The organism is Dietzia sp. NPDC055340 (assembly GCF_053645335.1).
The window spans coordinates 112,525-162,297 of sequence record NZ_JBSHML010000009.1 but is presented as its reverse complement, the minus strand read 5'-3'; the positions used below and the strand labels follow the sequence as shown (position 1 = coordinate 162,297).

Genomic DNA, 49,773 nt, shown 5'->3' with positions numbered 1-49,773 from the left:
GAGAACCACCAGCACCGACCAAAGTCGCCGCCGCAGCATAGAACCCTCGCATTCCGTCACCAAAACCCTTGACAATCACCATAGGGACACCCCCCGTCGATAAGCGGGTTCCGCCCATATCGGCCGAGAGGGCCTGTGCGGAACCCGCTTATCAACGGCGCGGGTCAACTCTCGCGCAAGCCGGCCCTCGCGCGGGTCAGCCCTCGATGGGCCGGCCCTCGCGCGGGTCAGCCCTCGATGGGCCGGCTGCGCTCGTCGTCCCGGATGCCGCGGGGCTCGACGAACAGGCCCTCGGCGCTGGCACACAGCGTGTCCCCGGCATGCAGGGTCGCACTGGCCCAGATCTTGCGGCCCTCCACGCGGTCCTGCCGGGCCTCGAACCGCAGCGGCGCATAGAGCGGCGTGGGCGAGGAGTAGGTGATCCGCAGGTCCGCGGTCATGCCGACGCTCTTGGACGCGGCGTTGGCCAGCCCCAGCATCTCGTCGAACAGCAGCGCCACGATCCCGCCGTGCACGCAGCCGGGAGGGCCCTGATACTCGATCCCGAGCTCGAGATCGGCGCGCACAGTCGCGTCGGGGAACACCACGGGTTCCAGCGGCGGTGAGACCGGGTTGCGCTGACCGATCGCCGGGTTGGCACCGATGTGCTCGGGCGTGCCCCAGGTTCCGTAATCCTTCGGACGGACCGGCTTCCCCACGGCCTCCAGATGATCGGCCAGCTCACGGACCGTCCGGACCGCGTCATGGACGTCCTCGTACACCGAGCCCGCGACCAGGCCGCGGAGGCGCCGCAGTTCGCGAGCGAGCTCCGTGGAGCCGGAGGGTGTCTCGTCCTGCGGCAGGAGCGGTATCCCCTCGCTGCTCGCGGCGGCGGGATCGGCCGTGCCGACCTGGTTCTGTTCGGCTTCGTTACTGGCGGTCACGCGTCCGAATCTACTCGGACGGTCAGTGTCCGCCGTCCCGAACCCAGCCCTCGGGCCTCACGAACAGCCCCTCCGCGGTGGCGCAGAGACGGTTGCCCGCGTGGATCGCCCCCTGCGCCCACACCTTGCGGCCCTCCACTCGCACCGGACGGCCCGTCACCACGATGGGCTCCAGGAGCGGGGTGGCGCCCCGGTAGTCGATGTCCAGGTACATGGTCATCCCGGTGGTGCCCGCGTGATGGTTCGCCCGACCCAGGACCGCGTCGAACAGCAGCGAGACGATTCCCCCGTGCACGCGGCCGGGCGGGCCCTGGTATTCGATCCCGAGGGTCAACTCCGCCCGCAGCGTGCCGTCCTCGAGGAGTTCGTACTCCGCCGGCAGGGCGACCAGGTTCGCCCGTCCGACCACCGGGCAGTTGGTCATGTAGCGACGATTCGACCACATGGTCTCCAACCTGTGCTGCGGTGTCGCCGACGCGGCCTCCAACTCGTCGGCCACCCCGCGGAGCCGCTCGGTGAGCGGACCCAGGTCGGTGTCGAAGATCCCGCCGGTGGTCAGGGCACGAATCCGACGCACCTGATCGACCAAGGCGAAGAGCCCGGCCTCGTCGTCGTCGGCACGATCCACGGGTGCCCCGGGGCCACGTGTTGGATCCAGGGGGCCCAGGTCGATCTCGGGGCGTGCCCTGCGCACGGCCCCGGGCGCCGGGGCCCCGCCCGACGCGGCCACGACCCCGTCGACCTCGTTCACGAGCACGCGGCCGCCCCGCGACCGGCGCGGCGGCCGAAGAACGAGCCGTCGCCCAGCGACGTACCCGAGATGTAGCCGTCGCCGTGCAGGCCGTGCGTGCAGCGCCCGGCCGCGAACAGGCCCGGGATCGGCTCGCCGGCGCGGTCGAGCACCCGCGCGTCCAGATCGGTGTGCAGGCCGCCGAGCGTGAAGCCCTGCGCCTTGAGCGGCAGGCCGTTGAAGCTGTCCGGCCCGCCGGCGCCGGTGGGGTACGCGCCGAACGGCGGCTCGAGCGGCCGCACCCAGCCCGCGCTCTTACCGAACTGCGGATCCTCGCCGCGCTCGGCGCCGGCGTTGTAGCGGCGGAGCTGGTCGGCCAGCGCGTCGGCGGGCAGGCCGCAGTCCGCGGCCAGTTCCTCGATGGTCTCCGCAGCGTGCATGGGCTGCATCCCCCACAGCTCGGACTCGGGGACGTCCTCGATGCCCTTCTCGTCGATGATCACCCAGACCGGCGGCCGGCGATGATGCACGGCGGCGTGGCAGTACAGGCCCGGGTAGACCTCCTCGTTGATGAAGCGCTGGCCGTCGCCGTCGACGAGCATCGCGCCCACGACCAGGCGCGGGATGATGAGCATCGCGGTCTCGGTCTGGTGCATGCGGCGCACCGCGGCGCCGATCTCCATGCCCATCTCGATCCCCGAGCCGTCGTCGCGGCCGTCGGACACCGCGTCCTTGCCCAGCTGCTGGGGCGCCCACTGCTCGATCATGCGCTCGTTGTCCACGAACCCGCCGGTGGCCAGGACGACGCCGCCGGTGGCGCGGTACTCGCGCTCCGCACCGAACTCGGTGGCGCGCACGCCCACCACCTCGTCGTCCTCAACGATCAGCGAACGGACCTTGATGTCGCACTGGAGGGTGACCCCGGCCTTCTCGGCGGTGGCCACGAGCGCGTCCATGAGGAGGTTGCCGGCGAAGTTGGGGCCGGGCGGGCGATGGCCGCGCGCGGCGGGCTTCGCGACCGAGGCGTACGGCTCGGCGCGCTCGCCCATCCACATCAGTCCCGAGTCGTCGCCGGGCATCCAGGTGGGGGTGTCCCACAGCTTGTGGTTGAAGACCGCGCCGTGCGCCACGAGCCAGTCGTGGTGCTCGACCGCGCCGGTGCAGTAGGCCTCGATCTTGTACTCGTCGGCGTTCGGGCCGAGCGCCGCGGTGAGGAACGCGCGCATGTCCTCCACCGTGTCGGAGATGCCCAGCGCCTGCTGGGTGGCGGTGCCGCCGCCCAGATAGACCTCGCCGCCGGACTGCGCGGACGAGCCGCCCGGCCCGGAGGCACCCTCCAGCACGATCACCGTCGAGCCGGCCTCGGCCGCCTCGATGGCCGCGCACGCTCCCGCGATACCCATCCCCACCACCACGACATCGGCCGTGACGATCGATGGACCGGTGTCCGAATTAGTGTCCGTCATGGAGAAAACTATAACGTGTTCACCGATTGAGTCGGCGCTTTAATATGGAACCCATGACTTCTTCCCCGGATGCCCGAAGCATGGATGCGCTCGATGCGCGACTCGCCTCCGTCGAGGCCCGGATCGACCAGACCGAAGGCCGCCTGGCCGCCGCCGAAGACGAGCTGGCGATCCTGCGGATCCTCGGCTCCTACTCACCCCGCGTCGACTCCGGCGACGCCGAGGGCGTGGCCGAGCTGTGGACCTCCGACGGCGTGTACGACGTCGACACCGGTCGCCTGGACGGCCACGACGGATTGATGGAGATGGTCAACGGCGACGCCCACCAGGGGCTCATCGCCCACGGCTGCGGGCACGTCCCGAGCCTGCCGGTGGTGCTGCTCAGCGGCGACCGCGCCGTGGCCACCGGGTACACCCAGCTCGTCGTGCGGTCCTCCCGGCCGGGCCGCTACACGGTGTTGCGGGTCACCGCCAGCAGGTGGGAGCTGGAGCGACGCGGCCCGGTGGACGCGCCCGACCGAGGGTGGCGCGTCGTGCTGCGCACCGCACGTGCGGTGACCGACGACGGCGAGGGCCGTCAGCTCCTGGCACGGTCACGGGAGGGGTAGCCTGGCGGGCATGAAGCGTCGTCGGCCCGCGTCCGATCCGACCCTGCGTGCGGGCCGCCTCGCGCTGCTCACCACCTCGGCCATCACGCTCGGGTTCCAGTCCATCGTCAGCTCCGTGGTGTACCCCCAGCTGTTCGACGGCACCACCCACGGCATCGCGGAACGGCAGTCCGACCACGCCCGACGCATCGCGCCGGTCGCGCTGACGCTCTACGCCACCTCGCTGGGTGCGGCCGTCTGGGCGACGTACGGGTCCGTGCGGTCCGGCGAGCGCACCGGGCGGGTCGCCACGGCGGTGGCGTGCGCGAGCAGCCTCGCCGGCCCGGTCATCACCGCCGGCGTGGTGCCGCTGCACGCGAGCATCGCGCAGGAGCAGATCACCCGGCCGCGGATCGCCGCACTGATGGCCTCGGACCGGCTGCGCACCGGACTGGCCGCCGTCGGGATGGTGGCCGCGGCCCAGTCGCTCAGCAACTGACGGCCCCGGCTCGACCAGCCCTGCCGCGCCGCCGGGGCCTCAACCTTTCGGTTGAGGTCCACATCATCCGCTTTCACGATGTGAACGCGACATCTACATGATGAGATGGGGCCATGACCAAGCATGCGCCTGGTGGGGACGGCGCCATCACCCCGGCTTCGACGCTGCCGGATGACCTCGCGGACGTAGCCGCCCCCTCACGCCGAGACTGGGCCGGGCTGGCCATGCTCTCGATCGCCCTCGGACTGATCGTGCTGGACGGCACGATCGTGGGCGTGGCACTGCCCACGATCATCCTCGATCTGAACCTCGACCTGACCGACGCGCAGTGGGTCAACAGCCTCTACGCCGTCCTGCTCGCCGCCCTGCTGCTCTCGACTGGCACCCTCGCCGACCGGCTCGGTAGGCGGCGCCTCGTCCTGGCCGGCATCGTGGTGTTCGTCGGCGGCAGCCTGCTGGCGGCGGCCGCCTCGTCGGCGGGGCCGCTACTCGCCGCCCGCGCGGTGCAGGCGGTCGGCGCCGCGTTCATCATGCCCGCCACCCTCTCATCGGTGAACACGCTGTTCCGCGGCCGGTACCGGGCCGCGGCGTTCGGGGTATGGGGGGCGGTGATCTCGGGCGCCGCGGCGATCGGGCCGCTGCTCGGCGGCGCGCTGACCCAGTGGGCCTCGTGGCACTGGATCTTCCTCGTCAACCTCCCGTTGGGCGCGATCCTGTTCGTCGCGGTGATCTTCACGGTCCCCGAAACGCGCGGGGAGAAGGCCCGTCCAGGGGTGGACGTCGACGGCGCACTGCTCAGCGCGATCGGGTTCGGCGCCCTGGTGTTCGCCGTGATCGAGGGCCCCGACCTGGGTTGGTGGACCCCGAAGGCCGATCTGTCCCTGTTCGGCCTGACCTGGCCGGCCGACGCCCCCGTCTCGGCGACCCCGATCGCCCTCGCGATAGCCGCGGTGGCCCTGACACTGTTCATCCTGTGGGAACGCCACCGCGAGAAGGTCCACCGGTCGGCCCTACTAGATCTGTCGCTGTTCTCTCTCCGCACCTTCTCGTGGGGCAACCTCACCGCCGGCACGGTGGCCGTCGGCGAGTTCGCACTCCTGTTCATCCTGCCGCTCTACCTCGTCAACGTGCTCGGTCTCGAGGTGATCAGCGCGGGCCTGGTGCTGGCCGCGATGGCGTTCGGCGCATTCCTGTCCGGTGCCTCGGCCCGCCATCTGGCCGCCAGGTTCGGCTCCCCGGGGACGGTGCTCATCGGGCTGGGGCTGGAACTGATCGGCGTCCTGGCCCTGGTCCTGCTCATCCGCGACGACACCCACGCCTGGCTGGTCGCGATCCCGCTGACCGTGTACGGCCTGGGCCTGGGCCTGGCCTCCGCCCAACTCACGGGCACGGTGCTCCGTGACGTGCCGGTGGCCATCTCCGGGCAGGGCTCGGCCACCCAGAGCACGGTCCGGCAGATCGGCTCGGCGCTCGGCACCGCCTTCGCGGGCGCCGCCCTGTCCATCTCGTTGGCGCGAACGCTGCCCGCGGCCCTCGAGAACGCGGGCCTCGCCGGCGGCCCGGCCGATCAGCTCGCGGAGTCGACTCGTCAGTCCGCCGGCAGCACCATCGGTGTGCTCCGCGACCACGGTGACGCCGGCCCGCTCGGGGACCACACGGCCGCGGCCGTGGACGCACTGGCCCACGGGTTCGCCGACGCCAGCCGGTGGGCGATGCTGGTGGCCGCGGCGTTCCTCGCCCTGGGCTTCCTCGGAGCCGCCTTCCTACGACGCGCCTCCGCGACCCCCGTCGCGCAGTAGCGTCAGCGCTCGCGCCCGCGACCTCGTACAGCCACCACCGCCAGTGCCACGAGACCGGTCGTACCGACGATCGCCGCCAACAGGTGATACGCCGGGATCAGTCCGATCCGCTCGGCGGCCAGCGCCGCGAGCACGGCGGGCACCCCGAGCGCGGTGTACGCCACGAGGTACAGCGCGGCGAACACCTGCCCCCGGGCCTCGGCGGGAGCGCTCTGTGCCACGAGCGTGGTGCCGATGAGGAACAGCAGGCCCATCCCCAGTCCGGTGAGAAGGGCCGCGAGCAGGAATCCCGGCACCGTGCGCCACTCCAGCGAGAACGAGGCCACGACGAGCCCCGGCAGCAGCAGCGCCACCCCGACGCTCATGCCGCGCCGCCACTGGTCCGGCCCCGCGCGCAGGTTCCACACCAACTGCGCGACGCCCGCGGCGCCCTGGAGCGCCGCCACGACCAGGCCGGTGACCAGGTAATCGGATCGGCCCAGCAGATCGCGCGCTATGGCCCCGCCGAGTCCCAGGAACACTCCGCCGACCGACCACGAGACGATCACGCAGATCGCCGCCAGCGCGAACGTCGACCTCATCCGCGCGGGCACGGTCGGCGGCCGCAGCCGCAACGACTCGCGCACGGTCGAGGAACCGCCGGCGGTCTCCGGCACGCACGCCCACACCGCGGCGAGCAGGACCAGGGTCGCCGCCGCGATCACCTGGTACGGGAGGGTCAGGGGCGACGACGACACCGTGGCCACCGCGCCCGAGAGGAGAACACCGCCGGCGATGCCGAAGTTCGTGGTTGAGCTGCTGGTGAGCGCGCCGATCCGGGAATCACGGCGTGGGTGGAGCTCGATCAGCGCTGCCGCGGCGGGGCCGGTGATCAGCCCGACCGACACGCCCTGCGTGATGCGGGCCGCGATGAGCCAGCCCACGTTCGGCGCGGCGGCGAGGACCGCCATGCTCACCGCCAGCAGTACGAGCCCGGCGAGGATGACCGGCCGGCGCCCGACCGCGTCGGAGAGCCTGCCGAGAAGCAGCAGCGGGATCAGCACGGCCAGGGCGTACACGGCGTAGACGACCGTGATCATGGTGCCGCTGGTACCCCACGCCTGTTGATAGTCGACGTAGAGCGGGGTGGGGGTCGCGCTGGAGGCCAGCGCCACGGTCACCACGAGGGCGATCAGGACGAAGGGGCGCCACGAGGGTCGAGGGGTCGTTTCCACGGTCTGCCTCTCCGCCGAAAGGGGGGCGGCGTGCGAACTGCGTGCCTGGCATGGGGCATGGGCGACGCGTCTGATTTCAGTGGAGCCTAGGGGATTCGAACCCCTGACATCTGCCTTGCAAAGGCAGCGCTCTACCAACTGAGCTAAGGCCCCGCACATCGGCGAGGTGGCCGATGCGTACCTCCAAGCATAAACGCCGGACCCGGCTTTGCGGATCCGGCGTCTGCCTGTCGGAGTGGGCCTAGGAGGACTTGAACCTCCGACCTCCAAATTATCAGTTTGGCGCTCTAACCACCTGAGCTATAGGCCCTCGTACCGATGGATTAATCTACCCGACGCCCTCGCATTACCCCAAATCGGCCGCCGACCTGCATCGTTTCGGCGGTCCGGAGTCGCGATCCGAGACGGTCAGTTTCGCCGGTCGGCGAGCGTCACCTGCACGCCTCCGCCGGTCAGGCCGGCGGCGAGGTTGTAGATGAACACGGCCAGCGTGCACAGGATCGACAACAGCAGCACGTTGAGCAGGCCGACTCCACCGCTGTAGAGGAAGATCGTCGACGGCCCGATGACAGACGCCGACTCGTCACCCGCCACGCCGGACAGGAGCCCACCGAGGCGATCCCAGACGCCCATGCCGGACAGCAGCAGGTACGTCACGCCGATCGCGACCATCCACACGAGATAGAGCGCGAACATCAGGCCCAGGACCGTGGTGAACGCGGACCACGGATCGATCCGGCGCAGCACCAGGACCGACTCGAGCGGACCGCGGCGGTCCGTCGGGGAGATGATCGGTGCGGCGCGTCCGGCGGCGCCGCCGGAGGGAGCCGTGGAGACCCCGCCGAACCCGCCCTCGGCGCGGTGCTGGGTGGCGGCGGGGAACCGGGTGGTTTCCGCACTACTCGGGGTCGTGTCGGTCGGGGCGACCGCCGGTGCGCCCGGTGACGGGTCCGACGACGACGAAAACGCCGGCGTCGAGGCCGTCGACCCGGCCGATGACGCGGTGGCGGAGGTGTCCCCCGAGGCGCCGTAACCGGGCGCCGGGGCGGACCCCTTCGGTGTGGGGCCGCTGGCGGCCGGATCGGTCGGCTCGGTCATGGCTTACGCCTCCTCGACGGACTCGGCCTCGGACCGGTCCTCTTCGTCGGGCTCGTCGGCGTTACGGGCGATGGCCAGCAACGCGTCGCCCTCGGCCAGGTTCATCAGGCGCACGCCCTTGGTCTGGCGACCCGCCTTGCGGACCTGCTTGGCGAACGTACGGATCACGCCACCGCTGGAGGTGATGGCGTACAGCTCGTCCTGCAACTCCACGATCGTCGCACCGACGAGCTTGCCGCGCTTGGGATCGAACATGAGCGTGAGCACGCCCTTGCCGCCGCGTCCCTGCGCCGTGTACTCGTTCAGCGCGGTGCGCTTGGAGTAGCCGCGCTCGGTGGCCACCAGGAGGAAGTACTTCTCCTGGTCCGAGGTGTCGGCCCGCACGACGGACATGCTCAGCAGTGCATCGCCGTCGTTGAACCGCATGCCCATGACACCGGACGTGGCGCGGCCCATCGGGCGTAGCGTGTCGTCGTTGGCGTGGAAGCGGATCGACTGGCCCTTCTCCGAGACCAGCAGCAGGTCGTCGTCGGGGCCGGCGAGTGCCGCGCCGACGAGCTCGTCGCCATCACGCAGGTTGACGGCGATGAGGCCGCCCGAACGCGGGGAGTCATAGTCCTCGAGACGCGACTTCTTGACCAGACCGTTCCGCGTGGACAGGACCAGGTACGGAGCGTCCTGGTAGCCCTTGATCCGGATGACGCTGGCGATCCGCTCCTCCGGCTGGAACGCCAGCAGGTTGGCCACGTGCTGGCCGCGCGCGGTGCGATTGGCCTCGGGCAGCTCGTACGCCTTGATCCGGTAGACGCGGCCCTTGGTGGTGAAGAACAGCAGCCAGTCGTGTGTCGAGGAGACGAAGAAGTGGCGGACGATGTCGTCCTGCTTCAGCTCCGCACCGCGCACGCCCTTGCCGCCGCGCTTCTGGGCGCGGTACAGGTCGGTGCGGGTCCGCTTGGCATACCCGGTCTCGGTGATCGTGACCACCACGTCCTCGCGGGCGATGAGGTCCTCGTCGCGTACGTCACCGTCGGCCGGGATGATGACCGTACGGCGGTCGTCGCCGTACTTCTCGACGATCTCGCGGAGCTCGTCGCCGACGATCGCGCGCTGGCGCTCGGGCCGGGCGAGGATGTCCTTGTAGTCCGCGATCTCGAGCTCGATGGACGCGAGCTGGTCGATGATCTTCTGCCGCTCGAGCGCCGCGAGGCGCCGCAGCTGCATGTCGAGGATCGCCTGCGCCTGGTCGTCGTCGATGTCCAGGAGGTCCTTGAGGCCCTGGCGCGCGATGTCGACGGTCTCGGACCGGCGGATCAGCGCGATCACCTCGTCGAGCGCGTCGAGTGCCTTGACCAGACCGCGCAGGATGTGGGCGCGCTTCTCGGCCTCGTCCAGCAGGTACTGGGTGCGGCGGACGATCACTTCGATCTGGTGCGTGACGTACAGGCGCACCAGCTGGTCGATGGGCAGGGTCCGCGGGACGCCCTCGACGATCGAGAGCATGTTGGCGCCGAACGATGTCTGCAGCTGCGAATGCTTGTACAGGTTGTTGAGGACGACCTTCGCGACGGCGTCCCGCTTGAGCGTGATGACGATGCGCAGGCCGACGCGGTCCGAGGACTCGTCGTCGATCTTGGAGATGCCGGCGATCTTGCCGTCGCGCAGCTGCTCCGCGATCGACAGGATCATGTTGTCCGGGTTGACCTCGTACGGCAGCTCGGTGATCACGATGACCGTGCGGCTGCCCTCCTCCTCGATGGAGGTCTTGCCCCGCATGCGGATCGAGCCGCGTCCGGTGCGGTAGGCGTCCTTGATCCCCTGGTCACCCACGATGAACCCGGCGGTCGGGAAGTCCGGGCCCTTGATGCGTGCCATGCACGCCTCGAGCGACTCCTCCTCGGTCGCGTCAGGATGCTCGAGCACCCAGTAGACCGCTTCCGCGACCTCGCGCAGGTTGTGCGGCGGCATCTTGGTGGCCATACCCACGGCGATACCGCTCGAGCCGTTGATCAACAGGCTCGGAACACGGGACGGCAGGACCACGGGCTCCTGCGTCTTGCCGTCGTAGTTCGGCTGGAAGTCGACCGTGTTCTTCTCGATGTCCCGCACCATCTCCATGGCGAGCGGGGTCATCTTGCACTCGGTGTAACGCATGGCGGCCGCGCCGTCGTTGCCGCGGGAACCGAAGTTGCCCTGGCCGTCGACCATCGGATAGCGCATCGCCCACGGCTGGGCCAGGCGCACCAGCGTGTCGTAGATCGCCGAGTCGCCGTGCGGGTGGAAGTTACCCATCGTGTCGGCGACCGGCTTGGCCGACTTCACGTAACTGCGGTCCGGGCGGTAGCCGTTGTCCCACATCGCGTAGAGGATGCGGCGGTGCACGGGCTTGAGGCCGTCCCGAACGTCCGGCAACGCGCGCCCGACGATGACGCTCATCGAGTAGTCGATGTAGCTTCTCTGCATCTCGGCCTGGATGTCGACCGGCTCGATGCGGTCGTGTCCCCCGGCTTCGGGCGGCAGCGTGGTGTCCGTCATGGGCTCCTCTTCGTCTCGCTTTCGAAGCGGCGCCTGGAAGCGTCACTTCGACCGGTCCAGTCTATAGGTCCTGCGGAAACAGCACGTACGGGCACGCGGCACTGTCCTCTATATCCTCGATCTCCTGCCGCGCGGTGTTGACGGTCCTAGCATCCGGGCATGAGCCAGCACTCGAATCCGGTCCGCCGACGGCGCCGCGCGGGGGTCGCCGTGGCGGCGTCCCTCACCCTGTGCGCGACGGCCATGCCCGCCGTGATGACGACGACGACAACGTCGGCAGCGGCCGCTGCCACGCCCGGAGAGCAGTTCGATCAGCCCGGCGGTTTCTACGACACCTCCGGACTTCCCGCCGCCGACCCCGGCACGGTCCTGCGCACTGAGCCCACCTCGTTGCCGCTGGCCGTCGATGTCCCCGGGCTCCCACCGCTGGCCTCGCCACTGCCGGCCGTCGCGCAGCGGCTGATCTACCAGACCGCCGACGTCCACGGTGCGCCCGTCGCGACCTCGGCGGCGCTGTACGACTCCACCGGCCCGTGGACAGGTGCCGGGCCGCGGCCGACGGTGGTGATCGGGCCGGGGACCCAGGGGCAGGGTGATGCATGTGCACCGTCCCGGAACGTCGAGTCCGCGGTGGGCGTCAACCCACAGACCGGCGGTGCCGTCCCGTCGTACGAGGAGGCGTTCGCCCTCGCACTCGCGTCCCAGGGGTTCCGGGTGATGGTCATCGACTACATCGGTCTCGGCACGCCGGGGGTCCACACGTACTCCGACCGTGTCGAGCAGGGGCACGCCATGCTCGACGGCGCCCGCGCGGCACGATCCCTGGCGGGCGAGTCGCCTGTGGTGTTCTGGGGTCACTCCCAGGGCGGCGGTGCTTCGGCCGCGGCCGCCGAACTCGCGCCGGGCTACGCCCCGGACGTCGATCTGCGGGCCGCGTACGCCTCGGCGCCGCCGGCGGACCTGCTCGCGGTACTCGACCACATCGACGGCTCCACCCTCACCGGCGCGATCGGATTCGCGATCAACGGGATGGTGGACCGCTACCCGTCACTGCGCGACGTGATCGAGCGCAACATCAACGACGCCGGTCGCGCGGCACTGGCCGACATCTCCGGGCTGTGCACTCTCGATCTGCGGTCGACCTACGCAGGCCGGACCACCGACGAGTGGACGTCCACCGGGCGCCGCCTGGGTGAGGTCATCCGTGCGGAGCCGGCCGCGCTGGCCGTACTCGATCACCAGCGCATCGGCAATGCGGTGCCCTCGGTGCCGGTGATGCTGGCGGGCGGGGTCAATGACGACATCATCCCCCTCGGCCAGGTCGAGCAGTTGGGTCGCGACTGGTGTGCGCAGGGTGCGACCGTGCACTTCCATCACGAGACGACGCCGCCGGTCGCGGGGGTCACCCACGCCGCCGCGGCGGTGACCAACTTCCCGTTGGCGCTGCAGTTCGTCCATGACCGGCTCGCCGGGCTCCCCGCCCCGGACGACTGCGGCGCCTTCTGACCCACACCCACGGATCGGGCCACGCCGACACGGTGGACCTGCCCGGGGGTCGCGGCGTCAGACGTCCAGGAAGCGCACGTCGCGGGCGTTGCGGGTGATGAAGCTGCGTCGCGCGTCCACGTCCTCGCCCATGAGAATCGAGAACAGCTCGTCAGCGGCAGCCGCGTCGTCGAGCGTCACCAGGCTCAGCGTGCGGACCGTCGGGTCCATGGTGGTCTCCCACAGCTCCTTGGGGTTCATCTCGCCCAGACCCTTGTAGCGCTGGATGCCGTCGTCGACGTTGATCTTGCGCTTGTTCTCGAGGCCGATCTTGAGCAGCTCGTCCCGCTCGCGGTCCGAGTAGGCGAAGTCCGGCTCGCCCTTGCCCCACTTGAGCTTGTACAGCGGCGGCCGCGCCAGGTAGACGTGACCGTTCTCGACGAGCGGCTTCATGAACCGGAAGATCAGCGTGAGCAGCAGCGTCGCGATGTGCTGGCCGTCGACGTCGGCGTCGGCCATGAGCACGATCTTGTGATAGCGCAGCTTCTCGATGTCGAATTCCTCGTGGATGCCGGTGCCCAGGGCCGTGATGATGGCCTGGACCTCGGCGTTCTTGAGGACCTTGTCGATCCGCGACTTCTCGACGTTGATGATCTTTCCGCGCAGCGGCAGGATCGCCTGGAACATCGAGTCCCGGCCCGACTTGGCCGAGCCGCCGGCGGAGTCGCCCTCCACGATGTACAGCTCGGACTTGGACGGATCCTTGGAGCGGCAGTCGGCGAGCTTGCCGGGCAGACCGCCGATATCGGTGGCGGACTTGCGGCGCACCATCTCACGGGCCTTGCGCGCGGCGACGCGAGCCTGACTCGAGGCGATCGCCTTGTTGACGATCGTCTTGGCCTCCGCCGGGTTGGCCTCGAACCAGTGCCCCACGTGCTCGGCGACCTGGCGCTGCACGAACCCCTTGACCTCGGTGTTGCCGAGCTTGGTCTTGGTCTGCCCCTCGAACTGCGGGTCGGCGATCTTGGCGGACAGCACCGCGGCCAGGCCCTCACGGATGTCGTCACCCGTGAGGTTGGGGTCCTTCTCCTTGAGCAGCTTCTTGTCGCGGGCATACTTGTTGACCAGGGAGGTCAGCGCCGCTCGGAAACCCTCCTCGTGGGTGCCGCCCTCGTGGGTGTTGATGGTGTTGGCGAACGTGTGGACCGACTCCGAGTAGCCGGAGTTCCACTGCATCGCGACCTCGACCTCGTGGCCGGTGCCCTTGCCCTCGAAGTAGAGGATCGTCGGGTGGATCGAGGTCTTGGACTTGTTGATCGCGGTGACGTAGTCCTTCAGCCCGTCCGGGTAGTGGAAGGTGCGCTTGCGCTCGCGGACCTTGGCGGGCTCGACCTCGACCTCCGCCTCGTCCGCAGCAGCCGCCTCGGCGCCCTCATTGAACGCCTTCTCCGCGTCGACCGCGTTCTCGACATCCGACGCCTCGTCCGAGCCCGGACCCGAGTCGCCCCCGGCGCCCTCGCTGTCCGCGATGGCGTCGAGTTCCGCCGCCCGCTGGGCACGGGCGCGCCGGTCGATGAGCGTGATGGTCAGGCCCTTGTTGAGGAACGCCATCTCCTGGAGGCGACGGGCCACCACGTCGAAGTCGTACTCCGTGGTCTCGAAGATCGACGGGTCCGCCCAGAAACGGACGCGCGTCCCTGTGCCCTCCGCCGGGCCGGCGTCGACGATCTCCGCCGGCACCGCCATATCGAAGTCCTGGAGCCACAGCCGTCCGTCGCGCTTGATCTGCACCTCGACGCGGGTCGACAGCGCGTTGACCACGGAGATGCCGACACCGTGCAGACCACCGGAGACCGCGTAGGAGTCCGAGTCGAACTTGCCGCCCGCGTGCAGCTGGGTCATGACCACCTGGACGGTCGGCATGCCCTGCTCGTGCATCTCCACGGGGATGCCGCGGCCGTCATCGATGACCTCGACGCCGCCGTCCTCGAGCAGCGTGACTTGGACGCCGCTCGCGTAGCCCGCCATGGCCTCGTCGATCGAGTTGTCGACGACCTCCCAGATCAGGTGGTGCAGACCCCGGGGGCCGGTCGAGCCGATGTACATGCCCGGACGCATCCGGACGGCCTCGAGCCCCTCGAGGACGGTGATCGAGGATGCACCGTATTCACTGGGGCTCTTGCTCTTGGCGTCCGCCACGTGCGAACTCCTCGCGTCTCGTCGGGTCTGGGACCGTGCCAGTCTACCTGCGGGAACCGCGGGACGGCCCACAGGCACGCCCGGCGGCCTATCCGTACGTATCGCGCGGACCGCGTCCGGACACGTGCAACGGCCCCTTGCGCCAGCTCGGCTTCTCCGGCCCCTCGATCTTGAGCCGGCGCACGTGCCCCGGTCCCATCGCCGCCGCGATCTTGCGCAGGATGTCCGCGGACATCAGTCGCAGCTGCGTGGCCCACGCGGTGCTCGAGGCCCGGACGTAGAGGATCCCCTCCTCCAACCGGTCGGGCGTCGCGTGCGCCGAGACGTCCTCGCCGACGATGCGCCCCCACTCCGCGAAGAGCCGGCCGGTCGTGACCTTGTCGTCCCAGCCGCGCTTCTTGGCGATCTGACCGAAGAGCTTGCCGAGGGGCTGCGGATCCCACGGGTCGGCGCCGGACCCTGTCCACCCGCGCTTGCGCAGACGTCGGCCGGTGCCCACCGGAGCGGAGCGGCCACGACCGACCTGCTTGCCCTCGGCACGCGCCCGGGCCCGCGCCTCCTCGAGCGCCTGCTTGGCGATGTCATAACCACGTTGTGGCGGGTCAGACGGTGTTACCGAATCCCCACCCGGCCTGTTCGTCACAGCGAAACCCCACTTCCGGTATCGGTGTCGCGGCTCTCGCCGTCGTCGTCATACCCGTCGGCGCCCGGGCCGCCCACCTCATTACCCGGGCCACCGTCCCGGCCACCCACGTCGTCGTCCCGCCGTTGTGACAGTGTCATCCCGGAGTGACGATCGGCTCCCTCGCCCGTCATCACGACGTCATGACGCACCCCGCGGAGCCCGCTCGGCACGTCCTCGCCGACCGCCGCGGTGATGAGAACCTGCTCCACGCCGGCCGCCACATCAGCCAGTGCGGCGCGGCGGTGACGGTCGAGTTCGGCGAACACGTCGTCGAGTAGGAGGACCGGTTCGATGCCGTCGGCACGGAACAGTTCGAGCGATCCGAGGCGTAGCGCGAGCGCGAACGACCACGTCTCGCCGTGGCTCGCGAAGCCCTTCGCCGGCTCCTCGCCGAGGGTGAGGATCAGGTCGTCCCGGTGCGGTCCGACGAGTGACTGGCCGCGCTCGATCTCCTCACGGCGGCGCCGCCCGAGTTCGCTCAGCAGGAGCGCCTCGACGAACTCGGGATCGGTCAGCTCCGACTCCGCGGGGGGCGACGCGACCCGGAACCGGTAGGCGAGAGCGGCCGGGCGGGACTCCGGTGCGAGGGTCCGATAGGCGTCGACGGCGAGGGGACGCAGCTGCTCGAGGAGAGTCACCCGCCCGGCGACGATCTGCGCCCCCAGCCCCGCCAGACGGCCGTCCCACACGTCGAGGGTGTCCAGGGCGGCGGCGGATTCCTCCGGTCGGCCCCGGCGAAGTGCGCTCGACGCCGACTTGAGAAGAGCCGTGCGCTGGCGGAGCACCGAGGCGTAGTCCGCGAGATCGCCGCCGAGTGCGGGCCGGCGCTGGGACATCAGCTCGTCGAGCAGCCTCCGACGTTCGGCGGGCTCGCCCCGGACCAGGGCGAGGTCCTCCGGTGCGAACAGCACGGACTGGACCACGCCGAGGATGTCACCGAGCCGCCGGCACGGCGACGTGTTCAGACGCGCACGGTTGGCCTTGCCCGAATTGAGCGCGAGCTCGACGGTGAGCTCGCGTCCGGCATTGTGGGCCAGTGCCCCGACGAGGGCGGTCTCCGCTCCCGTCCTGATCATCGGCGCGTCGGCGGCGACCCGGTGCGAACGCAGGGTGGCCAGCACGCCGATCGCCTCGAGGACGTTGGTCTTGCCGTGTCCGTTGCGCCCGATGAGGGTGGTCACCCCCGGCTCCAACTCGAGCTCGAGCAGCGGCCAGGAGCGGAAATCCAGAAGTCTCAGATGACGCAGGTGCATGCCGGCTCGCGGCTGACGTCAGCCCGGCAGGCGCACGGGCATGAGGAGGTAGGTGTGGTTCGAGTCGACGGGGGCGATCGCACCGTCCGCGTCGGGCTCCGGGAGCGTCTCGGGCGCGGGGCGCAGAACGGCCGGCCGGCTGGCCTGGGTGAACCCGAACGCCACGCGCGAGGAGTGGACGCTGCCCAGACCGTCGAGCAGGTAGCCCGGGTTGAAGGCGATGGTCAGCGGCTCCCCGACGAAGTCGACCGGGAGCGTCTCGTTGGCCTGCGCGGCGTCGTCGCCACCGGCGGAGAGCGCGAGCTCACCCTCGCTGAACGCGAGCCGGACCTGAACACCGCGGTCCGCCACCAGGGCGACACGCTTGATGGCCTGGATCAGGGCGTCGACCTCGACCACCGCGATCGAGTTGTGCTGCGGCGGCAGAAGCTGACGGACCTTGGGGAACTCCGCGTCGAGAAGGCGGGTGGTGGTGCGCTGGCCCGAGACCAGGACCCCCAGGATTCCCTCGGCGCCCACCTCGGACCCGGCCCCCAGGCTCAGGTCGACGCGGCCGCCGGCACCGGCCGAACGCGTGACCTCCGAGAGCGCCTTGGCCGGGATGAGCACCTCCACCGCGACGTCATCGCGCGCCGGCTCCCACTCGAACTCGCGGATGGCGAGGCGAAAGCGGTCGGTGGCGATGAGCGTGACCCGCGGGCCCTCGATCTCCATCCGGATTCCGGTCAGCATCGGCAGCGTGTCGTCCTTGCCGGCCGCGACGACGACCTGCGAGACCGCTTCGGAGAACGCGTCGACCTGCGCCGAACCGGTGACCTCCGGCATGGTCGGCAACTGCGGGTAGTCCTCGACCGGCATGGTCGGCAGCGTGAACTTGGCGGACCCGCAGGTGATGTACATCTTCTGCGCGGTCACGGTCACCTCGACAGGGCGATCCGGCAGTGCCCGCGCGATGTCGGCCAGCAGTCGACCGGAGACGAGCGTGCTACCCGGCTCGGAGACCTCGGCCGGAACCGAGACCTGGGCCGACGTCTCGTAGTCGAACCCCGAGATGGTCAGTCCCGAATCTGCTTCGAGCAGCACCCCGCCGAGGATCGGCACCGACGGGCGCGACGGCAGCGTGCGCGCCACCCAGGCCACGGAATCCGCGAAGTCCTCGCGGGTGACGCGGAACGTCGGATCCGTGATCTCCATCGATGACCTCTTTCAGGCAGGGCTGACACCGCTTCGGGTATCTGGACGAGTGGTCTTGTGGGGCGGTCGTGCGGCGCGTCCCGTCGCCGGGCGGCGAGACGTCTCCATGAGAGTAACCGCTCGCACCGACACGGGTCACACGGAAGGGGTGTAACCCGGTCAAGCGGACTCGCCGTTCCACATCCCTACTTCTAACAAGAACTATCTAAAGAGATAAGAGGTAGTAGTAGGTCCTGTGAAATTGTGAGCCGAGACTTGTCATTACAGGTCCAGCGCGATTTCGTGGTGTGGACGCATCCGTTGATTCTTGTGATTTGGTTCGGAGCCCCGGTGGAATCACAAGACCCGGTCCACCCCTTGTCCACCGTTGGTCCACAAGATCCCACAGCTTTGTCCACAGCTGTGAAAGGTGTGGTTGGTGGTCAAGAATGCGTGATTCGGGGCGCGGGTGAGTCAGTCCTCGTCGCTGCCGATGTCGATATACCGCCGTGACCGGACGTGCGAGTCGACGAATTCGTCCAGTTCCTCGAAGGCCCGGCGGGACACCTCGAGCCACGGCATGAGGATCGGGAAGACGTGGAACATGCCCTCGGCCTCGATCGCGTGGACCTCGATGTCCGCGTCCCGCAGATGGGCCACGAGCTCCCGGATCCCGTCCCGGAACATCTCGTTCCCGCCCGAGGTGACGAAGGTGGGTGGGAACCAGTCAGGGCTCAGCGCCGCGTTGACGGTCGAGACCAGTGGATCACCCGGGGCGATTCCCTGCAGATAGGGGGCCGTGGGCACGTTCCACGGCAGGATGTCGTACCGCGCGTTGTCCGAGACGGACGGCTGGTCCAGTTCGAGATCTGTCTCCGGGGAGAACAGGGCGAGCGCCGCCGGCACGGGCATGCCGGAGACGTTCAGGTGCGAGATCAGGGAGGCGGCCAGCCCGCCGCCTCCGGAGTCCCCGGCGATGATGAGGTTCTCGGGCCTGATCCCCTGCTCCAGGAGCGCCGCGTACACGCTCGCGGCATCGAGGACGCCGGCCGGGAACGGGAATTCCGGGGCCATGCGGTAGTCGGCGATGAAGATGTCGCAGCCGGTCCGCTTGGCGGTGGCCGAGGCGAAGGCCGCGTACATCATGGGCGAGGTTCCGATGTAGCCACCGCCGTGCAGGTAGAGGATGGTGCCGTCGACCTGTTCCTGCGCGTTCTTGCCGGCGCTGCGGCGGCACCACAGGCCGGGGACCCCCCCGATGACCTCGCGGGTGATCGTCACGCCGTCGATCCCGCGGACATACGGTGGCAGGACGACGGAACAGATCCCGTCGATCACCTGCTCCATGGACCGGAACTCCTCGATCGGGAGTCCGAGTGAGTAGCCCATGAACGACCGGATGGTCTGGCGGGTCACGGATTGGCCCAGGTTGTCGACGATGTTCCCCGGGCCCTGCCACGGCCGGACGAACGGGACGCGGGCGAGTCCGGTCAGGAGATTCTGACCCAGACCCACCATCGTGATCGCGGCGACAGCCGGCGACGCGGTCTGAACTTCTGGACGATCGGCCATGACCATTGTTGCCGGGGAGTCGCGGAGCCCGAGATCACGGCCCTGACACCCCTTCCCCCCTCGGGTGAAAGAACGGGCGCGGGCCACCCCGCGCGGAACATATGCCGTCGAGGTTAGCGAAAAAACTTCTTCACATCGCGCGGGAGCGTTCGCGGATGCGAGCGGTCAGTTCCTGGATCTGGTCGTAGGTACGCCGATCGTCCTTGATCTCTTTGAGGATCTTGCGCTGGGCGTACATGACGGTGGTGTGGTCCTTGCCGCCGAACGTCACGCCGATCTTGGGCAACGACAGGTCGGTGAGCTCGCGGCACAGGTACATCGCGATCTGACGGGCCCGGGACAGCGACCGCGTCTTGGACGATCCGCACAGCTCGTCGATGCTCGTCGAGAAGAACTCCGCGGTCACCGCCATGATCGTCGCGGCCGAGATCTGGAGCGAGTCGTCGTCCGAGACGACGTCACGCAGGACGACCTCGGCGAGCGGGACGTCGATCTCGTGACCGTTGAGCGAGGCGAATGCGACCACACGGATCAGCGCGCCCTCGAGCTCGCGGATGTTGCGCTGGACACGCGTCGCGATCAGCTCGAGGACATCGCGGGGAACCTCGTAACCCTCGGATTTGGCCTTCTTGTCGAGAATCGCGATCCGCGTCTCGAGCTCGGGTGGCTGGATGTCGGTGATCAGACCCCACTCGAACCGCGTGCGCAGCCGGTCCTCGAGAGGTTGCAGCTGCTTGGGCGGGCGGTCCGAGGAGATGACGATCTGCTTCTGGGCGTTGTGGATCGTGTTGAAGGTGTGGAAGAACTCCTCCTGCACCTGCTCCTTGCCGATGAGGAACTGGATGTCGTCCACCAGGAGGATGTCCGCCTCGCGGTACCGCTTCTTGAACATGTTCTGGCGGCCGTCACGGACGGAGTTGATGAAATCGTTCGTGAACTCCTCGGTCGAGACGTACTTGACCTTCTGTTCGGAGTACATCCGCAGGGAGTAATGACCGATCGCGTGCAGCAGGTGGGTCTTGCCCAGCCCGGATTCGCCCCAGATGAACAGCGGGTTGTAGGCGCGGGCCGGCGCTTCGGCAACGGCCAGGGCCGCCGCGCGGGCGAACCGGTTGGAGTTGCCCTGGACGAACGCGCTGAAGGTATACCGCTCGTTGAGGCCCGGAGCGGTCGCGGCGGACAGCGCCTCGTCGCGATCGCTCCCGTGGAGCAACCGCTCGGCGGCGATCTGCTCCTCGGTCATGCGGGTGGGCCGCGGCGCCGAGGGGGTCACCTCGTCCTCGGGCTCGGGGCGGTGGATCTCGTCCACATCGATGTCCGGTTCGCCCGCGTCATCCGTCGGCTGTTGGGCGCCGGCGAGCGACGTGTCCACCTTGACCGCGAGATCGACGGGTTCGCCCAACTGCGAGCTGAGCGCCCGGGTGATGGGGCCGCGGAGCACTGATTCGATGTTGTCGCGCGCGAATGCCGACGGTGCCGCGAGCATCGCGAACCCGTTGACCACGGCGATGGGCTGGACCAGCCGGAGCCAGGCCTGTTGTTGGCGGGACAGGGCCGGGTTGTCGTCGCTCGCGAGGTCCGGATCCGTCAGTCTGTCGAGAACGGCGCTCCACACGTGTTCGAGCTCAGGAGACACGGTGAGCGGTCTCCTCTCGTTTGGTGTCGATGATCGTCGGGTCCGGCGGATCGTTGTCCGTCTCGTGCGGGAACCACACTCTATCCACAGGCGTGATCCCAGGTCCACTGGGATATCCACACGGTTGTCCACAGCTGTGGGTAAATAGACCTCTCCCTTGCAGGGCCAGAGGTTGTGATTCGTCGACGACCGGGTGGGGTGGGATCTGGGACGCCTGAGTTCTCGGTTGCGCGACCCTGTAGGGCTCGATGATGAACGACGGTAACAACACTGTGAACGACTGGGCAACCCTCAAGATCAAGTGGAGACCGGAAGTCAAGCATCATCGCCGTTGGCGTGTCGCGATGGCCTGCGAAGTGGTACGGGAGATACGAATGTGATCACACGGTTTGGTGGCGGGCGGCTACTGCGCGTAATCTTGAACAGTCTGTCGCGCGCCTGAAGAGCGTGCGGCGCGTCGTGGTGCCGCCGTCATCGGTGTTTCGACGACGTCTCGAACTCGATCGCGTGCCGGTTTCGGCGCCGACATCAATGTGAGGAGCCAACCATGGCCAAGGGCAAGCGGACCTTCCAGCCGAACAACCGTCGTCGTGCCAAGGTGCACGGCTTCCGTCTGCGTATGCGGACCCGTGCCGGTCGCGGCATCGTCGCGGCTCGCCGTCGCAAGGGCCGTTCCGCGCTGACGGCCTGATTCCGGCCGGGTCGGCGGGTGCTCCCCGGGCGGCACCGGCTCCACCGTTCCGCTGATTTCGCGACGGTGGTGCGTCGGGGTGCCAGGAAGGGCCGCCGGACCATGGTCGTACACGCCCACGTGGACTCCTCGGAGATCCGCGTGGGCGGTCCCCGTTTCGGGCTCGTCGTGAGTAAGGCCGTCGGCGACTCGGTGACCCGTCACCGCGTCAGCCGGCGGCTTCGTCATATCGCGGCCGATCTCATCGACGGGCTCGAGCCCGATCTCATGGTCGTCATCCGCGCCAACCCGGCATCGGCCACCGCGACGCACGAGGATCTCGTGCGCGATCTGCGCTCCGGCCTGGAGACTGCGTCCGCCCGGGCGAGAGGCTCGCGGTGATGGCCGGACCCCGCCCCGGACCCGTTGCCCGGGTCCTTCTGTGGATGCTGGACTTCTACCAGAAGGGCATCTCACCGCTGACGCCCCCGAGTTGTCGGTTCGTTCCGTCCTGCAGCAGCTATGCGGTGGAGGCGGTCCGGGTCCACGGTGCCTGGTACGGAACATGGCTTTCGGTCTGGCGCATCCTTCGTTGTGGCCCGTGGACCCCGGGCGGCTGGGATCCTGTCCCCGAGCCACGCGCGCCCGATCCCGGCTCCGCGCCCCCCGAGCATCCGACTTCTTCCGAACGTAGCTAGGACTCCCCACCCATGTCGTTCATCACGGACCCTCTGGTCTATTACCCGATCTCCGGGATCCTCTGGTTCTGGCACAAGATCTTCGCGTTCCTCGGCGGACTCCTGCCGTGGGTGAACAACGCCGACTCCAACGGCATCATCTGGGCGCTGTCGGTGATCTTCCTCGTCGTCACGCTGCGAATCATGCTGTTCTGGCCGGCGGCCAAGCAGATCCGCTTCTCCCGCAAAATGCAGGAGATGCAGCCCAGGATGAAGGAGCTGCAGAAGCGGTATAAGAACGACCGCGAGAAACTGGCCGTCGAGACCCGCAAGCTGCAGAAGTCCGAAGGGTTCAACCCGCTTCTCGGCTGCCTGCCGATGTTCATCCAGATCCCCGTGTTCCTCGGGCTGTTCCACGTGCTGCGGTCGTTCAACCGGATGGGCACCCAGTTCAACGCGCTGGGGATGACGGCCGAGGAAACCCGTAACACCGGCAACTACGTCTTCAGTGCGGACGAGGTCCAGAGCTTCCTCGACGCGCGTCTGTTCGGTGCGCCGCTCTCGTCCTTCATCTCGCAGCCGGTCGAGCAGTTCCAGGCCTTCGTGGAGCCGGGGGCGATGCTGGACTTCGCCCGCTGGAACATCCTCCTCGTGGCCATCCCGCTGATGGTCGTCTCGGCGGTGACCACGCACCTGAACGCGCGAGTGTCGCTGTCCCACCAGTCGCCGCAGGCCGCCGCCAATCCGCAGGCCAAGATCATGAACCAGCTGATGCTGTGGGCGTTCCCCATCGGCATTCTGGTGACCGGTGCTTTCTGGCCGATGGCGATCCTCGTCTACATGGTCACCAACAACCTGTGGACCCTCGCGCAGCAGTACTACCTGTACGAGAAGATGGCCAAGGAGGACGACGCCGCTGCGCTGCAGCGTCGCGAGGAGCAGAAGTCGCTCGCGCCGAAGGTCGGTGTCAAGCCGGTCAAGGCCAAGAACGCCCGTCCGGCCGGATCCGCCCTGGGGTCGGCGTCGCGTGCTCAGGAGGGCGCGACCTCCACGATCGATGTGGAGACCGATGTGGCTTCCGCAGCCGACGGGGAGGCGACGCCTGCGGGCGCGGCGTCGACGCCGGGGGCCAAACCCCGACCCGGCCAGAAGCCGCACGCGCCGGGTGGGCAACGTAGCAGGCCGGCTCAGAAGGCCTCCGGTTCCAAACCGAAGAGCAAGAAGAAGAAGAAGAAGCGCTGACCCGAACGGACTGCGCACACGGACAAGGTCCCCGATGCCCCGGCATCCGGGACCTTGTCCCATACTTGGGGTAGGTACTCGCCGCTCGGAGCATGTGCGGCGATCGGCGTTCACGACGGAGGCAGGTCCATGTCGAAGAGAAACATCGAGGTGTCCGAGGAGCGTTTGGTCGAGGAGGGCGAGGTCGCCGGCGACTACCTTGAACAGTTCCTCGACATTCTGGACTTCGATGGGGACATCGATCTGGACGTCGAGGGTGATCGCGCCATGGTGAGTATCGATGGCGGCGGGGATCTCGACTCTCTCGTCGGTGCGGATGGCGCTGTGCTCGATGCTCTTCAGGAGTTGACCCGACTCGCTGTGCAACAGGAGCTCGGGGACCGGAGCCGTCTGATGCTGGATATCGCAGGCTGGCGTGCGAACAAGCGGGAGGCGCTCTCCGAAACTGGCCGCGCGGTGGCGCAACGTGTTCTCGAGGCCGGTGATTCCGAGGAGATGGAGCCGATGAGTCCGTTCGAGCGGAAGATCATCCACGATGCGATCGCCGAGATCGAGGGTGTCTCCTCTGATTCGACCGGTGTCGAGCCGAATCGTCGGGTCGTCGTTCTTCCGGCGTAGCGATGGACGATGGCGTTCCGGGGGTGCGGGGTGACACCCGCACCCCTGAGCTATTTGGCCGGTATCCAGCGCTGTGGTGCGAACTAGGCCGTTAGTCACAGCTGTGTAATTCCCTGTGGAGTTTCACGTGAAACACCACTCCCCCGACCCGATTGTGAGGCGTATCGACCATGTCCGAACCCACAGGTGCTGAAGCGTCACGTGACGGCTTCGAGTCGAATGGTCCCGGCGACGACGACGCGACCCCTCCCCCGCCACCCAGTGTCGAGACGGTGTTCGGCGACAGGTCGGGTCTGGCACAGCAGTACGTCGACTTCCTCTCCACCGCCGGGCTCGAGCGGGGGCTGATGGGTCCACGCGAGCGGCCACGGCTGTGGGATCGTCACGTACTCAACAGTGCGGCCGCCGCGTCCCACCTCGCCGACGGCGAGTCGGTGGTCGATATCGGCAGCGGTGCCGGTCTGCCCGGCATTCCTCTCGCACTGGCCCGGCCGGATCTTCAGATGACGCTCGTCGAGCCGCTACTGCGGAGGGTCACCTTCTTGGAAGAGATCATCGGCAGTCTTGGTATTGACGTTCGGGTGATCCGCGGCAGGGCTGAGGAGAAAGTAGTCATTGCTGAAGCGGGAGAATCGGACGTCGTGACCTCTCGCGCTGTTGCCCCGCTGGCCAAGCTTGCCGGTTGGTCCGCCCCGCTTCTCCGAGTGGGTGGCCGGATGGTCGCGCTCAAGGGATCCTCGGCAGTGGAGGAGATCGAACGGGACCGGGCCGCTCTGACGCGGTTGGGCTTCACCGACGTCCGGGTCGAAGTCGTCTCGGCTCCGGATGCCGAAGAGACGAGGCTGGTTATCGCCACACTGGGGACTAAGATGGGGGGCCGGGACGCTCGCTCGCGAGGCTCTGCCAAGCGTCGGCGGTGAGTTGGGCGCGGCCGTGTTGGACCATGCCCCGAATGAAATCCTGCCGACCAGACAATGTCGGTTTCACGTGAAACACTGGGCTCGCCGAGTCGGGTGGGGCGCAGAGCGGCCAAACGATCGGGAATACCACCCGCTGATTGAGAGACTTGAAAGGTGACGGATGTCCGACCACGAGACCCCGATCTTCGCCGCCGCAAGGCAGGCGAGCGAGGTGCTCCGCGGGGACGCGCCTGCGTTGCCGCGCCCGACCGAGACCAGGATCATCACCATCGCCAACCAGAAGGGCGGCGTCGGTAAGACCACCTCGACCGTCAATCTCGCGGCCGCTCTCGCGATGCGTGGCCTGGGGGTGCTGGTGATCGATATGGATCCTCAGGGCAACGCGAGCACGGCTTTGGCCGTAGATCACCGTGAGGGAACGCCGTCCAGCTACGAGCTCCTCATGTGGGAACAGGCTGCGGAGGACTTGATGCAGAAGAGCCCCCACGCGGAGCGACTCTTCTGCATTCCCGCCACGATAGATCTGGCGGGCTCGGAGATCGAGCTCGTCGGTCTCGATTACCGTGAGCGTCGGCTTGCCGAGGTCCTGGACAAGGACGACCTGGCGTCCCTGGGGATCGACTACGTCTTCATCGACTGCCCCCCGTCACTCGGATTGTTGACCGTCAACGCCATGGTGGCCGCCCACGAGGTGCTGATTCCTATTCAGTGTGAGTACTACGCGCTCGAGGGCGTCGGTCAGTTGCTTCGGAACGTCGAGCTGATTCAGCAGCACCTCAACCCGAGCCTCGACATTTCCACCATCATGCTGACGATGTACGACGGCCGCACCAAGCTCGCGGAGCAGGTTGCCGGTGAGGTTCGAAACCACTTCGGAGACCGCGTTCTCAAGACCGTGATCCCACGAAGCGTCAAGGTGTCGGAGGCCCCGGGCTTCGGAATGACCATCCTCCAGTACGACGCCGGCTCACGTGGAGCGCTCGCGTACCTCGACGCGGCGCGAGAGCTCAATGGTCGGGATCCACGATTCGGGGGCGACGAGGATCAGACACCGGACGCCGACCCTGACCGGGACGCTACGGTCGCTTCGGCGAGCGACGGCGAGAGCAACGTGGAGGATGGCCGATGAGTCAGCAGCGTAAGGGCGGACTGGGCCGTGGTCTTGCCGCGCTCATCCCCACCGGCCCGGACGAAGGCCCCCGACTCGGGGACGACGCAGCGGACCTCATTCTCGGACCGCGGTCCGGTGGTCCGCGCACCACTCCCCCGCGTCCGCGTTCTGCAGGCGGGTCTCCTGGTCGTGGGGAGTCCCGGGCGAAGACAGGCCAGCGGGGCTCTGCCACCGATGCCGGGACCGAGTCGAGCGTTTCACGTGAAACAGCGGATCTCGTCGACCCGGGTGCGGTGTACCGAGAGATCTCTCCCGCAGCCATTGAGCCGAACCCCAAGCAGCCGCGCACCTACTTTGACGAGGAGGCGCTCGCCGAGCTGTCCCACTCGGTCAAGGAGTTCGGGCTGCTACAGCCGATCGTCGTCCGTGAACTGGGCGACGATCGCTATCAGCTCATCATGGGTGAGCGACGTTGGCGAGCGAGCCAGTGGGCTGAACTCCCCACCATCCCCGCTATCGTCCGCCAGACCGAGGACGAAGATCTCCTCCGGGATGCACTTCTCGAGAACATCCACCGGGTGCAGCTCAACCCGCTCGAAGAGGCGGCGGCGTATCAGCAGCTGCTCGACGAGTTCAAGGTGACGCAGTCCGAGCTCGCTTCGAGGATCGGCCGGTCGCGTCCCGCGATCACGAACAGCATCCGGCTCCTGCAACTCCCCACCGCCGTGCAGCGTCGCGTCGCAGCCGGGGTCCTCTCTGCCGGCCACGCGCGTGCCCTTCTGGGGCTCGAGGCCGGAGCCGCAGCGCAGGATGAGCTGGCGGCTCGTATCGTGGCCGAGGGGCTCTCTGTCCGGGCCACCGAAGAGATCGTCACGATCGCCAACCGCGAGGGCGACAGCTCGGAGAAGAAGCCCCGTCCGGAGCCCCGGGGTCATCAGCGGAATCCGGAGCTGGAGGCCGTCGCCGGCCGGCTCTCGGACCGCTTCGAGACCACGGTCTCCGTCTCGATGGGTCGCCGGAAGGGGCGGATCACGATCGACGTGGGCGACACCGATGATCTCGAGCGCGTCCTCGGACTACTCGAGGGTGGGTCGGCCGGAACCTCGCGATGATCTCCCTCCGCACACTCAGTCTCTCCGCAGTGGACCAACTCGGGCCGAGGAGCCGACGCTGTGTCTACTGGCAGACCGACGGGCTCGACGCCACCGCGACGCCCGGCGATCCGCAGTTCGAGAAGGAGGCATGGATCTCCCATGTCAGTCTCGAATGGGGGGCGTGCGGACAGATCGCGAGCGAGGAGGACCATGCGGCAGGCGCCGTCTTCTACGCGCCGCCGGGCATGGTGCCCCGCGCGGCCTGCTTCCCCACTGGGCCCGTAGGCGCCGATGCCATTCTCCTGGCCGGAATGACAGTCGAGTCCGGAGCGCCCGCGGGTGCTCTCACCGCCCTGCTGGATTCCGTCGTGGTGGACCTACGCAGTCGCGGAATCAAGGCGATCGAGGCCTTCGGGGTCACGAACGAGAACCCGGACCCGGAAGCGTCACGTGACGGGTGCGGCGCAGACGCATGCGTTCCACCCGCGAGCTTCCTGGTGGAGCACGGGTTCACCGTGGTCGCCGACCACGAGACGTACCCCCGACTGCGCCTGGACATCGACAGTGAGCATCAGTGGAAGGCCGACGTCGAGCACGCGTTGGACAAGCTCTTCGCCGAACGCGGAATCGTCACCCGAGAGCTCGGAGTCCTCTCCGGTGCCTCGGCGATGATCCGGAGCCGCTGAGGGCCGCACAGAGAAGCGGCAGGACGCCGGGGTAGCCCGGGCACCGATCCGCGCGCTCACGCCCGGAGCGAGCCAATCCGGCCTGTTATGCGCGAGCCGGCCCGGGCGGCTATACGCGTGGCAATCCGGGTTCCGGGTGATGAAGAGCCGGCAGGCGAGGTGAACAGGAGCGGATCAGCCCTGGAGATCGGGACCGGCCGGAACGAGCGAGCAGGAGCCGGTCAGCCCCGCTGGCCCTGCTCGTAGTTGATGAGGTCGTCGACGGACATCGACCCGGTCGTGTGATCGTCCTCGTCGAGGAGGTACAGGCGCTTGACGCCCACCAGGATCGAGTCAATGATCGTGTCCTGCGCGGCCCGGTCCCCGAGAATCTCCAGGTCGCCGGCGCTGTTGGCGTAGCCGAGGTAGATCTGCACTGACGGCATGCGGGTCATCCTCAGCAGTTGCCAGCTCCGGCCGTGCGTGCGGCAGTCCCGCAGGCTTGTCCGGCTCACGATCTCCCGCTGCACGAAACCCGACAGTGCCTCACCGAGCATCGACTCGGAGCCGAGTGAGTTACCGAAGTAGAACGTGGCCACGCCGTTGCCGACGGGATTCGGGTGCCGGTCCAGGCGCAGCGAGATGATGAGATCCGCGTTGAAGGCGTTGGCGATCTCGGCGCGCTCGGGATCGGTGGGGATCATCGCCTCGGGGCGGGAGAGGAACACCTCGACGCCCGCCTGGTTCATCCGCTCCGACAGCCGCTGGGTGATGTCCCACAGCAGTTCCGCGTCGGTGATGGTCCCGTAGGGGGTGTCGATCCGGATCGGGTTCTCCGAACCGCTCGGGCCGGGGTCCAGGACGATGCGCTTGCCGGCGAGCATGGGGCCGGAGGACCGTGCCCGCTCCTTCTCCACGAGCGATGCCACGTCGCCGCCCTTGAACAGGGTGGAGAAACGTCCGAGGGTGTCGAGGGTCTCGACCTCGACGACGCCGTCCGCGGACAGCCCACAGTCCCGCTGGAAGTCGGTGACAGCCCCATGGGTGAGGGCACCGAAGGTGCCGTCGACGAGCCCGGCGTAGAACCCGAGCTCACCGAGCCGCCGCTGGAGCTGGGCGACGTCGTCCCCGGCCATCGGCTTGGAGACGATGTAGCTGAGATCGCGGGTGCCCAGGACGTAGCTGGCGTCGGCGAGTGCGGCCTGGGTGGCGGGGCCGACGATTCCGTCGGAGATGAGGCCCCGGGCCTGCTGGAAGGCCAGGACCGCGGCCTCCAGGTCGGCGTCGAACACGGCGTCCGTGCGGGCGAGGACGGAGCCGGCCTCGGGCTCGGTCAGGCCGACGGATTCGATGTTGTGCAGCAGTCCCATGCCCGCGAGCGTGGCCCGGATAGCGGCCACCTCGGGCCCGCGGTCACCACGTCGCCACGCCATGGGGGTCCTCCTGCACGTCTACTGATGGGTACCAGGACGAACCTACCGGTTCAGGCGCCCGGATGCCGGGGCCGCACCGGTCGGGTGGGGACACCCGGCCGATGCGGCCCCGAAGTGCTCGCAGACGCGAAAGACGCGCTGATCAGCTACCGAGAACGTCCCCGAGCTCGGTGCGCAGAGCGGACTTGGACTTGGCGCCCGTGATGCGCTTCACGACCTCGCCTCCGGAGAAGAGCAGCATCGCCGGGATGGCGGTGATCTGATACTCGGCGGCCAGTTCCTGGTTGGCCTCGACGTCCACCTTGGCCACCGTCAGCTTGTCGGCCTCGGCCCCGGCGAGCTCGTCCAGAACCGGCGCCATCATGGTGCACGGGCGGCACCAGGTCGCCCAGAAGTCCACCAGCACGGGCTTGGAGCCGCTGGCGGTGAGCACGGAGTCGGCGAAGTCCGTCTCGGTCACGTCGACGATGTTCGGGGTGGCGGCCATGGTGGTGGTCCTTTCGGGGATGCGGTGGGTGGTCAGGCCTGCTCGGCGAGCCAGCGCTCGGCGTCGATGGACGCGGAGCAGCCGGAGCCGGCTGCGGTGATCGCCTGGCGGTAGCGGTGGTCGACGAGGTCGCCACACGCGAAGACGCCGGGGATGGAGGTGACGGTGGTCTCGCCGGTGAGGACGTAGCCGTCCTGGTCGATCTCGACCTGGTCGCGGACCAGTTCGGAGCGCGGATCGTGACCAATGGCCACGAACATGGCGGCGGTCTCCAGCTCACGGGTCTCGCCGGTCACGGTGTCGCGGAGTCGCAGCTTCTCGACCGAGCCGTTCTGGCCCGCGATGACCTCGTCGACGGCCGCGTTGAGGATGAAGTCGATCTTCTCGTTCTCGCGGGCGCGTTCGAGCATGATCTTGGAGGCGCGGAACTCCTCGCGGCGGTGGACGATCGTCACCGACGAGCCGAACTTGGTGAGGAAGGTGGCCTCCTCCATCGCGGAGTCTCCGCCACCGACCACGACGATCGGCTTGTCGCGGAAGAAGAAGCCGTCACACGTGGCGCAGGAACTGACGCCGCGCCCGAGGTACTCCTGCTCCCCCGGGATGCCGAGGTAGCGGGCGGCGGCGCCCATCGCGAGGATCACGGAGCGGGTGCGGTACTCGTCCTCGCCCACGCGCACGATCTTGACGTCACCGGCCAGGTCCATGCCGGTCACGTCCTCCATGCGCAGGTCGGCGCCGAACCTCTCGGCCTGCTCGCGCATCTGCATCATGAGGTCGGGGCCCATCATGCCCTCGGCGAAACCGGGGAAGTTCTCGACGTCCGTCGTGGTCATGAGCGCGCCACCGAACTGCGAACCCTCGAACACCAGCGGCTTGAGCTCGGCGCGCGCGGAGTAGATGGCGGCGGTGTAGCCGGCCGGGCCGGATCCGACGATGATCACGTCGTGGATGGTCTCGCTCATTGCTTCTTCTGACTCCTTCGGGGCGGCGGTCGGGCGCACGGTGATCAGACGGTCGGAGTCGGAATCACCGCGTCTGAACTCCACCCGGCATAACACCCGGCGCGTTCGGCTTGTTCCCGCCGGGGGTGGCGGCGGCGGTGCCTCGCGCTCAGCGCGTGACCGCGACACCCTCGAGGAGCACGCTGAGCTTGGCGCGCCCCCGCGAGCAGCGGCTCTTGACGGTGCCTGGGGGGACGTTGAGGAGATGGCTGGCCTCGGCGACGGAGCACCGCAGCATGTCGACGACGACGACGGCGTCGCGCTGATCGCCCGGCAACGCGGAGAGTGCCTCGGCCACGATGATCGCGTAGGCCGGATCCTGATGGAAGTGGTCGCGCAGGGAGACCTGCTCGTGCAGTGCCGGCGTGAGCTGGCTGTGGGTGCGCAGCCGCTGGGCCCGCATCTTGTCCAGGCAGGCGTTGACGACGATCCGGTACAGCCAGCCCTGCACCGGGCAGGCGTGCCGGAACGAGTCGGCGCGGCGATAGGCCGAGACGAGCGCCTCCTGCAGTGCCTCCGCGGCGTCATCGCGGTTGAAGGACGTCCGGATCGCCAGCCGCCACAGGTAGTCGTAGTGTCGGCGGACGAGGGCGGAGAACGCGTCCGGGTCGCCGGTGACGTGGGCGTCCAGCAACTCGGCGTCGGTCAGCGGGGAGTCGGCGGCCAGTGGGGTGCGGGTGGTGCGCACACCAGGGGCGACGACGGCACCAGTGTTCACGGGCGTCACGATATTCCGCCCCCGCGGCGTATGGGGAGGTCACGTTCCCGCCGCCGGTCAGCCCAGCACGTCGACCTCGGTGACGGCGGCCTGGTACGCCTGCGGTCCCACGGCCCCGAGTCGGGTGATCCACAGGAGCAGGTATTCGGTCTCGTCGGCGTCCTCGATGGTCACGGTCGCCTTCCCGTCCTCGACCCGGCCGGAGCCCAGGCGCGTGGTGTCGTCGAGGGAGGTGGGCGAGGCGCTCTCGGCGGCCCGGATCTCGAAGCGGATGTCCTCGTCGGCGGAGATCTCGAGCTCCCGCACCTTCTCGGCGCTGTCGAGCGTGAACATCAGGCCGATGCCCGCCTTGTACGACGACGCCGAGTTGCCGAACTGGTTGCGGTAGGTGTCGGTCGACCACGAGGTCGAGGGGTTGCCGTCGATCACGTTCGGGGCGCTCGACGAGTTCTCCGCGGTGCCGTTGGATGACGCCGGCTGCCACGAGGTGACGGTCGTGACCGGGAGGGGACTCAGGGATGCCTCGTCCTGCTTCTCGGCGCTGTCGGCCCCGGAGCCACCGGTCCCCTCGTCCTCGGCGGGCGGCGCCGCGGCCTCGGAGGAACGGCTGGCCTGAGCGGCGCGTTCGATCGCGTCGAGTTGCTGCGAGAGCGGCGTGTTGTTCCGGTCGTTGCCGAGGGCGCCGAGCATCCAGACCGACAGCAGCACGATGGCCACCACGGCCACCGCGCCGGCACCGGCCATGATCTGCCAGCGGCGTCGCAGCACATCCGGATCCGGCTCGTCGGCCGTGTCGGACCAGGACCGCTCAGAGGTGTCCGCGGGGAAACCCAGGTCCGGATCCTGCGGCGAGGAGGATCCGGCCCCCGGGGGGTAGGACGACGACGACGAGGCCGCCGCCGCGTCCCCGCCCACTCCCCCGGCACCCGCCGAGGACCCGGGGTACGCGCCCGCGGACCCTCCGGACGCGGATGCGGATGTGGCGGCCGGCGTCGTCGCCCCGGCGTGGCCCCCGAGGCCCGCGGCGCGCGCACCGGCCGCGACACCAGTGACACCCGCGACACTCGCGACTCCGGCGACACCTGCGGCCCCGGCGGCCGCGGAGCGGTGGGCCCGAACCGGCCCGCCGGTGCGGTCGGTGACCATCGACCGCACGGTGGCCGCCGAGCTCACCGCCGACCCGTCGAGCGAGCGCATGGCCAGCACCGCCGACTCGGGCGGCACATCCGGGTTGACGACTGTCGGGTCGACGAGCTCGTCGTCGTCGTCCCGTGGGGCGGCCTCCGGCCGACCGTCGACGTGCTCGTGCCCGTCGGTGCCCTCCGGAAGTTCCACGGGCCACGCCCCGGTGAGCAGTGCGTACAGCACGGCGCCCAATCCGCGTACGTCGCTGCGTGCGTCGACGTCGGCGGTCACGCCGGGGAAGGCCAGGACGGCGCGCCCGTCCTCGGTGAGGCGCACCCGGTCCGGGGAGTCCAGGCCCAGGGCCAGGTTCGCCTCCTCGGTGTGCGTCGCGGCATCGGACAGCCCCCACACCGCGCCGACGGCGGAGCCGGGGTCAGGGTTCGCGACGGCGGCGGCCAGGCTCGTGCCGGGGATCCACTCGGTCACCACGATGCCCCCGGCGCGGCCGCGGATCACGTCGAGCACCCGCGAGAGACCATCGGAGTAGACGGCGGTCAGCGCGACCGTCCGGTCCAGCACACCGGTCGCCGAGCCCGGCGGGGTCTCCCCCGGCAGCGGATCGACGAACGTCAGGGCGACCGTCCGGCCCAGGCGCTTGTCCCGCGCCTTCCAGAACGACTGACCGGCCACCCCGCCGTGGCGCTCCAGCAGCTCGTAGCGGCCGCCCGCGACGAGCCCCCCGACCGTCAGTCGCGGCGGGGTGGGGACGTCGCCGCGCGTGCCGCGCGCCGGACCCTCTGTGTTCTCGCCCACCCGGAGCCCTCCTCGCCTGGCGTGGCCGCCCGCCCGCCGCTACCGCTTATGACGTCCCGAGTGTACGTACCGCCCGGCCCCCTAATCGACTATCGCCGCAGACGTCCCACCAGTCCGCGCACGATGGGGGCGACGGTGTCGAGCTCGGGAAGTCGGGAGCGGGACAGGATCAGTCCGGTCACGACCAGAGTCACCACGCCGGCCACCCCCGCGCGGATCACGAAGCCGATGCTGCCCATCGCGTCGGTGAGGGCGTCCATCGGCAGTATCCGGTCGACCAGGAGCGCCACCAGGGCACCGGCGATCGAGGCGCCCAGCGTCCAGGCCGCCGAGCGCAGGGTCTCGCGGCCCCGCAGCGGGCCCAGGCCGCGGCGCAGCAGGATGTAGCCCGCCGCCGCGCCCACGACCCAGCCGATGCCGTTGGCCAGGGCCAGACCGACCACGACGTGCGAGCGCTCGTCGGCCACCATCGGCACGATCAACGACAGCACCACGCGTACGACGGTGATCGCCAGGATCATGATCGTGGGCGTCCAGTAGTCCTCGCGGGCGTAGAACACGCGTTGCTGCAGCAGGACCACCGCGTACGGGATGAGGGTGAACGCGCCGAAGGCCAGGGTGAGGCCGAGGATGTCGGCACTCTGGGAGTCGAAGTTGCCGTAGCGGAACAAACCGGTGGCGACGACGGGACCGAACGCGGTCATGAACGCGATGATCGGCAGCAGACCGAACATGGACAGGCGGGTGCCGAGGGAGATGTCCCGGACCACCGCGTCGTCGCGGCCGGCCACGCCGTTGTCCGCGAGCCGCGGGTTGATCGCGGTGAGCAGGGTGACGCCGATGATCCCGTACGGCACCTGCAGCAGGAGCCAGTAGGTCTGATAGATAGCGATGGCGGCCTCGTCCGCGGCCGCCCCGATGCGGTTGGTCATGACCAGACCGACCTGCGAGACGAGCACGTACGTCACGCCGGCCAGGGCGTGCCCGCCGAACTGCTTCATGCGGGGGTCCAGGCCCCACTGGGGACGCAGGTCGACACCCGCGCGGCGCAGGGCGGGGACGAGCACCAGGGCCTGGATGACCACACCGAGGGTGGTGCCCAGACCGAGTAGCAGGATGGGCCCACTGAGCAGGTTCACCGGTGCGTTCGCGTCGATGCCGGTGCCGACCACGGCGAACAGGGCGAGCGTGGCGATGGCCACGAGGTTGTTCCACACCGGCGCCCACGCCCCGGGCTTGAACACGCCGTTGTAGTTGAGGACCGCGAGCATCACGGAGAACACGCCGTAGAAGAAGATCTGCGGCAGCAGCAGGAAGGCGAACGCGGTGGCGAGGGAGGTGTTGACCTCGCCGTCGCCGAGGTTCAGTTCGGTGAGCAGCGGCGCGCACGCCACCGCGATCACCGTCACCACCAGCGCCAACACCGACGTGACGGTGAGTAGTCGTCTGATGAACGACACTCCCCCGTCCGGGTCCTCCTGGGCGGATCTGGCCAGCAGCGGCATGAACATGGCGGTGAGCACGGAGCCCAGGACGAGCTCGGTGATCATGTTCGGAAGCGTGTTGGCGGTGTTGAACGCCGAGGCGATGGCCGGGCCGAGCACCGTCAGGATGAGGATCATCCGCACGAAGCCGGTGACGCGGCTGGCGAGGTTGGCCACGGCCATCGAGCCGGTGGACCGCATCAGGGAGGCGTCGGAGGAGTCGCGTGTCCGACGGCCGATCCCGCCGCCGGGGGGCTCGGAGGGATCCGCGGCCTCGCGGGCCGGGGCCATTCGTTGCGCCGAGAAGGCGTCCGGGGAGAACGAGTCGGCGACGGGCGGCGGGGCCAGGGGGCGCGAAGGCACCACACTGCTGCCCGCCTCGCGCCGCCGGCCCCGGAGGCCGGGGTCGGGTCTGCGCAGTCCGGGCTCGGGGGGACCCTGCTCGTCGTTCACGGTCGGTGCCCTTCATCCGCGGGATCGAGGATCCCCCGACGGTAGCGCAGGTACCGACGGCCTCCGAGGACGAGGGCGAGCGTCGCCGCGGCGAGGGCGAACCCCTGGGCCACCGGGTAGCCGCCGGTCTGCACGGACAGCTCCACCGGCTGCGACAGCGGCCGGCCGTCGGGGGTGGTGAGGGCGAAGGACACGGCGCGGCGGGCGCCACCGCCGGCATCGGACTGGGTGGGCGCCTGGAGGGTCCGCGACCCGGCGGCCGGCAGCTGGACCGTGCCCACGGGGTCCACGTGCAGGTCCTCCGGCGCGGCGACGTCGACATCGACTCGCACCGGGAACGGCAGTCCGTTGCGGATCACCAGCAGCAGCGGGCTGTTGGGGCTGGCCATGGTGAACACGCTGCCCGGCGGCAGCAGGTCCACGCGGGCGAGCGAGGCGTCGATGGTGTCGCGCAGCCGGTCGAGCCGGTTCACGATACGCAGCCGCGCGGCGGAGCCGGTCCCGGATTCGACGGTCACACCGTCTCCCCCGGCCCGCCGACCCGTCGCCGAGATCGCGCGCAGGGCGTCGCCCAGGAGGGGGTCGAGGTGGTCGGCGGCACCCGACGAGGTGGGATCCGAGGTGTCGACCAGCGAGCGCAGCGTGCCGATCCCGTCGAGCGCCGCGGCCAGCCGCTGCGCGGTCGATCCGCCCGGGTCCTGGGCGAACGGGTCCACCTCGCCGGGGTCCGTGGCGCCGGTCGGGTCCGGGGCCAGCGAGCCGTCCGGCACGGTGACGGGGCCGCTCAGCCGGTCGGACAGTGGCGTCGCGCGCATGCGGCCCGCGCTGAGTTGCTCGCCGAGCGTCTCCAGCAGTGAGCCGGCGGAATCGCGGTCGATCGACCACACCTGCGGCGGCACCGCCAGCACCCCCTGCTCGACCGCCTCGGCGGCGGGGGTACCGGGGACGAACGTCGTCGGCTCGGAGGTGTCCGACGCATCCTCACCGGCTGCCGGGGCGGCCCCGGCGGCGTCGGCCAGTGTCCCGGCGGGGCTCGCGGCGGAGTCCCCCGCGGACCCGGCGTCGCTCGGGGTGGCATCGGCCACGTCCACAAGCGGCGCCAACAGGCTGGCGCGAGCGTCCTGCAGGCGGGCCTGCGCGGAGTCGGCGGTCAGCCAGTACCGCGTGGTGGGATCCGAGTAGCGGGGGTTCTCCGGCACCTCGCCGGTCGCGGCCAGCGCCGAACCGACGGTGTCCGAGTACGTCAACGCCCGCTGTCCGGGCGTCCCGGCCAGGCTGACCATCCCCGGCGGCGGGATCAGCCCGGTGTCGGTGCGGGTCGAAGCCGCTGCCACGATCGCGGTGGACCCCTGGCCCGTCAGCGCGGTGGCCGCCCCCGGCGTGAGGGTTCCCGAGGCCGGGACCACGACGTTCGACAGGGGCTCTACCCCGATGATCCGTTCGATCACCTCCCCGCGGTCGAGAGCGGCCCGGGTCAGCTCGGGCGAGCCGACCTGCGCCACGGTCTCGAGATCGGCCTGCGCGGTGGGCAGCGCCACCACGCAGCCGCCGTCCGCGAGCGCCCGCAGCTCGTCGAGCCAGCGCCCGGCGTCGGCGGCGACGGTTCCGGGATCAGCCGGGGTCGAGGGGCGGCGCTCGCCCTCCCTGCCGGAGCGGGACCGCTCCTCCTCGGGCACGACGGGTCCGTTGCCGTCGTCGATCAGTACCGTCCGCCCGTCCGCGATCTGCGACACGGTGCCCACCAGGTCCGGGTCCACCGCCAGGCAGGTCGCGCGCCGGAGCTCCTGGCCGCCCGGCCCGGAGAACGCCTCGTCGGCCGCCCGGACCAGACCCGTGAGCCGGCCCGTGTCGGACAGCTCGTCGAGTAGCGAACCGTTGGTGAGCATCACCACCGGGTCCGGCCCGTCCGCCCCCGGCACCGCGGCGATCCGGGTCGGTGCCGAGGCCAGCGGCCAGAGGAGGGTCAGCGGGACCGACGCGGGGGCCGGTCCGGGAGTCACCGCGGGTGGGGCGGGGGCGATCTCGTCGTCGTCGTCGACCCCTGACAGCCCCGAGGGACGTGGGGCCTCGAGCACCGGGAGGAGGGTGCGGGCGTCGTCGAGGCGCGCCGGGGCGGCGCCCTGCGGTGTGCCGTTGAGATTGACGAGAAGCGGATAGACGCCCGGCTCCGTGAGCTGCAGATCGGGGTCTGTTCCGCCCGGGACGGCACTGGCCGGCATGGACAGGGAGAACGGCACCGACTCCCCCGGGGCCAGCGACTCCGACACCCGCTCGAACTCGCCACGCACCCCGAACGACGGCTCGGACCACACGAGCGCATCGCGCGCCGCCGACGCGTCGGTGGCGCGGGGGCCACGCTGGAGCCGCACGTCCACGGCCTCGAGAGGAGTGTCACCGACATTGGTCACCGTGCCGGACACCGTCACCACCGGCACGCCGGATTCCGTGCCGGCCGCCATGCCGCCGCCGGAGGTGTTGCCGGCCAGCACGCGCGGGGTGATCTCGTCGATCGCGATGCGCGCGAACGCGGGGGCCGGGTTGGGGATGTAGCCCGCGGCCGTCGCCTGTTCCGGGGTGATCGCCTGCGCGGAGGGGATCGGCGACACGCCCCACAGGGGCGCCGCGGCCAGGGCGGCGCTGAGCGTCACCGGGACGAGCGCCCGGACGACGCGCGCTCCCGGACTGCGGGTCACGGCGTCGACTCCTCCGGCGCGTCGTCGCGGGAGGCGGACGGTCGGGGCACCCGGGGGTGCGGCTTACCGCGGCGCCCGCCGCCGCCACCGCCACCGCCGTCGTGCCGGGCGTTGTTGCGGTTGTTCTGGGCGCCGGCGGGACTGCCGTGGCCGCGTCCGGAGTGCCGCACCGGCTCGGGTCCGTCGGCGCGACGCGACGGATCGACCACCTGCGCGGCCCCGGCCCCGGGGTTCCGCCCGGCGAGTTCGGCGCGGGCGAGGTCCGGCAGCAGCGTCCGCGCGGTCTCCACCAGGCGACGCTCGTCCGGGTAGGCCAGCCGCCGCGGCAGATCCTCGAACGGCACCCACGCGACCTCGGTGATCTCCGGGTCCTCGTCGCACAGCTCGCCGTGGTCGAACCGGATGAGGTGGTGGTGGACCGTCTTGTGGATGCGGCGGCCCTCGGCCACGAACCAGTAGTCGATCGTGCCGAGCGGAGCCAGGACCGTTCCGTCAACGCCCGTCTCCTCGAGCACCTCGCGCCGGGCAGTCTCCGCCACGGTCTCGTCCGGCTCGATATGCCCCTTGGGCATCGACCACAGCATGCGGCCGCGCCGGTCGAGCCGACCGATGAGCGCGACCTCCAGCAGCGACAGATCCGGATCGGGCTCGACGCCCCCGGCCCGCGCGAGGCCGCGCACGACGAGGCCGCCGGCCGAGGTCTCCAGGACCGTGCGCAGGCGCTGGCCGCTGCGCGGGTGCCGCCCTCCCCCACGCCCGCCGCGGGGATTCTTGCCGGTGTTCTTACCACCGGGCTTGGCGCCGGCCTTGGCGCCGGAGCGCGCGGGCGGACCCGACCGGGTGGTGCTGGCGGAGGCGGCTTGGGCTGAGCCCGAGCCCGAGCCAGCCTTGGGCCGGTTGGAGTTGCGGGGGTGCCGGCCGCTCTGGCGGGAGGTCGCGCCCGCGGTGCCGTCGCCGGATTTCACCGTGTGGGTACTGTCGCCACCCTGCTGCTTCTGGGTGTCGAGCGGGCGGTTCTGGCCGCGGCCACCGCGACGGCCCCGACCGCCGCGCCGACGCCGCCGCCCCTGTCGTGGCTGTCCGTCCGCGCCCGCGCCGGACGAGGCGCCCCTGCCGGACTGGCCGGACTGGCCGCCCTTGCCCGGCTGGTCACCCTTGCCGGACTGCTGCGCGGAACCGCCGGAGGAGTTCTGTGCGGACGGGTTCTTCTTCTCGCCCTGGTGCGGACGCTGGCCCCCGCCGCCCGAACCGGAGCCGCGATCGGTGCGCTGAACTGCGGAATTACCGCCGCCCGTTCCCGGACCTGCGGGCCGACGGGCACGGCGCCGCCGCGACGCGTTGGCACGCGGTTCGGAGGGATGATCGGCTTCGGACACCCATCGATGCTACCGGCCACGGTCTGAGGTTCGGCAATCCCGGCCGGTGGGTCACACGAACGCATCATCCGCGCGCGCGGATGCCCGATACGCTCGCCGGTTCGGCCGCGGCCCGGGCCGGGATCTCAGGCGCCCAGCGCCGGCCCGACCACCCGCCACGAATCCCGCAGCTCCCGATTGAACAGGGCGAACGTGTGGGCGCCGTTGTCGTATCGGTCGTAGGTGAACGGCACGCCGCCCGTCCGCAGCGCCTCGGCCATGTGGCGGGTCCCCAGGTCGGAGGCGAGCTCGGTCCCGGCGCCGATGGAGAAGGTCGCCGAGCCGATCTCCGGCTGGTCGTTGGGGCCGGGGTTACCGGGCGCGGACGCCAGGTACAGCGCGGTGCCGCGGAGTCGTTCGACGTCGTGGGACGGGTCGTTGATCACCCACGCCGGGTCGCCGGGCGGGCCCCACGCGTTGAGGACGTTGCCGCCGCCGCGGCCGACCATCGCGGTCATGGCGGCGCGGCCGAACGGGGTGGAGACCTCCGGGAACCCGGAGAGCGAGGCCGCCGCCGCGTAGTGGTGCCGGCTGGTCGCGGCGAGCGTCAGCGCGGGCCCGCCCGACATGGACACGCCGATCACCCCGCGGGTGCCGTTCAGGGCGTATCCGCTGGCGAGGGCGGCGGGCAGCTCGTCGTCGAGGAAGGTGTGCCACCGGTTCACGCCGAGCACCGGGTCGGGCCGCTGCCAGTCGGTGTAGAGGCTGAAGCGCCCGCCCTCGGGGCTGGCCACGAGGACCTGCTTGTCGGCGAAGAAGTCCTGGTAATCCGTGTGATAGGCCCAGCCGACGTGATCCTCGCCGCCGCCGACGCCGTTGAGTAGGAGCAGGAGCGGCGCCGGCCCGGGGTTCGGCGGGAGTACCAGGAAGGTGGGCACGGCCTTGTTCATGGACGGCGACCACACGTCGGCGAGAACCTTGCGGCCCTCGATCGGCTGGACGCGCAGGAGCTGCGGCCGGGAGGTGTCGGCCGGCGGCGCCGCGGTGGGGCGCGGTGAGGTGGTGAAGCCGAGCGCCGTCGAAGTGTCGACGCCGCGGGCGGACTGCGCGCCGGCGGCGGGCAGACCTGCGCCGGTCAGGGCGAGGGACGCCGCCACGGTGACCGCGACGGTGGTGGGAACCGGGAGGAGAGAAGTACGACGACGAGACACACCCGTCACTCTAGTTGCAGACCCCTGGGGGTCGTACCCCGTCTCGTGATGGCGAACGGCGACACAACGTCCGTGGTCAGTACGGCTAGAGTCCGAAGTATGAGTTCCGCTCCCCTGGCGCACGCCCTGGTCCTTCGCCACCGCGCCATTTCGGGCAAGCGGAACGAATTGATCGAGGCGTGGCGCAGGAACATGCCGGAGGCGGTGACCGAGAACGACGGTCATGTGGCCTACGTGCTGTGTGCCTCGTACTCGGATCCTGACGAGCTGCTGATCTTCCAGCACTACCGGGACGCCGCGGCGGCCCAGCAGTTCCTCGGGAACCCGGCCTACCTGCGGTACCTCGAGGAGTCCCGGCATCTGTTGAGCGGGCCGCCGGAGGTCGAGCCGGTCGAGCCGCTGTGGTCCAAGGAGCCCGGGCCGGGGAGCGGCGCCGACTGAGGACACTTGCCAGGCCTTCCCCCGGAAGTTACAGTTATTACACTTAATACCGTTGGAGAGTTCCTCATGTCACTGACAGCTGCCACCATTTCCGCCACCTCGATCTCTGATGACGATCGTCGGCGTGCGGAGAAGTTCATCGCGGCCGACCAGGATTCTCCGCTGTCGGTGTTCTTGCAGAACGTTCTCGCGGCGACTGCGCGCGGGGCGGACATCGGCTTGGTGGCCGACGATGCGGAACTCAGTCCCAATCAGGCGGCAGAGCTTCTCAAGATGAGTCGTCCGCACCTGTTGTCGTTCATGGATCGCGGGGACCTGCGGTTCTACCGCGTCGGAACGCACCGGCGGATCAAGATGACGGATCTCCGAGAGTTCATGGCTGCACGTGAGGCCGGTGCGGAGCTCGTCGCCAATGCGATCAGTGGAGGCGGAATTGCGCAGGACCTGCCGCTGTCGGGGACCGAGCAGGAGGAGCTGGACGCGCTTTGATCTGGACTATCTCTAGTCCTTGCCGAGGCGGAGAATGAGATCCCGTGCCGTTTGTGCGAACGGGGTTTCCTGCTCGCACTCGGGGCACAGCGGAAGGGCCGCGTGGGTGGACTCGTCACCGACAGGCACCCACCACTGACCGCACACCGCGCGGACGGCCCGTCCTGTGACAAAGGCTTCCGTCAGGCTCCACTTAGCCGTGTAATGCAGTGTCGTCGGCGGGGGTGGCTTGCGGTCTTCGACCGGGAGTAGTGGCCGCTCGGTCGCAAGGAGCTGCATGAGGCTGGCCCGGGTCACGAGGATTTGGACTATCAACTCGTCGCGGATGATTGACTCCCGCATTGAACTGTCCGGCTGGAGAAAGGGCACACAGGTCCGGATGAGCTCGTCGCGGATGGCGCTCCCGCTCGATCCGAACCCGATCCGCACTACGAGATCGCCCACCTGTTCATGGGCGTCGACGGGATCCCACTCCGGGTCCAGAGCCTCGGTCACCTGGACAGACAGGGGTGCGCTGGCAAATCGGGTCGGCGTCTCGACAACCACACGGGCGGTAGTGTGGGACGAGGCGATCAGTGAATCGACGAGAGCGCCGAGCAGGTCGGCGCGCGCCTGGGATGACTGGCGGATATCGCGCTCGAGGCCGCGGATCCGGCGGTCGAGTGCGCTGGGCCCGAGTTTATTGTTCTTGGACTTAGTGTTGATCGTGGTGGGCCCCGCGCTGTGATAGCGGTCATGGGCATCGAAGTAGACGAGCCAGGCGCAGTCGTCGTCAGGAGCTACCACCGCACCTCGCCACCCCGCGGAGCTGTGGTCGCGGACCTCGTAGATCGTCTGCCCGGCCTTGGCGGTCATCTCGTCTTGGCGGTCGGGGCGTCCGGTGGAGAACCGCGACCGTGCATCACGCAGAAGCGGGATGTCGAGGGACGACAATTCGAGCTCGGCCAACAGTCGCATCTTGGCTGCGGGGTCCTCGACCTTCCGGGCGTGCCGCAGCGCCTTGGCCGTGGTCGGCGGAAGGAGCTCTCTCTTCTCCAGCTCTTTCAGCACCTCGAGCGTCGGTCGAACTTCGGTCATAAAGAAACGGTACCCACTGTCCATGGCGGCTAGTGCACCCATGCGACTACCGCTGCTTCAGGCACGGAACGGGAGCTGGCGGGGTGACTCGGTAAAGTCTGCGCTGTGACAGCCCGAGATCCTTCCCCCGACCGCCGCGCCCTCTCCGACCGACATGACGCCGCGGTGTTCTCGGGCTTGCAGGACGGGCCGGGTGCTGCGGCTGATCCCACCAATGCGGAGGAGCTCGAGGCCCGCCGCCTGCGGCTCCTGGCCGGTGCCCAGAGCACGATCAATGACCTGACCGACGTGGTGTCGCCACTCGCGAAGGCGTTCGGTGAGGCCGGGCACGACCTGTACCTGGTCGGCGGCAGCGTCCGGGACGCGGTGCTGGGTCGGCTGGGCACGGACCTGGACTTCACCACCGATGCCCGTCCGGATGTGGTCCGCACGATCCTCGACGAGTACGCCGACGCGGTCTGGGACACCGGCATAGAGTTCGGGACCCTGTCGGCGGTGAAGCGGGACGAGTCCGGGATCGAGCAGCAGATCGAGATCACCACCTACCGTGCCGATACCTATGACGGCGTGAGCCGCAATCCCGAGGTCGTGTTCGGTGACACGCTCGAGGGCGACCTGGTCCGGCGCGACTTCACGGTCAACGCCATGGCGGTGCGGCTGTTCCCCGACGGGCGACACGAGTTCGTCGACCCGCTGGGCGGGATGGACGCCCTCCTGGTGGGTGTGCTCGACACCCCGGCCACCCCGGAGCAGTCGTTCGCCGACGACCCGCTGCGCATGCTGCGGGCCTGTCGATTCGTCTCCCAGCTGGGCTTCACCCTCGCGCCGCGCGTCTTCCGGGCCATGACCGAGATGACGGCGGAGATCGACAGGATCACCGTCGAGCGGGTGCGGGTCGAGCTCGACAAGATGATCCTCGGCGACTACCCGGTCGACGGGATCAACATGCTGTGCGAGACCGGGCTGGCCGACCATGTGCTGCCCGAGGTCCCTGGTATGAAACTCGAGCGCGACGAGCACATGCAGCACAAGGACGTGTACTGGCATTCGCTGACCGTGCTCAAGCAGGCGATCGACCTCGAGCCGGAGGGCCCGGACCTGGTGTTGCGCTGGGCCGCCCTGCTGCATGACATAGGAAAGCCGGCCACCCGCGCGGCCAAGCCGGGCGGCGGCGTGACGTTCCATCACCACGAGGTGGTGGGCGCCAAGATGGTCCGCAAGCGGATGCGCACGCTCAAGTACTCGCGGCAGATGGTCGAGGACGTCTCCGGCCTGGTGTTTCTGCACCTGCGGTTCCACGGTTACGGCGACGGCCAGTGGACGGACTCGGCGGTGCGGCGCTACGTCTCGGATGCCGGCGATCTGCTTCCCCGCCTGCACCGGCTCGTGCGCGCCGACTGCACGACGCGCAACAAGCGGCGCGCGGCCAAGCTGCAGGCCACCTACGACTCTCTGGAGAACCGGATCTCGGAGATCGAGGAGAAGGAGGATCTGGCCAGGGTGCGCCCGGACCTCGACGGCAACGAGATCATGGAACTCCTCGATCTGGGACCGGGACCGGACGTCGGCCGCGCCTGGGGGTTCCTCAAGGAACTGCGGCTGGACCGCGGACCGCTCGACCGGGACGAGGCCGAGGCCGAACTCCTGCGCTGGTGGGCGGAACAGAACGGCGGAGCAGACGCGGGCGGGGCGGATGCCGCCGACCGTCAGAAGGGTGACTCGGAATGATCGGCAACGCGGTCGACCGCTACCTCTCGTCGACGGTGGCGCGGGCGATCGTCGTCGTCGTCGCCCTCCTGGGCACTTTCGTGCACACCATCGGCATCCCGGGCCTGCAGAAACTCCCGCCCTACCGCATCGACCTGGACGTCTACCGCGTCGGCGGGCAGGTCTTCCGCGATGGTGGTGACCTGTACGGCGAACTGCCGCAGCTGGCCGAGGGCGCGCACCTGCCCTTCACCTATCCCCCGCTGTCCGCGCAGATCTTCTCCCTGCTCACGCTGGTGCCGCTGCCCGTGGCATCGGTGCTCATCACGCTCGCGACGCTGATCGTGCTGGCGTTCGTCGTGCAACTGGTCCTCACCCGCACCTGCGACCGGCCGGTCGCCCAGCTGTGGTGGATCACGCTCGCCGTGATGGCGGTCGCGATGTGGTTCGGACCGGTGCGCGAGACCATCGGGTTCGGGCAGGTCAACGTCTTTCTGATGGCACTGGTGCTGGTCGACGTGATCCGCGGCCGCGGGCGCTGGTGGTCAGGCACGCTGGTCGGGTTGGCGATGGCCATCAAGCTCACGCCGGCGGTCTTCCTGCTCTATTTCTTCCTACGGCGAGACTGGCGGGGGCTGGCCACCGCGATCGTGTCCGCGCTGGCGTTCACCGGCATCGGGCACCTGTTGGCCCCCGAAGACTCGGTCCGCTACTGGACGTTCGCGATCCGCGATCCGGGCCGGATCGGCGGGTTGGCGTTCACGTCAAACCAGTCGGTCAACGGATTCGTGCACCGGATCGGTCTCGAGGACACCGCTGCGTCCGTGGTGTGGTTCGGAGTCTCGTGCGTGATCGGGCTCGGTATCGCGTGGGTCGCGTGGCGGTTGCTGCGGGCCGGCCAGGAGGTCGCGGCGGCGATCGCGGTGGGCACCGTGGCGCTCTTCTGCTCGCCGGTGTCGTGGGGCCACCACTGGGTGTGGGCCGTGCCGGCGGTGGTGCTCACCCTGGTGTGGGCGGATCGTGCGGCCCGCGGTAGTGCCGGGGACGGCGGCGATCGCAACGGTGAGCGGATCTGGCTGGCGTTGGGCATCAGTGGACTTCTGATCTTCCTGACCACCCCGCAGTGGTGGTTCCCCAACCACGCCGACGCCGAGCTCGGCTGGGGTCCGATCGCGCATCTGATCGGCAACTCGTATCTGATCTGGGGGCTGATCCTGCTCGTCGTCATGGGCGTCCGGGCGTTCCGGCTCGGCCGGCCGGACCTGGGCGGGGATCCCGCCAGGTCGGCGCTGCTCGACCACGCCGTCGCGCGCTGACCCACCGGGCACCGATCCTCTCGGTCCCGACCCCGCCCGGTCGTCTGTCAAGGGGTGCCGCGCATCTGTGGATAACCGCTCCGCATTCCACAGATCCAGAATCGGGGCTGGTCCGGAGCTTGCGGCCGCGACACGATTCGGGACATGGATTACTTCTTCGGAGATGGCGTCGCTGAGCCGACGCAGTGGCAGAGCGAGCCCGACTTCACCCTCGGCACCGGTGCCGCGGACGCCCTGTGGTTGGACTTCGACGGCGACGGTCACTCGGACGATGCCCTGTGGGATTCGGATCTCGACGGTATCGCCGATCGGGTGGTGACGGACGTCGGCGCCGAGGTCCAGGCGGTCTACGCCGATGACGGCGGCCGGGGCGTGTGGAACGCCTACGCGGGCGGGGCCGGTGCGCTCGCCGCGGGCTCGGTCGGGGCCGGCTCTGCCGGTGCGGGTTCGCTGGGCGCCGGCTCTGTCGGCGGTGGCTCGGTGGGTGGTGGTTCGGTAGGTGGTGGCTCGGTCGGCGTGGGGTCCGTGGGCGGCGGGTCCGTCGGTCTGGGCTCGGTGGGGGCCGGCTCGCTGGCAGCAGGTTCGATGGCGGCCGGGTCCGCACTCGCCGATGCCGGAGGGGGCGGCTTCGAGGGCGCGCTGGCCACGGGATCCGAGTCGCTCGGGCACCTGCCGGACTGGGGATCACTCCTCGCGGATGCGATCGGCGGATTGGAGAGCGGATCGGCGGCGATCGGCGACTCGTCCCGCTGGTTCGCTCCCCCGGTGGTCGAGCCCGAGCCGGGCCCGCCCCCTGCGGCCCACACCCCGCCGCCGGTCCAGGGAGGCACGGTCTCCGAGCCCGCTGAGCCGGTCATCGAGGACGACGGCTCGATCACCGTGGACAGTGATGACGGCTGGATGTCGGTGACGGACATCGACGGCGACGGCCTCCTCGACGCGGCCCTGCCCTTCGATCCGCCCGCCCTGGAGCTGCCGAACATCGAGCTCCCCCACGTCGAACTCCCGCATGTAGAGGTGGGCTCCCTCGACGCGGGCGCACTCGGCGGCATCGACCACGGTGCGGTCGCGGGTTCCGCCGCGGCCGGTTCGGCTGCCGCCGGCTCCGCCGCTGCGGGCTCGGCTGCGGCCGGCTCAGTGGGTGCGGGCTCGGTCGGTGGCGGCTCTGTTGCCGGTGGCTCGGTCGGTGGAGGGTCTGTCGGCGGCGGATCCGTGGGCGTGGGCTCGGTGGGTGGCGGCTCTGTCGGGGGCGGTTCAGTGGGCGGTGGCTCGCTGGCCGCCGGATCGCTCGGCCTCTGAGCGCGTGGCAACCACTACCGCGATCGTCGCGGAGACCCCGTACAGCACCGCCGGGACCAGCATCAACGACACCGAACGCCCGTCCGCCGGCACCACTGGCAGCACCGCGACCATTCCCACGACGAACGCCGAGTTGAACAACGCATCCTGCAACGCGAAGATCCCGCCGCGCCGGGTATCGGGCACGTCGGTCTGCATCGCGTTGTCGGCGACGAGCTTGACCACCTGCGTCCCCAGTCCGATCGCGATCGCGCCGAGCACGAGTGCGGTGGGGTTCAGTGTCGGGCCCACCACGGCCTGGGCGATCGCGGCCAGAACGGCCCCTGCGGCCACGACGAGGATCCGGCGGGCGCGGGCCATGGCCCACGGGGCCACGGCCGCGGCCACGCCCATTCCGGCCGCCACCGTGGCGGACATCAGTCCGAAGCCGCCCATTCCGGCGATGACCGGGCCACCACCCGCGCTGGCGGATTCCACGTCACGCAGGAGCAGGATCGCCAGCATCGTGGTGATACCGAACGCGGCCCGGCCGAGTGTCACCCCGGTCAACGACACCCACACGAGCGGCGAGGACCGCGCCGCCCGGACGCCCTCGGCAAGTCCGCCGCCGAATGCCCGGACAGCATCGCGGGCCGTGCGGGCATCGTCGTGTCGGCCGATCTCGTCGTCGTCGGGTCCCAGGTGGCGGCGTGGCAGCGCCAGGATCGCCCACACCCCCACCAGCGCCGTGATCACCGACGGCGCCAGTGTCCACGACACGGCGGCGTCGCCGGCGCCCAGTACGGCGAGCACGGCGAACGCGGCGACGGCACCGACCGCCGTGATCACCGACCCCGCGGTGACCAGAACCGAATTGGTGGCGGCGAGAATGCGATCGGGCACCACCTTGGGCATGGCCGCGGTCATCCCCGTGTTGATGAGGCGGCCGAGGCCGATCGCGACCAGCGAGAGTCCGAACAGTGCTGCGAGACCCGTGCCGGTCCGCACCGCTCCGGCGGCGATGAGGACGATGGTCGCGACGATCGCCAGGGTCCTGACCAGGGCCGCGACGGCCACGACCACCCGTCGGTCCCATCGATCCAGGGCGGCGGCCGCGAACGGGCCGACGATCGAGTACGGCAGCAGCATCACCGCGAACCCGCCGGCGATCGCGGCCGGCGTGGTCGCGGCCTCCGGGCTGAACAGCACGACCCCGCCGAGAGCGGCCTGGTGGATTCCCTCGCTGAGCAGGGCGGCCAGCCGCGCGGTGGACAACCGGCCCAGGCCGTCGGATTCACGAAGGGCTGCGGACAGGCGGCCGCGCGGAGGCTCGACCGATTCCGAGGGCTCGGCCGGATCGGCGGACAGGGAGGTCACCCACTCACGGTATCCAGGAACCCGCGGCGAGACCCGTTCGAGGGGACGCGGGTGTGGGAGCGCGGTCGCAGGGGCATCATGGGGGCATGGACACGGGACCGGACGATCTGGGCGGCGGTGGCCTCTTCGGCGACCGCCTCTACGACGCGCTGGACAAACGCGACCCGATGGCCGGATCACTGCTCATCGCCGCGCCCGACATGCCCGACCCCAACTTCCGGCGGGCCATCATCTACGTGATCGAGCACGACCATTCCGGCTCGCTCGGCGTGGTGATCACCCGGGCCAGCGAGACCGATGTCGAGACGATCCTGCCCGGGTGGGCCGACCTGTGCGCGGCGCCGCCGGTCTTCCACGTCGGCGGGCCCGTCAAACCCGACACCGGGATCGCGCTGGTCGTGCTCTCCGCGGGCGTCGACCTCTCGCGTAACCCCGGGCTGCAACAGATCGAGGGTCGGGTGCACGTGGTGGACCTGGACAGCGACCCCGACCTGCTGCGCGATCGGATCGACGGGATGCGCGTGTTCGTCGGCTACACCGGCTGGGCACCGGGACAGCTGCAGGACGAGCTCGACCGCGGTGACTGGTACGTGGCGCCCAGTCTCCCCAGCGACCTGCTGGCCCCCGCGCGGGTCGACGTGTGGGGCGCGGTACTCCGGCGTCAGGACATGCCGCTGCCGCTGTACGCGACATACGTGGACGACGGAGACGTGAACTGAACGCGACCGTGAGCACCGAAGCGGCGCCGGTGACGGCTCGGACCTGGCTGATCCTGGCGGTCGCGACGTTCGTCGCCGCGTCCGGGTCGGCGTTCGTGGTGGGCGTCGGCTTCCTGCTCCCCCACCTCAACACCGACATGGGAATGTCGTTGTCCCGGGCCGGCGTGCTTGTGGCGATGCCGTCCGTGGGCATGGCGTTGGCGCTGATCGCGTGGGGCTGGCTCGTCGACCGCGCCGGTGAGAAAGTGGTGCTGGTCTCCGGCTCGGTCGCCGCCGCCGCGGCACTCACCGCTCTCCTGTTCACCCATTCGTTCGGAGCGATGGCGGTGTTCCTCCTGCTCGCCGGAGCGGCGACCGCCTCCGGGAACTCCGCGAGCGGACGTCTGGTGGTGGGGTGGTTCCCACCGCACCGTCGTGGGCTCGCCATGGGCATCCGGCAGATGTCGCAGCCGGTAGGGGCCGCCATCGCCGCGATGACCATGCCGCTGCTGGCGCAGTCGTACGGCCTGGCGGCGGCCTTCGCGATGCCCCTGGCGATGGCGGTCGTCTCGGCGGTGGCGGCCTTCGTCGTCGTCACCGACCCGCCTGCCGCCCCGACCTCGCCTCGCCTGCCCACCGACCTCGACCCCGCCGGGGTGTCGCCTGGCCGCGCATCGGGCGCCCCGGCGAGTGGTGCGACCGCGACGGCCGACCGCTCGCCCTATCGCGGCGCGGACTACCTGCAGCGCGTACACGGCGTCTCGGT

The 49,773-nt window shown here is 69.7% G+C and carries 43 protein-coding genes and 2 tRNA genes (1 of these 45 only partly in view); 20 read left to right on the top strand and 25 right to left on the bottom strand.

Annotated elements, in window-relative coordinates; translation table 11 throughout:
• Positions 1 to 227: 227 nt before the first annotated feature.
• Genes ACWIFB_RS08995 through ACWIFB_RS08985 form a run of 3 tightly spaced genes read right to left on the bottom strand, consistent with a single transcriptional unit; the run spans position 228 to position 3,119 of the window.
• Positions 228 to 923 (bottom strand): PaaI family thioesterase, encoded by a 696-nt coding sequence (locus ACWIFB_RS08995; RefSeq protein ID WP_452098319.1) that lies wholly within the window; start codon positions 921 to 923, stop codon positions 228 to 230.
• A 22-nt stretch (positions 924 to 945) separates the two neighbouring features.
• Entirely contained in the window at positions 946 to 1,680 is a 735-nt protein-coding gene (locus ACWIFB_RS08990; protein WP_344995655.1) for a PaaI family thioesterase, read from the bottom strand.
• Positions 1,671 to 3,119: an FAD-dependent oxidoreductase gene (locus ACWIFB_RS08985; RefSeq protein ID WP_454058040.1), complete on the bottom strand. Its 1,449-nt coding sequence runs from the start codon at positions 3,117 to 3,119 to the stop codon at positions 1,671 to 1,673. Before ACWIFB_RS08985 ends, ACWIFB_RS08990 begins: the two co-directional genes overlap by 10 nt.
• 53 nt (positions 3,120 to 3,172) lie before the next feature.
• Here ACWIFB_RS08985 and ACWIFB_RS08980 point away from each other — a divergent pair, with 53 nt between their 5' ends.
• From ACWIFB_RS08980 to ACWIFB_RS08970, 3 genes are all read left to right on the top strand, one after another.
• On the top strand, positions 3,173 to 3,727 hold the full coding sequence (locus tag ACWIFB_RS08980; protein ID WP_454058039.1) for a nuclear transport factor 2 family protein: 555 nt from the start codon (positions 3,173 to 3,175) through the stop codon (positions 3,725 to 3,727).
• A gap of 10 nt (positions 3,728 to 3,737) precedes the next feature.
• Complete coding sequence (locus ACWIFB_RS08975; RefSeq protein WP_344995646.1) at positions 3,738 to 4,205, top strand: hypothetical protein; 468 nt, start codon at positions 3,738 to 3,740, stop codon at positions 4,203 to 4,205.
• Positions 4,206 to 4,318: 113 nt separating this feature from the next.
• Positions 4,319 to 6,004: an MFS transporter gene (locus ACWIFB_RS08970; protein WP_454058038.1), complete on the top strand. Its 1,686-nt coding sequence runs from the start codon at positions 4,319 to 4,321 to the stop codon at positions 6,002 to 6,004.
• A gap of 2 nt (positions 6,005 to 6,006) precedes the next feature.
• Here ACWIFB_RS08970 and ACWIFB_RS08965 read toward each other — a convergent pair whose 3' ends face one another.
• From ACWIFB_RS08965 to gyrA, 5 genes are all read right to left on the bottom strand, one after another.
• A complete protein-coding gene (locus ACWIFB_RS08965) occupies positions 6,007 to 7,293 on the bottom strand; it encodes an MFS transporter (protein WP_454058045.1) in 1,287 nt (428 codons plus the stop codon).
• A 5-nt stretch (positions 7,294 to 7,298) separates the two neighbouring features.
• Positions 7,299 to 7,371, bottom strand: a tRNA-Ala gene (locus tag ACWIFB_RS08960).
• A gap of 83 nt (positions 7,372 to 7,454) precedes the next feature.
• Positions 7,455 to 7,528 (bottom strand) — tRNA-Ile (locus ACWIFB_RS08955).
• 98 nt (positions 7,529 to 7,626) lie between these two features.
• Positions 7,627 to 8,316, bottom strand: coding sequence for a DUF3566 domain-containing protein (locus tag ACWIFB_RS08950; RefSeq protein ID WP_344995637.1), 690 nt, complete (start codon positions 8,314 to 8,316; stop codon positions 7,627 to 7,629).
• A gap of 3 nt (positions 8,317 to 8,319) precedes the next feature.
• Positions 8,320 to 10,848 carry a DNA gyrase subunit A gene (gene gyrA, locus ACWIFB_RS08945; RefSeq protein WP_295650173.1) on the bottom strand — a complete coding sequence of 843 codons (2,529 nt, stop codon included), beginning with the start codon at positions 10,846 to 10,848 and terminating at the stop codon, positions 8,320 to 8,322.
• Between the two features lie 159 nt (positions 10,849 to 11,007).
• Between gyrA and ACWIFB_RS08940 the strand changes: the two genes are divergently transcribed.
• Positions 11,008 to 12,354 carry an alpha/beta fold hydrolase gene (locus tag ACWIFB_RS08940; RefSeq protein WP_454058037.1) on the top strand — a complete coding sequence of 449 codons (1,347 nt, stop codon included), beginning with the start codon at positions 11,008 to 11,010 and terminating at the stop codon, positions 12,352 to 12,354.
• Positions 12,355 to 12,411: 57 nt separating this feature from the next.
• On the opposite strand, the gene gyrB is transcribed toward ACWIFB_RS08940, so the two are convergent.
• The 6 genes from gyrB to dnaA all read right to left on the bottom strand — a co-directional run bounded on the left by gyrB (position 12,412) and on the right by dnaA (position 20,851).
• Positions 12,412 to 14,532, bottom strand: a complete 2,121-nt coding sequence (gyrB, locus tag ACWIFB_RS08935) for a DNA topoisomerase (ATP-hydrolyzing) subunit B (RefSeq protein WP_454058036.1) — start codon at positions 14,530 to 14,532, stop codon at positions 12,412 to 12,414.
• 88 nt (positions 14,533 to 14,620) lie between these two features.
• Entirely contained in the window at positions 14,621 to 15,175 is a 555-nt protein-coding gene (locus ACWIFB_RS08930) for a DciA family protein (protein ID WP_344995625.1), read from the bottom strand.
• Entirely contained in the window at positions 15,172 to 16,470 is a 1,299-nt protein-coding gene (recF, locus tag ACWIFB_RS08925) for a DNA replication/repair protein RecF (RefSeq protein WP_454058035.1), read from the bottom strand. Before recF ends, ACWIFB_RS08930 begins: the two co-directional genes overlap by 4 nt.
• An 18-nt stretch (positions 16,471 to 16,488) precedes the next feature.
• Positions 16,489 to 17,664 carry a DNA polymerase III subunit beta gene (gene dnaN / locus ACWIFB_RS08920; protein WP_452098310.1) on the bottom strand — a complete coding sequence of 392 codons (1,176 nt, stop codon included), beginning with the start codon at positions 17,662 to 17,664 and terminating at the stop codon, positions 16,489 to 16,491.
• Between the two features lie 453 nt (positions 17,665 to 18,117).
• A complete protein-coding gene (locus tag ACWIFB_RS08915) occupies positions 18,118 to 19,221 on the bottom strand; it encodes an alpha/beta hydrolase (protein WP_454058034.1) in 1,104 nt (367 codons plus the stop codon).
• Positions 19,222 to 19,345: 124 nt separating this feature from the next.
• The gene (gene dnaA, locus ACWIFB_RS08910) at positions 19,346 to 20,851 is read right to left on the bottom strand and encodes a chromosomal replication initiator protein DnaA (protein ID WP_452098308.1); all 1,506 of its coding nucleotides are present in this window, start codon (positions 20,849 to 20,851) and stop codon (positions 19,346 to 19,348) included.
• A 547-nt stretch (positions 20,852 to 21,398) separates the two neighbouring features.
• On the opposite strand from dnaA, the gene rpmH reads away from it, so the two are divergent.
• The 9 genes from rpmH to ACWIFB_RS08865 all read left to right on the top strand — a co-directional run bounded on the left by rpmH (position 21,399) and on the right by ACWIFB_RS08865 (position 27,869).
• Positions 21,399 to 21,542 (top strand): 50S ribosomal protein L34, encoded by a 144-nt coding sequence (gene rpmH, locus ACWIFB_RS08905; RefSeq protein WP_230929658.1) that lies wholly within the window; start codon positions 21,399 to 21,401, stop codon positions 21,540 to 21,542.
• Between the two features lie 18 nt (positions 21,543 to 21,560).
• On the top strand, positions 21,561 to 21,923 hold the full coding sequence (rnpA, locus tag ACWIFB_RS08900; RefSeq protein WP_230929659.1) for a ribonuclease P protein component: 363 nt from the start codon (positions 21,561 to 21,563) through the stop codon (positions 21,921 to 21,923).
• Positions 21,923 to 22,219, top strand: coding sequence for a membrane protein insertion efficiency factor YidD (gene yidD / locus ACWIFB_RS08895; protein WP_344995606.1), 297 nt, complete (start codon positions 21,923 to 21,925; stop codon positions 22,217 to 22,219). Before rnpA ends, yidD begins: the two co-directional genes overlap by 1 nt.
• Before the next feature lie 12 nt (positions 22,220 to 22,231).
• On the top strand, positions 22,232 to 23,440 hold the full coding sequence (yidC, locus tag ACWIFB_RS08890; RefSeq protein ID WP_454058033.1) for a membrane protein insertase YidC: 1,209 nt from the start codon (positions 22,232 to 22,234) through the stop codon (positions 23,438 to 23,440).
• A gap of 129 nt (positions 23,441 to 23,569) precedes the next feature.
• A complete protein-coding gene (locus tag ACWIFB_RS08885; protein WP_454058032.1) occupies positions 23,570 to 24,058 on the top strand; it encodes a Jag family protein in 489 nt (162 codons plus the stop codon).
• Positions 24,059 to 24,228: 170 nt separating this feature from the next.
• Complete coding sequence (gene rsmG, locus ACWIFB_RS08880; RefSeq protein ID WP_454058031.1) at positions 24,229 to 24,978, top strand: 16S rRNA (guanine(527)-N(7))-methyltransferase RsmG; 750 nt, start codon at positions 24,229 to 24,231, stop codon at positions 24,976 to 24,978.
• Between the two features lie 160 nt (positions 24,979 to 25,138).
• Positions 25,139 to 26,107, top strand: coding sequence for a ParA family protein (locus tag ACWIFB_RS08875; protein ID WP_452098303.1), 969 nt, complete (start codon positions 25,139 to 25,141; stop codon positions 26,105 to 26,107).
• Positions 26,104 to 27,201 (top strand): ParB/RepB/Spo0J family partition protein, encoded by a 1,098-nt coding sequence (locus ACWIFB_RS08870; RefSeq protein ID WP_454058030.1) that lies wholly within the window; start codon positions 26,104 to 26,106, stop codon positions 27,199 to 27,201. Before ACWIFB_RS08875 ends, ACWIFB_RS08870 begins: the two co-directional genes overlap by 4 nt.
• On the top strand, positions 27,198 to 27,869 hold the full coding sequence (locus ACWIFB_RS08865) for a hypothetical protein (protein WP_452098301.1): 672 nt from the start codon (positions 27,198 to 27,200) through the stop codon (positions 27,867 to 27,869). Before ACWIFB_RS08870 ends, ACWIFB_RS08865 begins: the two co-directional genes overlap by 4 nt.
• A 221-nt stretch (positions 27,870 to 28,090) precedes the next feature.
• Here the strand turns inward: ACWIFB_RS08865 and ACWIFB_RS08860 are convergent, their stop codons facing one another.
• The 9 genes from ACWIFB_RS08860 to ACWIFB_RS08820 form a co-directional block, all read right to left on the bottom strand.
• Complete coding sequence (locus ACWIFB_RS08860) at positions 28,091 to 29,281, bottom strand: peptidoglycan-binding protein (RefSeq protein WP_454058029.1); 1,191 nt, start codon at positions 29,279 to 29,281, stop codon at positions 28,091 to 28,093.
• A 142-nt stretch (positions 29,282 to 29,423) separates the two neighbouring features.
• Entirely contained in the window at positions 29,424 to 29,768 is a 345-nt protein-coding gene (gene trxA / locus ACWIFB_RS08855) for a thioredoxin (protein WP_454058028.1), read from the bottom strand.
• A 32-nt stretch (positions 29,769 to 29,800) separates the two neighbouring features.
• Positions 29,801 to 30,733 (bottom strand): thioredoxin-disulfide reductase, encoded by a 933-nt coding sequence (trxB, locus tag ACWIFB_RS08850; RefSeq protein WP_230929668.1) that lies wholly within the window; start codon positions 30,731 to 30,733, stop codon positions 29,801 to 29,803.
• Between the two features lie 148 nt (positions 30,734 to 30,881).
• Complete coding sequence (sigM, locus tag ACWIFB_RS08845; protein ID WP_454058027.1) at positions 30,882 to 31,499, bottom strand: RNA polymerase sigma factor SigM; 618 nt, start codon at positions 31,497 to 31,499, stop codon at positions 30,882 to 30,884.
• A 48-nt stretch (positions 31,500 to 31,547) separates the two neighbouring features.
• On the bottom strand, positions 31,548 to 33,428 hold the full coding sequence (locus ACWIFB_RS08840; protein WP_454058026.1) for a protein kinase family protein: 1,881 nt from the start codon (positions 33,426 to 33,428) through the stop codon (positions 31,548 to 31,550).
• Positions 33,429 to 33,517: 89 nt separating this feature from the next.
• Complete coding sequence (gene murJ / locus ACWIFB_RS08835) at positions 33,518 to 35,365, bottom strand: murein biosynthesis integral membrane protein MurJ (protein ID WP_454058025.1); 1,848 nt, start codon at positions 35,363 to 35,365, stop codon at positions 33,518 to 33,520.
• Complete coding sequence (locus ACWIFB_RS08830; protein WP_454058024.1) at positions 35,362 to 38,058, bottom strand: hypothetical protein; 2,697 nt, start codon at positions 38,056 to 38,058, stop codon at positions 35,362 to 35,364. The genes murJ and ACWIFB_RS08830 overlap by 4 nt, the downstream gene beginning before the upstream one ends.
• On the bottom strand, positions 38,055 to 39,434 hold the full coding sequence (locus ACWIFB_RS08825) for an NUDIX hydrolase (RefSeq protein ID WP_454058023.1): 1,380 nt from the start codon (positions 39,432 to 39,434) through the stop codon (positions 38,055 to 38,057). The genes ACWIFB_RS08830 and ACWIFB_RS08825 overlap by 4 nt, the downstream gene beginning before the upstream one ends.
• Positions 39,435 to 39,559: 125 nt before the next feature.
• A complete protein-coding gene (locus tag ACWIFB_RS08820) occupies positions 39,560 to 40,624 on the bottom strand; it encodes an alpha/beta hydrolase (protein WP_452098293.1) in 1,065 nt (354 codons plus the stop codon).
• A gap of 99 nt (positions 40,625 to 40,723) precedes the next feature.
• Here ACWIFB_RS08820 and ACWIFB_RS08815 point away from each other — a divergent pair, with 99 nt between their 5' ends.
• Positions 40,724 to 41,065 carry a putative quinol monooxygenase gene (locus tag ACWIFB_RS08815; RefSeq protein WP_454058022.1) on the top strand — a complete coding sequence of 114 codons (342 nt, stop codon included), beginning with the start codon at positions 40,724 to 40,726 and terminating at the stop codon, positions 41,063 to 41,065.
• A gap of 66 nt (positions 41,066 to 41,131) precedes the next feature.
• Entirely contained in the window at positions 41,132 to 41,554 is a 423-nt protein-coding gene (locus ACWIFB_RS08810; protein ID WP_454058021.1) for a helix-turn-helix domain-containing protein, read from the top strand.
• A 12-nt stretch (positions 41,555 to 41,566) separates the two neighbouring features.
• Here ACWIFB_RS08810 and ACWIFB_RS08805 read toward each other — a convergent pair whose 3' ends face one another.
• Positions 41,567 to 42,631: a DUF3039 domain-containing protein gene (locus ACWIFB_RS08805; protein WP_452098290.1), complete on the bottom strand. Its 1,065-nt coding sequence runs from the start codon at positions 42,629 to 42,631 to the stop codon at positions 41,567 to 41,569.
• 177 nt (positions 42,632 to 42,808) lie between these two features.
• Here ACWIFB_RS08805 and ACWIFB_RS08800 point away from each other — a divergent pair, with 177 nt between their 5' ends.
• From ACWIFB_RS08800 to ACWIFB_RS08790, 3 genes are all read left to right on the top strand, one after another.
• Positions 42,809 to 44,359: a CCA tRNA nucleotidyltransferase gene (locus ACWIFB_RS08800; RefSeq protein ID WP_454058044.1), complete on the top strand. Its 1,551-nt coding sequence runs from the start codon at positions 42,809 to 42,811 to the stop codon at positions 44,357 to 44,359.
• Positions 44,356 to 45,654 (top strand): glycosyltransferase 87 family protein, encoded by a 1,299-nt coding sequence (locus ACWIFB_RS08795; RefSeq protein WP_454058020.1) that lies wholly within the window; start codon positions 44,356 to 44,358, stop codon positions 45,652 to 45,654. Before ACWIFB_RS08800 ends, ACWIFB_RS08795 begins: the two co-directional genes overlap by 4 nt.
• Positions 45,655 to 45,798: 144 nt before the next feature.
• On the top strand, positions 45,799 to 46,953 hold the full coding sequence (locus ACWIFB_RS08790) for a hypothetical protein (protein WP_454058019.1): 1,155 nt from the start codon (positions 45,799 to 45,801) through the stop codon (positions 46,951 to 46,953).
• On the opposite strand, the gene ACWIFB_RS08785 is transcribed toward ACWIFB_RS08790, so the two are convergent.
• Positions 46,909 to 48,309 (bottom strand): MFS transporter, encoded by a 1,401-nt coding sequence (locus tag ACWIFB_RS08785; protein WP_454058018.1) that lies wholly within the window; start codon positions 48,307 to 48,309, stop codon positions 46,909 to 46,911. The genes ACWIFB_RS08790 and ACWIFB_RS08785 overlap by 45 nt on opposite strands.
• An 86-nt stretch (positions 48,310 to 48,395) precedes the next feature.
• On the opposite strand from ACWIFB_RS08785, the gene ACWIFB_RS08780 reads away from it, so the two are divergent.
• On the top strand, positions 48,396 to 49,028 hold the full coding sequence (locus ACWIFB_RS08780) for a YqgE/AlgH family protein (RefSeq protein WP_230929679.1): 633 nt from the start codon (positions 48,396 to 48,398) through the stop codon (positions 49,026 to 49,028).
• 8 nt (positions 49,029 to 49,036) lie between these two features.
• A protein-coding gene (locus tag ACWIFB_RS08775; RefSeq protein ID WP_452098286.1) for an MFS transporter crosses the window boundary here: on the top strand, positions 49,037 to 49,773 show its 5' portion. It continues 529 nt past the right edge of the window; only the first 737 of its 1,266 coding nucleotides appear in the window; the start codon lies at positions 49,037 to 49,039; its stop codon lies beyond the right edge, outside the window.

What these genes read in the sequence shown, in the direction of transcription:
- ACWIFB_RS08985 (WP_454058040.1), bottom strand. Translation starts at nt 3,119, where the DNA reads ATGACGGACACTAATTCGGACACCGGTCCATCGATCGTCACGGCCGAT.
- ACWIFB_RS08980 (WP_454058039.1), top strand. Translation starts at nt 3,173, where the DNA reads ATGACTTCTTCCCCGGATGCCCGAAGCATGGATGCGCTCGATGCGCGA.
- ACWIFB_RS08975 (WP_344995646.1), top strand. Translation starts at nt 3,738, where the DNA reads ATGAAGCGTCGTCGGCCCGCGTCCGATCCGACCCTGCGTGCGGGCCGC.
- ACWIFB_RS08970 (WP_454058038.1), top strand. Translation starts at nt 4,319, where the DNA reads ATGACCAAGCATGCGCCTGGTGGGGACGGCGCCATCACCCCGGCTTCG.
- ACWIFB_RS08950 (WP_344995637.1), bottom strand. Translation starts at nt 8,316, where the DNA reads ATGACCGAGCCGACCGATCCGGCCGCCAGCGGCCCCACACCGAAGGGG.
- gyrA (WP_295650173.1), bottom strand. Translation starts at nt 10,848, where the DNA reads ATGACGGACACCACGCTGCCGCCCGAAGCCGGGGGACACGACCGCATC.
- ACWIFB_RS08940 (WP_454058037.1), top strand. Translation starts at nt 11,008, where the DNA reads ATGAGCCAGCACTCGAATCCGGTCCGCCGACGGCGCCGCGCGGGGGTC.
- recF (WP_454058035.1), bottom strand. Translation starts at nt 16,470, where the DNA reads ATGCACCTGCGTCATCTGAGACTTCTGGATTTCCGCTCCTGGCCGCTG.
- dnaN (WP_452098310.1), bottom strand. Translation starts at nt 17,664, where the DNA reads ATGGAGATCACGGATCCGACGTTCCGCGTCACCCGCGAGGACTTCGCG.
- ACWIFB_RS08915 (WP_454058034.1), bottom strand. Translation starts at nt 19,221, where the DNA reads ATGGTCATGGCCGATCGTCCAGAAGTTCAGACCGCGTCGCCGGCTGTC.
- rpmH (WP_230929658.1), top strand. Translation starts at nt 21,399, where the DNA reads ATGGCCAAGGGCAAGCGGACCTTCCAGCCGAACAACCGTCGTCGTGCC.
- yidD (WP_344995606.1), top strand. Translation starts at nt 21,923, where the DNA reads ATGGCCGGACCCCGCCCCGGACCCGTTGCCCGGGTCCTTCTGTGGATG.
- yidC (WP_454058033.1), top strand. Translation starts at nt 22,232, where the DNA reads ATGTCGTTCATCACGGACCCTCTGGTCTATTACCCGATCTCCGGGATC.
- ACWIFB_RS08885 (WP_454058032.1), top strand. Translation starts at nt 23,570, where the DNA reads ATGTCGAAGAGAAACATCGAGGTGTCCGAGGAGCGTTTGGTCGAGGAG.
- rsmG (WP_454058031.1), top strand. Translation starts at nt 24,229, where the DNA reads ATGTCCGAACCCACAGGTGCTGAAGCGTCACGTGACGGCTTCGAGTCG.
- ACWIFB_RS08875 (WP_452098303.1), top strand. Translation starts at nt 25,139, where the DNA reads ATGTCCGACCACGAGACCCCGATCTTCGCCGCCGCAAGGCAGGCGAGC.
- ACWIFB_RS08870 (WP_454058030.1), top strand. Translation starts at nt 26,104, where the DNA reads ATGAGTCAGCAGCGTAAGGGCGGACTGGGCCGTGGTCTTGCCGCGCTC.
- ACWIFB_RS08865 (WP_452098301.1), top strand. Translation starts at nt 27,198, where the DNA reads ATGATCTCCCTCCGCACACTCAGTCTCTCCGCAGTGGACCAACTCGGG.
- ACWIFB_RS08860 (WP_454058029.1), bottom strand. Translation starts at nt 29,281, where the DNA reads ATGGCGTGGCGACGTGGTGACCGCGGGCCCGAGGTGGCCGCTATCCGG.
- trxA (WP_454058028.1), bottom strand. Translation starts at nt 29,768, where the DNA reads ATGGCCGCCACCCCGAACATCGTCGACGTGACCGAGACGGACTTCGCC.
- trxB (WP_230929668.1), bottom strand. Translation starts at nt 30,733, where the DNA reads ATGAGCGAGACCATCCACGACGTGATCATCGTCGGATCCGGCCCGGCC.
- ACWIFB_RS08815 (WP_454058022.1), top strand. Translation starts at nt 40,724, where the DNA reads ATGAGTTCCGCTCCCCTGGCGCACGCCCTGGTCCTTCGCCACCGCGCC.
- ACWIFB_RS08810 (WP_454058021.1), top strand. Translation starts at nt 41,132, where the DNA reads ATGTCACTGACAGCTGCCACCATTTCCGCCACCTCGATCTCTGATGAC.
- ACWIFB_RS08805 (WP_452098290.1), bottom strand. Translation starts at nt 42,631, where the DNA reads ATGACCGAAGTTCGACCGACGCTCGAGGTGCTGAAAGAGCTGGAGAAG.
- ACWIFB_RS08795 (WP_454058020.1), top strand. Translation starts at nt 44,356, where the DNA reads ATGATCGGCAACGCGGTCGACCGCTACCTCTCGTCGACGGTGGCGCGG.
- ACWIFB_RS08790 (WP_454058019.1), top strand. Translation starts at nt 45,799, where the DNA reads ATGGATTACTTCTTCGGAGATGGCGTCGCTGAGCCGACGCAGTGGCAG.
- ACWIFB_RS08780 (WP_230929679.1), top strand. Translation starts at nt 48,396, where the DNA reads ATGGACACGGGACCGGACGATCTGGGCGGCGGTGGCCTCTTCGGCGAC.